General features: G+C 61.7%; 32 protein-coding genes, 1 tRNA gene, 1 other RNA gene and 1 pseudogene. 11 read left to right on the top strand and 24 right to left on the bottom strand.

Annotated elements, in window-relative coordinates:
- The 3 genes from RDN59_RS02700 to RDN59_RS02690 all read right to left on the bottom strand — a co-directional run.
- Positions 1-1,478 (bottom strand): hypothetical protein (locus RDN59_RS02700; protein ID WP_308606477.1); only part of this gene is annotated, 1,478 nt, incomplete at its 3' end.
- A gap of 264 nt (positions 1,479-1,742) precedes the next feature.
- Positions 1,743-3,194: a hypothetical protein gene (locus RDN59_RS02695; protein WP_308606476.1), complete on the bottom strand. Its 1,452-nt coding sequence runs from the start codon at positions 3,192-3,194 to the stop codon at positions 1,743-1,745.
- Between the two features lie 117 nt (positions 3,195-3,311).
- Entirely contained in the window at positions 3,312-4,868 is a 1,557-nt protein-coding gene (locus RDN59_RS02690) for a catalase (protein WP_070701254.1), read from the bottom strand.
- Between the two features lie 174 nt (positions 4,869-5,042).
- On the opposite strand from RDN59_RS02690, the gene RDN59_RS02685 reads away from it, so the two are divergent.
- Positions 5,043-5,591 (top strand): RNA polymerase sigma factor, encoded by a 549-nt coding sequence (locus RDN59_RS02685; protein ID WP_102234546.1) that lies wholly within the window; start codon positions 5,043-5,045, stop codon positions 5,589-5,591.
- A 278-nt stretch (positions 5,592-5,869) separates the two neighbouring features.
- Positions 5,870-7,192, top strand: a complete 1,323-nt coding sequence (locus RDN59_RS02680) for a hypothetical protein (RefSeq protein ID WP_308606475.1) — start codon at positions 5,870-5,872, stop codon at positions 7,190-7,192.
- A gap of 131 nt (positions 7,193-7,323) precedes the next feature.
- Here RDN59_RS02680 and RDN59_RS02675 read toward each other — a convergent pair whose 3' ends face one another.
- Both RDN59_RS02675 and RDN59_RS02670 read right to left on the bottom strand, forming a co-directional pair.
- On the bottom strand, positions 7,324-8,361 hold the full coding sequence (locus RDN59_RS02675; RefSeq protein WP_308606474.1) for an aspartate-semialdehyde dehydrogenase: 1,038 nt from the start codon (positions 8,359-8,361) through the stop codon (positions 7,324-7,326).
- Positions 8,362-8,380: 19 nt separating this feature from the next.
- A complete protein-coding gene (locus RDN59_RS02670) occupies positions 8,381-9,646 on the bottom strand; it encodes an aspartate kinase (protein WP_308606473.1) in 1,266 nt (421 codons plus the stop codon).
- Positions 9,647-9,792: 146 nt separating this feature from the next.
- Between RDN59_RS02670 and RDN59_RS02665 the strand changes: the two genes are divergently transcribed.
- A complete protein-coding gene (locus RDN59_RS02665; protein WP_308606472.1) occupies positions 9,793-10,665 on the top strand; it encodes a DMT family transporter in 873 nt (290 codons plus the stop codon).
- Here RDN59_RS02665 and RDN59_RS02660 read toward each other — a convergent pair.
- The gene (locus RDN59_RS02660) at positions 10,662-11,864 is read right to left on the bottom strand and encodes a mannosyltransferase family protein (protein WP_308606471.1); all 1,203 of its coding nucleotides are present in this window, start codon (positions 11,862-11,864) and stop codon (positions 10,662-10,664) included. The genes RDN59_RS02665 and RDN59_RS02660 overlap by 4 nt on opposite strands.
- Before the next feature lie 279 nt (positions 11,865-12,143).
- Here RDN59_RS02660 and leuA point away from each other — a divergent pair, with 279 nt between their 5' ends.
- The 6 genes and pseudogenes from leuA to RDN59_RS02630 all read left to right on the top strand — a co-directional run bounded on the left by leuA (position 12,144) and on the right by RDN59_RS02630 (position 20,867).
- A complete protein-coding gene (leuA, locus tag RDN59_RS02655) occupies positions 12,144-13,958 on the top strand; it encodes a 2-isopropylmalate synthase (RefSeq protein ID WP_308606470.1) in 1,815 nt (604 codons plus the stop codon).
- A 307-nt stretch (positions 13,959-14,265) separates the two neighbouring features.
- A complete protein-coding gene (locus tag RDN59_RS02650; protein ID WP_308606469.1) occupies positions 14,266-16,119 on the top strand; it encodes a hypothetical protein in 1,854 nt (617 codons plus the stop codon).
- A 98-nt stretch (positions 16,120-16,217) separates the two neighbouring features.
- Positions 16,218-17,384: pseudogene (locus RDN59_RS02645) on the top strand (DNA polymerase III subunit epsilon); the annotation flags it as partial.
- A 411-nt stretch (positions 17,385-17,795) separates the two neighbouring features.
- Complete coding sequence (locus tag RDN59_RS02640; protein WP_308606467.1) at positions 17,796-19,085, top strand: MurT ligase domain-containing protein; 1,290 nt, start codon at positions 17,796-17,798, stop codon at positions 19,083-19,085.
- A complete protein-coding gene (locus RDN59_RS02635) occupies positions 19,078-19,857 on the top strand; it encodes a glutamine amidotransferase (RefSeq protein WP_308606465.1) in 780 nt (259 codons plus the stop codon). The genes RDN59_RS02640 and RDN59_RS02635 overlap by 8 nt, the downstream gene beginning before the upstream one ends.
- Positions 19,858-19,994: 137 nt before the next feature.
- Entirely contained in the window at positions 19,995-20,867 is an 873-nt protein-coding gene (locus RDN59_RS02630) for a DUF3800 domain-containing protein (RefSeq protein ID WP_308606464.1), read from the top strand.
- A gap of 24 nt (positions 20,868-20,891) precedes the next feature.
- On the opposite strand, the gene recR is transcribed toward RDN59_RS02630, so the two are convergent.
- From recR to ffs, 6 genes are all read right to left on the bottom strand, one after another.
- Positions 20,892-21,548: a recombination mediator RecR gene (gene recR, locus RDN59_RS02625; protein ID WP_070731493.1), complete on the bottom strand. Its 657-nt coding sequence runs from the start codon at positions 21,546-21,548 to the stop codon at positions 20,892-20,894.
- Between the two features lie 114 nt (positions 21,549-21,662).
- Positions 21,663-22,043 carry a YbaB/EbfC family nucleoid-associated protein gene (locus RDN59_RS02620; protein ID WP_308606462.1) on the bottom strand — a complete coding sequence of 127 codons (381 nt, stop codon included), beginning with the start codon at positions 22,041-22,043 and terminating at the stop codon, positions 21,663-21,665.
- 57 nt (positions 22,044-22,100) lie between these two features.
- A complete protein-coding gene (locus RDN59_RS02615) occupies positions 22,101-24,692 on the bottom strand; it encodes a DNA polymerase III subunit gamma and tau (protein WP_308606461.1) in 2,592 nt (863 codons plus the stop codon).
- Positions 24,693-24,724: 32 nt separating this feature from the next.
- A complete protein-coding gene (locus RDN59_RS02610; RefSeq protein ID WP_308606460.1) occupies positions 24,725-25,201 on the bottom strand; it encodes a suppressor of fused domain protein in 477 nt (158 codons plus the stop codon).
- A gap of 85 nt (positions 25,202-25,286) precedes the next feature.
- A complete protein-coding gene (locus RDN59_RS02605) occupies positions 25,287-26,558 on the bottom strand; it encodes an aminotransferase class I/II-fold pyridoxal phosphate-dependent enzyme (protein ID WP_308606459.1) in 1,272 nt (423 codons plus the stop codon).
- An 81-nt stretch (positions 26,559-26,639) separates the two neighbouring features.
- An RNA gene (gene ffs / locus RDN59_RS02600) (signal recognition particle sRNA small type) lies at positions 26,640-26,738 on the bottom strand.
- 166 nt (positions 26,739-26,904) lie between these two features.
- Here ffs and RDN59_RS02595 point away from each other — a divergent pair.
- Positions 26,905-26,993 (top strand) — tRNA-Ser (locus tag RDN59_RS02595).
- A gap of 64 nt (positions 26,994-27,057) precedes the next feature.
- Here RDN59_RS02595 and RDN59_RS02590 read toward each other — a convergent pair.
- The 3 genes from RDN59_RS02590 to gluQRS all read right to left on the bottom strand — a co-directional run bounded on the left by RDN59_RS02590 (position 27,058) and on the right by gluQRS (position 28,992).
- The gene (locus RDN59_RS02590; protein WP_168167380.1) at positions 27,058-27,423 is read right to left on the bottom strand and encodes a VOC family protein; all 366 of its coding nucleotides are present in this window, start codon (positions 27,421-27,423) and stop codon (positions 27,058-27,060) included.
- 280 nt (positions 27,424-27,703) lie between these two features.
- Complete coding sequence (locus RDN59_RS02585) at positions 27,704-28,039, bottom strand: hypothetical protein (RefSeq protein ID WP_308606458.1); 336 nt, start codon at positions 28,037-28,039, stop codon at positions 27,704-27,706.
- A gap of 11 nt (positions 28,040-28,050) precedes the next feature.
- Positions 28,051-28,992: a tRNA glutamyl-Q(34) synthetase GluQRS gene (gene gluQRS, locus RDN59_RS02580; protein ID WP_308606457.1), complete on the bottom strand. Its 942-nt coding sequence runs from the start codon at positions 28,990-28,992 to the stop codon at positions 28,051-28,053.
- A 58-nt stretch (positions 28,993-29,050) separates the two neighbouring features.
- On the opposite strand from gluQRS, the gene RDN59_RS02575 reads away from it, so the two are divergent.
- Positions 29,051-30,361: a hypothetical protein gene (locus tag RDN59_RS02575; protein WP_308606456.1), complete on the top strand. Its 1,311-nt coding sequence runs from the start codon at positions 29,051-29,053 to the stop codon at positions 30,359-30,361.
- Positions 30,362-30,379: 18 nt separating this feature from the next.
- Here the strand turns inward: RDN59_RS02575 and RDN59_RS02570 are convergent, their stop codons facing one another.
- The 9 genes from RDN59_RS02570 to RDN59_RS02530 all read right to left on the bottom strand — a co-directional run.
- Entirely contained in the window at positions 30,380-30,883 is a 504-nt protein-coding gene (locus RDN59_RS02570) for a hypothetical protein (RefSeq protein WP_308606455.1), read from the bottom strand.
- Positions 30,880-31,890 carry a hypothetical protein gene (locus RDN59_RS02565; RefSeq protein WP_308606454.1) on the bottom strand — a complete coding sequence of 337 codons (1,011 nt, stop codon included), beginning with the start codon at positions 31,888-31,890 and terminating at the stop codon, positions 30,880-30,882. Before RDN59_RS02565 ends, RDN59_RS02570 begins: the two co-directional genes overlap by 4 nt.
- Complete coding sequence (locus RDN59_RS02560) at positions 31,890-32,849, bottom strand: hypothetical protein (RefSeq protein WP_308606453.1); 960 nt, start codon at positions 32,847-32,849, stop codon at positions 31,890-31,892. The genes RDN59_RS02565 and RDN59_RS02560 overlap by 1 nt, the downstream gene beginning before the upstream one ends.
- An 18-nt stretch (positions 32,850-32,867) precedes the next feature.
- Positions 32,868-34,565 carry a hypothetical protein gene (locus RDN59_RS02555; protein WP_308606452.1) on the bottom strand — a complete coding sequence of 566 codons (1,698 nt, stop codon included), beginning with the start codon at positions 34,563-34,565 and terminating at the stop codon, positions 32,868-32,870.
- 2 nt (positions 34,566-34,567) lie between these two features.
- Positions 34,568-36,931: a hypothetical protein gene (locus RDN59_RS02550; RefSeq protein WP_308606451.1), complete on the bottom strand. Its 2,364-nt coding sequence runs from the start codon at positions 36,929-36,931 to the stop codon at positions 34,568-34,570.
- A gap of 23 nt (positions 36,932-36,954) precedes the next feature.
- Positions 36,955-39,792 (bottom strand): hypothetical protein, encoded by a 2,838-nt coding sequence (locus RDN59_RS02545; protein WP_308606450.1) that lies wholly within the window; start codon positions 39,790-39,792, stop codon positions 36,955-36,957.
- Positions 39,792-43,460: a tubulin-like doman-containing protein gene (locus RDN59_RS02540; protein ID WP_308606449.1), complete on the bottom strand. Its 3,669-nt coding sequence runs from the start codon at positions 43,458-43,460 to the stop codon at positions 39,792-39,794. Before RDN59_RS02540 ends, RDN59_RS02545 begins: the two co-directional genes overlap by 1 nt.
- 70 nt (positions 43,461-43,530) lie before the next feature.
- On the bottom strand, positions 43,531-46,491 hold the full coding sequence (locus tag RDN59_RS02535) for a VWA domain-containing protein (RefSeq protein WP_308606448.1): 2,961 nt from the start codon (positions 46,489-46,491) through the stop codon (positions 43,531-43,533).
- A partial coding sequence (locus tag RDN59_RS02530; RefSeq protein ID WP_308606447.1) for a hypothetical protein occupies positions 46,491-47,184 on the bottom strand: 694 nt, incomplete at its 5' end. The genes RDN59_RS02530 and RDN59_RS02535, both read right to left, overlap by 1 nt.

Here is a 47,184-nt window from a genome sequence, read left to right as displayed (position 1 = left end):
CCGGAAAAGCCCGAGCTAAACCCGCTGTTGACGCCGCCGCTGCTGGAGGAGCTTTCGCGGGCGGTGGTGGCATCGCTGTCCCAGGTGCTCACAACGTAGAAGGGCACATAGCCGTGGTAGCCGGAACCGGCGAAGAAGTTGGAGTCATAGATGCGCGTGCGCTCTGGGCGCTCATCGGCCTCGTTGCGCTTCTGCAGCTGCGCTTGCAGGTACTCCGACAAGAGCGCAGAGCGGTCCAAAAGCTCCAAGTAGCGCTCCATGAACTGCGGGTGGTTTGGCTCCTTGGACAGGGCCACGGCGGCGTCTTCCAGCTCCTTGGCGTGACGCTCCAGAGACGAGTCGATATCCGCCGCTAGGTAACCCGCCTGAGCTAGGTCTTTACCCAACTCGTAGAGCTCGAAGCGGCGGGCATCGACATCAGCGTCTTCGATTCGGTGCAGCTTTTCAATGTTGACTTCGGCGGTTTCCACGCGCTCACACAGTTCGCGCGCGTGAGCGATGGGCTCAGCATGCGAGCGAAACTGGTCATCCGGCGCATCGGCCGGTATCGACATCAGCGAGCCTACCTGGGAGTCGATAGCGAGGAAGTCATCGCGCAGGCCCTCCCAGTCCTCACGTAGGCGCTCATCCACCAGTCCCGATTGCAGCGAGTGCGCCCGGATATCGATCTCCCTCAGGCGCTGTGCCACATCGGTATAGGTCTGCGACACGTAGTCCCAATCCTCGCGCGCTTGCTGCGCCTTCTTCTGCCGGCTGCGGCGAGTACCGCCAACGATGCCCGCACCCACGCCACCAACGCTCAGTCCCGCTACCCCAAGGCCAATGGCCGCCCCAACGCGGTCATCTTGAGCACTTTCAAACTGGGTATCCGCAGCACGGTCCACGTCGATCGCTGCCGCCGCACCCGCAAAGAGACCAGCCGGAATGTTGTCATCCCGCACGCCCGGCTTAATAGCTTCAATGGACTGCTCCAAATGGCTGTCACCCTTGCGCAGCTTCATTCGATCGGCCACGTCCTCACCCGCGAAGATGAAGGCTTGGCGCGGATCGAGGCCCACACCGACGAAGACCTGACCATCAGCAAACTTATCCTTGCCGATGAGCTCCGGGTGATGATCGCGCAGGTACTCCTCCACGGAGTCGTTGACGTTTTCTTTGTTCTTGGCAAAGACCATGTAGTGCAGCTCCTGCACTACATCGGGGGCGGCGATCCGGGAGACATCGCCAAGCATGCGCTCTTCCTCCTCCGGGGTCAACACATCGTCGGGGTCCATGATGTCAACCTGCACCTCACGCTGCGCGGGCTGCATGAGAAAATCGGAACGCTCCGGCTCATCAAACACCGCCAAGCTCGCGCCCGCACCAATGCCTCCGAGCAGCAGACCACCCGCCACTACTGCACCGACGATAGCGCCGACTGACGTTATTTTGGGACCACGGCTGGCGGCAAAAGGTTTGATATCGCGAGAGTCGGTCACGGTGATTCTCCAATTCTTCGGCGTTGGGTGCCGCCAATTTTACCCCCGAAAATTGGAAACGACGCGGTGCCCCTACAGCAGCCGCGTCGCCCCTATTCCCTATCACTCACAACGGATTGGAGAAACCGTTTGCCTACCCCCTAAGTAGGCTTTGTGAGCGATTCTCACTTTAGCACTATTTCCCCTCGCAACGGTAGATAAATCTTCAAAAACTCTGTAACGCTTCTCCCCGCTCAGTCGATGCTTCACATGCAGGCCTTTGAGCTAGGCTTTTCCGTTTTCTGAGTGCCTAGCGGGTGCCCCCACGAGGCCGAATGCCGCGATGGAAATTACCCCCAAAATAGCCAGCGCGGTCCACAGCTGTGGGGACTGTCCCCCATTGCCTGCCACGGTGATGGCGGAGGTTGCCCACTGCATGGGAAAGAGGTGCACAAGCGCACTCATCGCGGCGTTGAGATCGGTTCCCGTCGAGGCCGCTTTCCACGCCCATCCCACGACGCCCACCTGGGCTACGCCAAGCACGCTGCCTAAGCCCCAACCAGCGAGTCCCAGTCCGCGCACGAGTGCGTACACAATGCTTGCCGACGCCACCCCGGCCCCCGCCGCCGCGAGCCCCGCCCACGCCACGGCCGCGGCGGTTCCGCCAGTCGCCAGGAGTGCTACGAGCAGCCCTACCACGACGCCGATCAGCACCGCACCGCCCAGCAATGCCAGGATACGGCGCTCCACTCGCGTCAGCAGCGCTCCGATAACCCCGCCGCCCAAGACGGCGATAGCCGCGAGGAGCATGGCCACGATGGGGCTGAGCAGCTGGGCAGGCGCGTTATCGCCCTCAGCTGGTCCAGCTACGGTGGGCAAGGCACGCTGCGCGCCCTGCACCTTGGACCGGTTCTGCTGAGCCATGCCGTCTACCTTCTCTGCGCCGGCAACGAGCTTGTCCACACCTTGCAAGGCCTCATCGACCTTGGAGTTGAGCTCGCCAATACCGGCATTGAGCTGCTTTGCGCCCTCCGTAGCTTGGTAGACGCCATCGTGGTAGGCGTAGCCGCTCACGGCCAGCTGGTTGGAGAGCTCGCGCGAGCCATCCTTCAGCTGCGTCAGTTGATCCTGAATGGACTGGTCAAACTGGAAGTTCTCCACTTGGCTGCGCAGATCACCGAGCTGCGAGCGGATATTCTTCGCCTCCGCCGAGTTGTTTCCTTCCAAGTCCTTGAGGGTGCCATCGATGGCCTGCAGGATCTGTCCGCGGACCACGCCCAGGCCCACGACTTGGTCGACGGCGCCGCCGACGCCGTCGGCCAGCTCCGTAGCACCGTTGCCCAGCTGGGCGGTGCCGGATTGCAGCTGTACGAGGCCGTCGTATAGCTCCTGCGAGCCGCCGGCCAGTTTGTCCACTCCGCCGCCCAGTTCACCGGCGCCATCCTTCAGCTCACCGGTGCCGTCGGCAAGCTGCTGCGCGCCGCTCGCCAGGAATCCCGCCTGGGCATTGGCTTCGCTGAGGGCACGGGCGACGTCGTAAAGCTCAGCGGGATCGATGGTGCCATCGCTGGGCGCACCCGCCTGCTCCTGGGACCAGGCTTCGGCTGGCTGCCACTCGGACACGGTGGCAACAACCGCGCCAATAACAAGCGGCACGATGAGCACGAGGGCGAGAAGGAGTGCGCGGGTGCCAACCTTCCGGTTAGCGTCAGCAGGAGTGGCAAGGCGTGAGGTCATGTAAAAGAAACTATCGCCCACGCTGGGCAAAAGCGGTCAGGCGCGCGGAAAAGCCCCGCCAGTACCGTGTTCTTCGGTCACTAGCGGGGCCCGTGTTAGCACACTCGCGCTAAAGGATTACTTCTTCTCCGCGAAGAGCTCGCGCACGCGCTTGCCCAGCTGCGGGGAGACTGCATCCCAGTAGGCGTAGACGCGCTCCTCGGTCTCCGGGGACACACCGGCCATAGCGTTGGTGATGTTGTCCGCCAGGCGCTCCTTGGCGCCATCGTCGTAGACATTCTCGTACAGATCGGTGGCCTGCACGGTGTCATTGTCTTCAGCGTGGTGGATATACGGTGCGCGGACCAGGTCAATACCGGCCGGGTCCGGGTTTACGTAGAGGTCCGGGGCGGTGGTGGTCTCCTGCTCCTTGAAGCGCAGGTTCTCATCGCCATCCAGGTAGCCGCCGCCCTTGGCGTGGCGGTTCGGGGAGTAGACCGGATCCTCCGGGGCGTTGAACAGGTACTGCATCGGGCCCTCGTGCTCGTAGGTGTTGACCTGGTTGAGCGGCTGGTTCACCGGCAGCTGCTTGTAGTTCGGCCCAATGCGGTAGCGCTGCTGGTCGGAGTACGCAAAGACGCGTGCCTGCAGCATCTTGTCCGGGGACAGGCCAATGCCCGGGACGATATTAGAGGGATCCAGGGCCACCTGCTCAATCTGCGCGAAGAAGTTGCGCGGGTTGCGGTTGAGCACGAAGTATCCGACGTCCACCAGCGGGTAATCCTTCTTGGACCAAGTTTTGGTGAGGTCGAAGGGGTTGAAGCGGTACTCCTCGGCCTCTGCCACCGGCATGATCTGAACCTTAACGTCCCAGACCGGGAAGTTGCCTTCCTCGATGGCGTTGTAGAGGTCCTCGCGATGGTAGTCCGCGTTCTTTCCGGCCATCTCCGTAGCCTCAGCGTCGGTGAAGTTCTCCACGCCCTGGCGGGTCTTGAAGTGGTACTTCACCCAGAAGGCATCGCCGGACTCGTTGACCCACTGGAAGGTGTGGGAGCCGTAGCCATTCTGGTGGCGGGTGGTCTTCGGGGTACCGCGGTCACCCATAAGGTAGGTCACCTGATGGGTGGTCTCCGGGTTGCGGGTCCAGAAATCCCACTGCATGTCAGCATCGCGCAGGCCGTTGGCACCCAGACGCTTCTGGGAGTGGATAAAGTCCGGGAACTTAATGCCATCACGGATAAAGAAGACCGGGGTGTTATTACCCACGATGTCGTAGTTGCCGTCCTCAGTGTAGAAGCGCAGCGCGAAGCCGTGGACGTCACGCCAGGTATCCGGGGAGCCCTGCTCGCCGGCAACGGTAGAGAAGCGACCCATCATTGGGGTCACGGTGCCCTTCTGGAAGAGCTTTGCCTTGGTGTAGGCGGAGACATCCTCGGTAACGTGCAGCTCACCAAAAGCGCCGTGACCCTTAGCGTGCGGGGTGCGCTCCGGCACGCGCTCACGGTTGAAGTGCGCCAGCTTCTCAATCAGGTGGATGTCATTGAGCACTACCGGGCCGTTCTGGCCAACGGTGATGCTGGTGTTTTCAGTAGCAACCGGCTGACCGGAGGGGCGAGTAGTGTTCGGGCCGCCCGGGGCGCGCTGCCCCTTGTCTAGAACCTTGTCTGCCGCGGACTCATTCGAAGCGTTAGTCATGGGGTTAATGCCTCCTAGATCGGTTGATAATTTGCTTTACATTATCAATCACGGACCTTTCATAGACTACCCATAAAAAATGACCTGCGCAACAGTTTTTAAGGTTGCCAGAGGTCATAGCCTTAACACCGAGGTGCCCAAATCCCACCTCCCCCGACTGGTAAGTTATGGGAGGTGAAACGACACTCCGAGCGCGACGATGCGCGCGTCACCGACCTCGCCCTCAAAGCGGGCCGTGGCGATCGCGCAGCGCTCACGGAGTTCATTAAGTCCACCCAAGATGATGTTTGGCGCCTGCTCGCCCACCTCGGCGGCCCGGACATTGCGGACGATCTCACCCAAGAGACCTATCTGCGCGTCATCGGCGCACTCCCCCGCTTCGCCGCACGCTCCTCAGCACGCACATGGCTGCTTTCGCTTGCGCGCCGCGTGTGGGTAGATAACATCCGCCATGACATGGCGCGCCCGCGCAAGTCCGCCACCGAGTACGAGGATGCCGCCGCCCTTGCCGCGACTCCCGAAAACGCCGGCACGTGGAGCGAGTGGATCGACGCCCGTGCGCTTATCGACGCCCTCCCAGAAGACCGCCGCGAAGCCCTCATCCTGACCCAAGTGCTGGGCTATACCTACGAGGAGGCCGCGAAGATCGCCGGGGTTCGCGTTGGCACGATCCGCTCCCGCGTGGCCCGCGCCCGGAAGGACTTAATCGACCAACGCGGCTAATCGTTATCGAGCCGTTACAAAAGGCCTGGAACAGACTCGGAACCTGCACCTACATGCACCAAACGGCGCATTCTCGCACCCCCACCACTGCTTACTACTGAAGAAACCGCAGTTTCAGTTGGAAAATACCTATCGCCCACGCATAATCTTTTCCGAGGCACACGTGATAAATCGATAGTCGAACCGGGCCCGCGAGGCTTTCCCAGTTGCCCGCACCACACCTTGGGTTGTGATGGCATTCCCCCGGCGCGTGTGAGATTGAGAGACCTCTTTACTTTATGTGGAAACGTGCAGTGGCCATTTCCATGGCCTTCATTGGTGTCGTCGTCGGCGCCGGCTTCGCCTCCGGCCAGGAAGCACTCCAGTACTTCGTGGCTTTCGGAAACATGGGACTGTGGGGCGTGCTTCTCGCCGCCGCTCTCATGATTGTTACGGGCGTATCAATTTTGCAGCTTGGCTCCTATTTCCAAGCCGACGAGCACACGGCAGTGTATGACAGCATCAGTGGACCTATCGTCTCCCGAATTTTGGACTGGGGAACCCTAGCCACGCTATTCTCCATCGGCTTCGTCATGTTCGCCGGTGGTGGATCCACCATCAACCAGCAGTTTGACAGTGTTCCCGTGTGGGTGGGCGGCGCCGTTATGCTCGTTCTCGTCCTGCTGGTGGGCCTCCTTGACGTGGACAAGGTCAGCTCTGTCATCGGCGCGATTACGCCCTTCATCATCATCTTCGTGGTTCTGGCCACCGGCTACACCATCATCGTGACCGACGTGGATTGGTCCAGCGCCAATGAGTTTGCTGTCAACAACGTCGAAAGTCCACTCAGCAACTGGTGGCTGGCCGGGCTGAACTACACCGGTCTTAACGTGATGTGTGCTGTCTCAATGTCTATCGTCATCGGCGGCAACATCCTAGATAACCGCGCTGTAGGCATCGGCGGCCTCATCGGTGGCTTCTTCTACCTGCTTCTGCTCGCTCTCCTCGTGGTTTCCCTCTACATGGTGGCGCCGGAAGTCTACAAGCAGGACCTGCCGGTGCTGACGCTGATCAACCACGTGAACCCGGTCCTGGGTTACTTCATGACCTTCATCATCTACGGAATGGTCTTCAACACCGCCATCGGCATGTTCTACGCCATGGGCAAGCGCCTGACCCGCAAGAAGCCAAAGCTCTTCTACCCCGTCTACGCAGGCGCCTGTGTCGTCGGCTTCATCCTCTCTTTCATCGGCTTCAAGCAGTTGGTCTCCAGCGTCTACCCGATTCTGGGCTGGATCGGCCTGCTCATGATTGCTGTCATGGTCATCAGCTGGATTACCCAGCGTGACAAGATCACCTCCGAGTCTGACCGCCGCGTGCGCGCCCGCACCTTGGTCAAGCGCCGCCTAGACCCGCGCGAGCACTTCACCAAGAAGAACGAGCGCGAGCTGCGCAAACTGGCAGCGGCCTCCAATATGGAAACTGAAGAGTTCGTCTCCACCGTCGCCGATGAGATCCATGAAGAACTCGAGGCCGACGATGAGATTGAGTACGACCGCGAGGATCCGGATCCCTCCGTGACCTTTGTGGAGCACACCAAGCCCGAGGTCCCGAAGGACTAGCGTTTCCCGCATTCAGCGGGGGCGCCGGGTACGGGCCCAACACTGAATGCAAGAAAAATCCGCCACCAGAGTGATATCTGGGGCGGTTTTTTCGTGTCTATGCAGATTGTAGAACTCACTGCGGCTTTGCTTTAGACCAAGAGCTCCGCAATCTGGATGGTGTTGAGCGCGGCGCCCTTGCGCAGGTTATCGCCGGAAACAACAAAGATAAGACCCTTGTTGTCCTCGACCGTCTGGTCTTGGCGGATGCGTCCGACCAGGGAGAGGTCGATGCCTGCTGCCGCCAGCGGGGTCGGCACATCGACGACCTTGACGCCCGGTGCGGAGGACAGCACCTCGCGGGCCTGCTCCGGGGTAATCGGCTTCTCGAACTCCGCGTGCACCACCATGGTGTGGCCGGTGAATACCGGGATGCGCACGCACGTACCGGAGACCTTCAGCTCCGGGATGCCCAGGATCTTGCGGGACTCGTTGCGCAGCTTCTGCTCCTCGTCGGTTTCTTCCGTGCCATCCTCGACGAGGTTGCCGGCCAGCGGCAGCGCGTTATACGCAATCGGGGCGACGTAGGGGCCCAGATCCTCCTCGGAGACCTCGAGCGCCGAGCCATCGTGGACGAGCTCCACGCTGCGGTCACCGATGGACGCCACCTGCTTAACCAGGGTTTCCACGCCTGCCAGGCCGGAACCGGAAACGGCCTGGTAGGAGGCGACGCGCATGGTGGTGAGACCGGCGGCGTCGTGAAGCGCCTTCGTGACCGGCATGATCGCCATGGTCGTGCAGTTCGGGTTCGCGATAATGCCCTTCGGGGTATTGCCCTTTTCCTGCGGGTTTACCTCCGAAACGATGAGCGGCACATCCGGGTCCTTGCGCCATGCGGAGGAGTTATCCACCACGATGGCACCGGCCTCGGCGAAGAGCGGCGCATACTGCTTGGAGGTGGAACCGCCGGCGGAAAACACGGCGACGTCGATCCCAGCGAGGCTGTCGACGGTTTGCTCTGCCAGATCTTCCACGACGATCTTCTCCTCGCGGAAGGTGAGCTCCTGGCCCGCCGAGCGCGCGGAGGCGAAGAAACGGACCGTCTCGGCCGGGAAGTTGCGTTCCTCCAAGAGGGTGCGCATCACGCGGCCGACCTGGCCGGTGGCGCCTACTACTGCAACAGTGGTCATGACCTTAACTCCTTAAACTTTAGCGTCCGGTACCAGCATAAACGGTGGCCTCTTCCTCGCCACCCAGCTGGAACTTCTCGTGCAAAGCAATCGCCGCCTTGTCCAGGTCGGCCTCGCGGGTCAGCACGGAAATGCGGATCTCGGAGGTGGAGATGAGCTCCATGTTGACCCCAGCGTCGCGTAATGCCTCCGTGAAATCTGCGGTAACGCCCGGGTGGGACTTCATGCCGGCACCGACCAGGGAGACCTTGCCCACCTGGTCGTCGTACAGCACGTTGGTCCAGTGCCCCTCTTCCTTGAGCTTGGCCAGGATCTCCATGGCCTTTGGGCCGTCCGAGCGCGGGCAGGTGAAGGTGATGTCGGTGGTACCGGAGTCCAGCGAGGAGACGTTTTGCAGGACCATGTCGATGTTGATCTCGGCGTCCGCGATGGCGCGGAACACCTTGGCCGCCTCACCTGGGCGATCCGGTATGCCCAGGACGGTGACCTTAGCCTCGGAACGGTCGGTTGCGATACCAGTAAGTACTGCTTCTTCCACGGGGATATCCTCCATTGAACCGGCAATCAGCGTGCCGGGGTCGTTTGAATAAGATGAGCGGACTCGAAGGGGAACGTTGAACGCGCGGGCGTACTCGACGCTGCGCAGGACCAGAATCTTGGAGCCCACAGCTGCCATCTCCAGCATCTCCTCGAAGGACAGCTGGTCGAGTTTCTTGGCGTTATGGACGATGCGGGGGTCGGCGGTGTAGACGCCATCGACATCGGAGTAAATCTCACACACATCGGCCTTGAGTGCTGCCGCCAGCGCCACCGCGGTGGTGTCCGAGCCGCCACGGCCGAGGGTGGTGACATCGCGCGATTCCTTGTTGACGCCCTGGAAACCCGCGACGATGCAGATTTTGCCTGCATCCAGCGCCTCGGTAAGGCGACCCGGGGTGACGTCGACAATGCGGGCGTTACCGTGACGCTCAGTGGTGAGCACTCCAGCCTGGGAGCCGGTAAAAGACTGAGCCTGCGCACCGAGGGACTCCACTGCCATGGCGACGAGCGCGTTGGAGATGCGCTCGCCCGCGGTCAGCAGCATATCCATCTCACGCTGGGGCGGGACGGGGTTGACCTGCGCTGCGAGATCAAGCAGGTTATCGGTGGTATCTCCCATGGCGGAGCACACAACAACGACGTCGTTGCCCTGCTTCTTCGTCGCCACAATGCGCTCCGCCACCGCGCGAATGCGCTCTGCGCTTTCGAGGGAGGATCCCCCGTATTTCTGTACGACTAGGGCCACTGACGGTCCCACCTTTCCTGTTTGTGAGGGCCATTACCTGTTCACCGCCCAATACCTATAGACCGGCAGTCAACTCCTTTAGACTACCGCCCTTTGGCTACCATCGAAACACGTGCTGGATATTAATTCCAGGTAAGGTGGAAACGATGCTTTCAAACCTGGTTGCCGTTGCTTTCGCACTGGCCTCGGCACTAGTCGTGGCCTGGGGCACAGTCATACGCCACCGCATCGTGTTGGACGCCAGCTCTAGGAACGTCATGCGCACCGCAATTCGCACGCCCCTGTGGTGGATTGGCACCGGAGCCGCCGTCGTTGCCTATGCCTTGCAGCTCATCGCACTCCACTTCGGCACACTGCTCATCGTGCAGCCCATCCTCGTCCTGTCCCTGATGTTCACGCTGCCGCTCGCCGCGTGGTATTCCCGGCGGCCGATGCCGGCGCGGGAGGTCTTCTGGTGCTTGGCACTGACCATCGCAGTGGGCATCATGGTGGTCTACGGACGCCCCACCGCAGGCTTGACGACGCCCACCTGGTCCCAATGGTGGCCCGCCTTCGCCCTCGGCGCGCTGACACTCACCGCACTCTTTGTGGCGGCCTATAACCGGCCGGAGGAATCCGCGCTGGCACTCGGCGCCGCCTGCGGCATCCTCTACGGCTACGTGGCGCTCGTAGCGAAAGCGGTGGTTGACGTCCTCTCCCACCAAGGCATCGCAGCATTGCTAGCCAGCTGGGAGCTGTACGTGCTCATCGGGCTGGCGGCTGCCGGAACCGTGATCCAGCAGTATTCCTTCCACGCCGGTGCTCTTGCGCACTCCCTTCCCGCGATGACCATCATGGAACCCATCGTGGCTTTCGGCCTGGGTTACTGGGTTTTGGGTGAGAAATTCCAGGTCGAGAGCATCGCAGGCTGGTGCGTGATGGGGGCTTCACTCATCATCATGATCGCCGCCACGATCGTCCTGTCACGCATTCCGGTCAACCCGGGAAGCACTCGGCGCGCGGAACAAAGCCCACGCTAGATCGCCCACTCAAAGACCACCAGCATGTAAGCGGAGAACCACGCCGACCACAGGACCCATGCACCGCAGGCAGCCCACAGCATGCGTGGGCGCCACGCCGTGGCGGCGCGCACAACCCACGGCAGCACCAGAATGATCGCGGGCAAGAGGAGACGCGGGCGCGAGTGCATGATGCCGTCGGAAAGCAGCACATTCGCACATAACGCGGCGCTAAACCACCAAGCGACCGGGTTAACCTTCCCCCAGGCCGCGATGAGCAACACGGGGGCACCGAGGATCACCAGCACGGTGAGCAGATAGCCCACATCATTGTTTTCCGTCAAGGTTTCCCACACGAACCGCACGGTGGCAACGCCCCCGTCGAAGGTGGAGTTCCAGTGTTCGGTTTGGATGCCGAAGTAGCCGCCAGCCTCCGCCAGGTAGCGCTGCGTCCACAACAAGTAACCCGGCAGCGGGAGCGACGCCACGATCAGGCTGAGCCACGCCTGCCAGGAACGCCGCCCGTAAAGGAGCACCCACAAGCCAAAAACTACAAGGAAGTCCACGGAGGTCAGCCGAACAAAGGACAAGGCGATACCGAAAGCTGCGGCGCTCCACCAATCGCGTTCATCCAGCGCCACGAGTCCCCACACCACAAGGGCCCCGAAGAGGGCTTCCGTATAGGGCATAGAAAACACAATGGACATCGGAGCACTGCTGACCACGATGGCCGCGGCGCATTGCCCACGGCGCCCCGCCCCCAAGCGCTGCGCTAGGACCATGACTCCAGCAGCCATAACCGCGGTAAAAAGAGTATTCACAATGAGGGCAGCGACCTCAAGACTGATCCCGGTCCACCCCAGAACCCGCAAGAGCATGGGAAAACCCGGGAAGAAAGCCATGGTCTTCTCATAGACCGGCCCATCCGTATGGATGTCCGCATCGAAATAACCTACGCGCGCGATCTCCAGGTAGTACTTAGAGTCCCAGGCCGTGAGCTGATCCCACAGCTCCTGTTCGTTAACGGCTGCGATGCCGTTCAACACAGCAATACGCACTGCAGTTCCCACTACCGCGACCAGTACGGCCATGGGCAGGAGCGAAAGTACCCCTGGCGCGCCTTCCGGGGTCGGGGCGGCATCCGGTCCCTTGTCCGGCGCGGCCTTCTTCCCAGGTTCCGGAGCAGTCGTCATGGTGTTTTCTTCAGGCACGTCACACATCCTAGCCACCCACGACCCCATCCCAGTATGTGAAACCAGTTGCCGCAGAGTGGGAAGCGTTGTATTGTGGCTCACATGACTTTGCGGCACACTCTTCTCCTTAGTAGCCGCGGCGGGATTTAGGTTTGCAACTCTACGGCCAGCGCCCCGTCGCGGAGCATGGTGATGCCAACACACACCACAGCTGGCCGTCCCCCACAATTCACTACACCGTTGCTCATCACGGCAACACAGCGAAACAAACGCCTCAAGCCTCACACAAGGAAGAGAACAAACACCATGTCCCCCAACGATTCTTTCATCTCCGCTCCCCGCGAAATCACTACTCCGGCCGGCCCGCGCAACGAGAACCAGCCCGCCTGGAATAAGCAGCGCGGCTCCTCAATGCCAGTCCACCGCTACCAGAGCTTCGCCCAGGAGGTCGAGCCCGTCACGCTGCCGGACCGCACGTGGCCGGATAAGAAGATTACTGTGGCCCCGCAGTGGTGCGCGGTGGATCTGCGCGATGGTAACCAGGCCCTGATTGATCCGATGTCCCCGCAGCGCAAGCACCGCATGTTCGACCTGCTGGTAGCCATGGGTTACAAGGAGATCGAAGTGGGCTTCCCCTCCGCCTCCCAAACGGACTTCGACTTTGTCCGCGAGATTATTGAGGGCAATAAGATCCCTGAAGACGTCACCATCCAGGTCTTGGTCCAGGCCCGCGAGCACCTGATCCGCCGCACCTTCGAGGCGTGCCAGGGCGCGAAGAACGTCATCGTGCACTTCTACAACTCCACCTCGAAGCTGCAGCGCCGCGTGGTATTCCGCAAGGACCGCCCGGCCATCAAGAAGCTGGCCACGGATGCCGCGGAGCTCATCAAGGGCATTGCCAAGGATTACCCGGACACCAATTGGCGCTGGGAGTACTCTCCGGAATCCTTCACGGGAACCGAACTGGACTTCGCCGTCGAGGTCTGCGATGCCGTCGTCGACATCATGGAGGCCACCCCGGACAACCCCATGATCATCAACCTGCCGTCCACGGTGGAGATGATTAGCCCGAACGTGTACGCCGACCAGATCGAGTGGATGCACCGCAACTTTGCCAAGCGTGACTCCATCATCCTGTCACTGCACCCCCATAACGATCGCGGCGAAGGCATCGCCGCCGCCGAGCTGGGCTACATGGCCGGCGCAGATCGCATTGAAGGCTGCCTGTTTGGCAACGGTGAGCGTACCGGCAACGTAGACATCGTCACGCTGGGTCTGAATATGCTCACCCAGGGCGTGGACCCGCAGATCGATTTCTCCGATCTGCCCAAGATCCGCGAGACGGTCGAGTACTGCAACCAGCTGCGTGTACCGGAGCGCCACCCCTACGGCGGCGAACTGGTATTCACGGCCTTCTCCGGCTCCCACCAGGATGCCATCAACAAGGGCCTGGATGCCCTGGCCCAGGAAGTGCGCCCCGGCGCCAACAACACCGAGGTGTCGTGGGAGGAACTGCAGGAAACCACCTGGGAGGTTCCTTACCTGCCCATCGACCCGAAGGATGTCGGCCGCGATTACCAGGCAGTCATCCGCGTCAACTCGCAGTCCGGCAAGGGCGGCGTAGCCTACATCATGAAGACCGACCACGGCATTAATATGCCGCGCGCCATGCAGGCAGAGTTCTCCTCCGTAGTCCAAGCGGTGACAGACGCCGAAGGTGGCGAGGTCAACTCCAAGAACATGTGGGACATCTTCGCCAACGAATTCCTGGAGCGCACCTCCCCGCTGGAGCTGGTCTCCTTCCAGGTGGACAACTCCACCACAGAGGGCGAGGACGCCAGGGTTACCGCGACCATCGTCTTCAACGGTGAGAAGCGCGTTGTCTCCGGCATCGGCAACGGCCCCATCGCCGCATACGCTAATGCCCTGGAGGACGTCGGAATTGATTTCGAAGTCATTGACTACTCCCAGCAATCCCGCACCTCCGGTGACGATGCGGAGGCGGCCTGCTACATCGCCGCCGAGGTTAACGGTGCCCAGGTATGGGGCGCAGGCATCGCTGGATCCACCACGCGCGCGTCCATCAACGCGATTACGTCCGCAGTCAACCGCGCAGACTAAGCCAGGCAAAGCCAGGCTAAACAACAGTGCAGCTAGGGAGGGAGGAGCAAGTTCCTCCCTCCCAGCACCCGAGCTTCAAGCTATGTGCGCAAATTCCTGGTCACAATATCCTGCTGAATGCGCTTTCTTGTAGGCCAAAACTCAGAACGATATAGTAAAGCAGCATAACTGCACTGCAATAAAGATTTTTCAAACATTTCGTACGGCTAGTCAGCGCTTCAGTCCGGGCTCCGGCATTCCCAATGCTCACGGCAGACCCGCCCAGCCGCATGTATCCGACGTGGTCCACTCAGCGAAGGCGAGCAATATGACGGTCACTAACTATGTGGTTCCTCACCACGGGTTTGGCACACCGCGTCGCCTGACGGTTGACACCGTAAACCCGGAGATATTCCTGCAGCTGCTATCGCTAGCTGAAAGCAGTCATCTCCCCGTCACTTTGAGTGGACACTCAAGTACTGGATTCCGCGTCCAACACGACGAAGACATCGTGGGCGTGATCCCCGCCTCCCAAGCCGCTGATTACACGGAGCTGGACTGGATCATCGGTGCGGGGCTGAACCCACAAGCCACCGCAGAGATCACACTCCGCGAGGATGCGGCGGAAGAAACCATTCCTGCTTTCGAGGTCCTCCTCCCAGAGCCTGGCCTGTGCGTGCCGCTCAATATTCCCCCGGCTCAGCGGTGGGGCATGCTCAGTGGCCAGCACGCCTTGCACATCACCGAGTTTGCAGTCCCGTCCAGTTCCCTGCCGACGCACCCTGCGCACCTCCTTGTGCGTTTGACCAACAACCGACACTTTTTCCGTCGCTCCATCGAGGTTCACCTTGATGACGAACTCGTCGCCACTATTCCGCGGGAGCGGGCTCCATGGTTGAGCGACACCATCGCGGGATTCAATCACGAGGGACTCATCGCAGTTGCCCGTGCATATTTCATATCGGATGGACAACCAACCCTCACCGTCTATTCCGAGGAAGGCACACCGGAAAGCCACTTCGCCGTGGGGACCGCCGGTATCATCGCTGCCGCCGCGGGCGCAGCGGCCGTGCAGGTCGCCAACACTGGCAAGGCACACGCAGCCAACCTGCCAGCCGGCGGATTTGAGGCGACCGGCGCAGCGAAGACCGCCGGTACTGCTGCCACGCAGAGTGCACAAGCCCTGTCCCTCAACTCTGCCGGGGCGGTTGCCGTGACCGGAACAAAGATCGCTGCGGCTAGCACTGGGCTCAAGTTAGCTTGTGCCGCCGGCGTTGCCGTCGTGGTCGGCGGGGCTGCGAACTTCGTATCTTCCGGGAATTCTTCAGGTTCTTCCCACGATCACCTCGCCGAATCGGCCTTTGAGGAAAACACCCTCGTTGTGTCCACTTCACACTCTGCCGATGCTGACGCCGCTGAGGACAAAACCTCCGACGTCGCGGACACTGCGGACACTGTGACTGCAGACGCCCACCTCCCCGAGGAGCGGACTGATACAGACGCTGCGCAAGCGCTTAGCTCGACTGATTTTTCCGAGTCCATAGAGCCTACAGAACCAGCAGAACCCACGGAGCCCGCTGAGCCCACTGAGCCCACGGAACGTACACCACTGCCCGCTGCCGAGGAGGCTTCTACGTCACCGCACGCGGATCACCTGCCGCATACAGCACCGACAACAACACCTCGGACCACCGATCCCAGTTCCAGCCCTAGGAGCACCGAAAACAGCACAGAATCAACCACTTCGCATGAGGTCAGTCGCTCCGCAGAGCCGCCAACCACCACGCACCCGCTGAGCACTACTCCGCGGCCGCGCACGACGCCGCCGATCCACGTGCCCCGCCCCACCCCACAAACTCAGGCGACCCCGTCGCCGACTGTGGTGACGACTACACCGAAGACACCGGCTGAACCCACGCCCTCCACGTCAAAGGCTGCTCCCACCACCACTCCGGTGGGCGAGGAACGAACCACGCCTCACGACGAACCAACTGGCCCGAGCACGCCGCCGGCCACCACCAAGCCCAAGCCCAAGCCAACTAGCAAGCCCAAGCCCACCACTCAGCCTCAGCCCACCAGAAAGCCCGAGCCGACTAAAGAGCCCGAGCCCAGCCGCGAGCCTGACCCCACTCCCGAGCAATCCGACCGTGGCGGCTGGGTCATCATCATCGACTTTGGCTAGCCCGCAGCGCGCTTACCTTCACCGCGATTCAGTGGAGACAACCCCCTTCACGTGTGCCCTTTCCAGCTTCCTCGCAGTTGGGTACTAAACTGTGAACAATGACTACGACACCCGGCCCCACCGAGCCTGCAGCGCAGCCCAGCGCTGCAGAGACGCCGGCCGCGGCGTCACCACACACCGGCGCCCCTAAGCCGGGCCCGCGCCCCCACCAGGCAGATAAAAAGCAGACCGATAGGGAGCACAGGGCCTCTGCCCGCGAGGAAGCTCTCGCCGCCTTTCCCTACGTGGCGCTGACCATCCAAACCACCGGAATCCACCCTTCGACCGGCCGCCTGCTCACCGTGGATGCGTTGACCCTCAACGCCGCTGGGGAGATCGGCCAGGAATTCCACGCCGTCATCAACCCAGGCGCAGACCCCGGACCGCGGCACCTCCACGGGTTAAGCGTCGAAGAAATCCAGGCTGGGCAGTCTTTCTCCATGCTGCTCAAGCCCCTGGACCGGCTCATTGATGGCCGCACCCTCATCGTCCACGACACCCCTTATACCTGGGGATTCATCGTCTCCGAAGCGCGCCGTGCGATGACCGCCGCTGCCCGCCAGAACCGCGCGCGCAATCGCAACCGGGGCAAGGGCCGACGCCGCCGCTTCAAGGTGGGACACGTCCCCACCCCAATCGCCATCATGGATACTCTCGCCACCGCCCGCCGCCAAAGCGTGTGGGGCACCGACATCCGCTTGGCGGCCGTCGCGCGTGACACCGGCCTTTCTGCGTCCGACCCCACGGCCAGCGTCGAACGTGCACAGAGAACAGAAAAAGATACCTCCCGCGAAGCAACCCGCCTGCTCGTGGATCTCTACCGCGCGCAAAGCGCCGGCCCACTCAGCAGCGCCACACCGGATGACCTGCGAGCGGATCGTTTTGGGCTGCAGCGCTCCCACGTCCGCGTCGACGCCGCCGAGGCTCCTCGCCAGCACCACAACCCCGGTCCGTATGTGCCCGGCAAGGAGCTCATCCGCGGCATGGAGATCGTCGTGGCCCCGGAGATCACCGAGGATCCCGACACCATCATTGCCGCACTCGCCCGGGAAGAGCTCAACTACTCGGAAAAACTCACCCGGGAGACTTCCCTGGTGGTCTGCAATATCACCACGGACCTCGTGGGCAAGCCCATGCATGCCCACCGCAAGAACATTCCCCTGATGTCCGACACCGCTTTCCTCGCCGCCCTCGAGCGCATCGAGGAACCCACGGAGCCAGAAGAGCAGTCCGCATCTGGTGGGGCGGGCAACTCAGGGAAGCGCCAGGGCGAGGGACGCTCCGGTGGGCAGTCCAACCGCAACCGCTCCACGAACAAGAATCGCCGTCGCTCCCGCCGTAAATCTTCCGGTAATCATCAGCCCGCTAAACAAGGGCACAACGATAAGAAGAACCAGAACCCTTCAACCGAGGGTTCCGCAGGCGACAAACCTGCTCACTCGGGCTCGCCTACCAACCAAGGTTCGCAGGGCTCTGGCAACAACAACCGAAACAAAGGCGGAAACCACGGGCGTCGGCGTCGCCGACGCGGTGGACGCGGCCGCCGCGGTAATGGCAACCAACAGGGCCAACAAAACTCGGGACACAACCGCTCCCGCAACACCGATAGCTAGCGTCCCCCGACTACCCTGGGGAACATGAATTTTAACTTCCGAAGCGCGTTCTCCTCCGCGCGCACTGCGGTTGCCACCACCGCTGCGACGCTGGCTACCACTGCCTCGCGCGCCACGGGCCGCGGCGCCGGCGGCATGATTGGCGGGCTCATCGCCAACGCCATCGACCCCACCATCATGCAGAACCTAGCCAAGCAGCGCCCAGCCATCCTGGTCACCGGAACCAACGGCAAGTCCACGACCACGCGCATGCTGGCCGCCGCAGTGCGCGCCGAACACACCGTGGCCACCAACGATGGCGGCGACAACATGGATGCGGGAATCATCTCCGCGCTCTTGGCCGGCAAAGATGCGAGCCATCTAGTACTTGAGGTCGACGAGCTCCACGTTCCCCACGTCGCGGATAATCTCAACCCCACCGCGCTGGTGCTGCTGAACCTTTCCCGCGATCAGCTGGACCGCGTGGGCGAAATTAACAAGATCGAGCGGGCCCTGCGCGGCGCAGTCGAGGCACACCCGGACATGCTCATCATCGCCAACTGCGATGACGTGCTCATGACCTCCGTAGCCTATGACGCGAAGAACGTCATCTGGGTTTCCGCGGGTGCCGGCTGGATGGGTGAATCCGTCACTTGCCCGCGCACCGGTGGGCACATCGTGCGCGAGGGCGAAGATTGGCACGCGGTGAAGCCGCTTGCCGACGGCCGTGAGTTCCGCCGCCCCACACCCACCTGGGCAGTGACGGAGGACGGGCTGGTGAGCCCAGAGGGCGTCGATAAGCTCCAGCTTTCGCTGCCGGGGCAAGCCAATCGCGGCAATGCCGCCCAAGCCGTCGCTGCTGCCGTGGAGGCCTTCGGTGTGGACCGCCACAAGGCTATCGCTGCTGCGGAAGGCGTCGATGATGTGGCCGGGCGCTATTCCACCGTCACGCTAGGAAACCGCACCATCCGCCTGCTCCTGGCGAAGAACCCCGCCGGCTGGCAGGAGGCGCTGTCCATGGTGGACCGCGACGCTGATGGCCTGGTCATCGCCACTAACGGCCACGTGGCCGACGGTATTGATATGTCCTGGCTCTGGGACGTGCGCTTCGAAGATTTCGAAGACATCCCCGTCAAGGCAGCCGGCGAGCGCGGCACGGATCTGGCCGTGCGTTTGGTCTACGCAGATATCTCGCACGAGCTCATTCCGGATCCCCTCACCGCTATTCAATCCTGCCCGGAAGGCCGCATCGAGGTCTTGGCCAACTACACCGCCTTCCGTGATCTGAAGAAGGCCCTCACCGCCGCAGCAGCAAAGGAGCACTCGAATGACTAGCCTGCAGATTGGCCTCATCCTCCCCGACATCCTGGGCACCTACGGCGATGACGGCAACGCCCTCGTGCTGCGCCAGCGCGCCCGCATGCGCGGCCACGAGGCTGAGATCGTGCCCATCAAGCTGGGTGAGCCAGTGCCGGAGTCCCTCGACGTCTACACCCTGGGCGGCGGCGAGGACACCGCGCAGATCCTCGCCGCGGAGCACCTCATCGCTGACGGTGGCCTCACCCGTGCGGCGGCCGCGAAGCGCCCAATTCTGGCGATTTGCGCAGGCCTGCAGGTGCTCGGCGAGTCCTTCCGTGCGTCCGGTCGCGTGGTGGATGGCGTGGGGCTTATCGACGCCACCACTGCCTCCATGGCCGAGCGTGCCATCGGCGAGGTAGCCACCGAACCAACCAAGGCCGGCATCACCGCTGAGCTCACCGAACCACTCACCGGTTTTGAGAACCACATGGGCGCCACCATCCTGGGGCCTGCCGCCCAACCACTGGGAACGCTCACGCGCGGAACCGGCAATGCGGATACCGCCGCCATCCTGGACCTCTCCGACAGGGCCGTCCAGCGCGGCGCCGAGGGCGCGGTGCAGGGCAGCGTTATCGCCACCTACATGCACGGTCCGGTCCTGGCACGCAACCCGCAGCTGGCGGACCTGCTGCTGGCCAAGGCCATGGGAGTCGCGCTCAGCGAACTTGAGCCCTTGAACATCCCCGCCATTGATCAGCTGCGCACCGAGCGCTTTAACGCCTCGGAGCCGCCGCGCTCGCAGCGCTAGATATCAACAGAAGTAACTAACTGAACCTATTGACCAGAATCTTCGGTACACGGTACAGTAAGCAACGGACGCACCAAGGTGCTCCGCTTCCGAAGCTCGTGTGAACAACACGAGCTTTCGCGTATCCAGGGGGGAAGATGTACATCGGATATTTTGACGAATTTGGACATAACGGGGCCTACGTCTCCCGCACCGATCCGAATTATAAAACTCACCCCGTTTTTGGAATTGGTGGGTTCATTATCCCAGCCGACAATATTCGGCAGCTCTCAGGAGCATTTCGCAGAATTAAAGAACGCGGACTCAAAGCCGAAATTGACGCTAAGGTCATCGCGAAAGGTCGCCCTGTAGAACGCTGGGAAAAGAAAGGGGCCGCGCTTCTGACGACACAGAACGTAAAGAAATACCGTGAAGTCCGAAGCATGATAAACCGCGTACTCAACACACTTGAGAAACTCAACGCACAAATCATTTTCTACGGCCAAGAAAAGCCACGGGGCACCAACGAAGATACTGGCGAAGACGAACGATCACGTTATGACCACGCCATGAAACAACTTATTCGGCGTGTCAATTGGTCGCTAGCTGAAAACCAACGGCATCTCATGGTGCTCGACAAGCAGGGGCCCAAAGAACGTATGGATATCTTCGCATCAAGCGCCGCGTTTATGTTCTCCCACCAAGATGCAGACAAACTCCTTGAACCACCGCTCGAAGTAGAAAGCCATCTTTACCAAACAGTTCAGTGCGCAGATTGGTTCTGTGCCCTACTTGGAAGAATTTCAGCCTACAAATATGACCCAGATTTCAAGGATTTCGACTGGGCAATCAAGTATTTCGGAAACAGACTAGCCCATGCGAGTAGTCCCCACAGCAAGATTCGTGCTGCGGGCACTGGTCGGGACGTTTATGCGAATCATCTTGGCAGCTACCGCAGTTGTTTTTCCACAACCGAAATCCCCATGAGTCCTACCGATATGGAAGCTCTGGAGAAAAAGTTCAACGGTTAATTCTCTATTTTCTGAAGCGCCGGTTTAAACCGTTAGGCGGCCGCTCAACGCACGCGAAAGCGTCAGCTCATCGACAAACTCGAGGTCGCCTCCCAGCGGCATGCCGGAAGCTAGGCGCGTGATCTTCAGTCCCGGGAAGTCTCGTAGCAGGCGCACGAGGTAGGCCGCGGTGGCCTCGCCTTCGGTGTTGGGATCGGTGGCGAGGATGACTTCGGTGATGTCCGGGGAGTCGTCGTAAAGCGGCTTCTCCGGGGTGGAATCCGCCAGCTCTCGGTCCGGTAGTACGCCGCCGAGACGCTGGAGTAGTTGCGAGATGTTGAGGTCCTTCGGGCCCACGTTCGCCAGCGGGTCGAGCGCGCCACCCAGCACATGGTAGCGGCCATCGTATTCGCCGGTGCGCTCGATAACCTGGATGTCCTTGGGCTCTTCCACCACGCAGATGGTGGAAGCATCGCGCTGCGAATTGATGCAAATGCGGCAGACTTCCTCGCGGGAAATATTGCAGCAGATGCGGCAGAAGGTCACCCCATCACGCACTGCTCCCAGCGCCTTCTGGAGGCGGTCAATCTCCTCTGGGTCTTGATGCAGCACATGGAAGGCGATGCGTTGCGCTGACTTCGGGCCAATACCCGGCAGGCGCGAGAACTCATCGATGAGATCCTGCAGAGGTCCTTCAAACACGCAATGCTCCCCTCACTCAACAATCCCCTCAGCCCTAGCGGCTGGAGACACAACAAAAGGCCGCGCCGCCCTCCACGAAGAGAGCAACGACGGCCTTTAAGTCTAACGCGCGGTTTACTGGTTACCGCCGAAGACATCCTGGAAGGACGGACCATCGTAGTTCTGCTGGGACTGGCCCATGCCCTGGGACAGCGGGCCGATCTTCTCCTGGGCCAGGCGGCCCGCAGCAGCGTGGGCCTCCTTGAAGGCGCCAACGATGAGGTCCTGGAGAGTATCGATATCCTCCGGGTCCACAACAGACTTGTCGATGGTGACGCTCTCCAGCTCAGCGCCGCCGGTCATGGTGACCTTCACCAGGCCATTGCCAGCGCTGCCCTCAACGGTGGCGGCCAGGATTTCCTTTTGAGCCTTCTCCAGCTCAGCCTGGACGCGGGCGGCCTGCGCCAGGATCTCGTTCATGTCATTTGCCTGCTGCATCGGGTCGTTCTCAGTCATGCTAATAATCCTTTCACACGGTTATTTTCACTACGGGCCAAGTGTACAGATGCCACGCTAGAGCCGCCGCGCTCCCAACTCCTGTGCGAGGAGCTCCATCGCGACTTCCGTGGCATTGCGGTGGTCCATCTCGCCGGCATTCTGCGCGGCCTCCATCATCTCGCGCTCCTCATCCGCGCGGGTATATTCCGGCTGCGGAGCGGGAGCTTGCTGAGGCGCAGGCTGTTGCGGCGCGGCAGGCGCTTGGCCTGCGCTTTCCGACGACCCACTCGCCCCTGCCGGCGGACCGTACTCCTCCGGTGGGGCTTCGAATTCGCCGTCCTCCGGGCCTGGCTCGGGTGGCAGCGGAACGCCGTTGCCAAACTTGGGAACCCTGGCAAATTCCTCATCGCGCTGGGCCGCTACTTGGCTCGCTTGCGCGATGCGTGATCGCCATTGGCTACCACGGGCCTCCCTCTTTGGGGGCACCGTCGCCCCGCGTGGGGCGACGTCCGGTCGCTGCGGTTCTGCCGGCGGCTGCGACTCATCGGCCTCACGCGGCTGCTCCGTCGTCGTTTTAGACGACGGACCTTGCTGCCCGATCCGGCGCGGCGTGCCCCACGGGTCATCGCTAGCGTTGCTGGGTTCCTTCGCCTCGGACTCGCTGGGCTTCTCTGATTCTTCAGATCCTGTTGCGGCCGCGGAAGCTGGCGCAGTTTCGGAAGAGTGCGAATCAGTAGCGTTGTACGGAGTCTCCGGACTCTCTGCCTCCTCGTCGGGTTCGGCGGCCTCACGTTGTGGTTGGTTGGGGTTCCACTGGGTGCGCTGAACTGGCTCAGCCACCGTGAAACCGTGCGCCTTCGGGTCGGTACCAATGACACAAGTGACCTTCAGGTTACGGTTGAGCTCCTCCTTGAGGACGGTCACGATGACTTCATTGGTGCCCGGCGAATTGATACGTTCTGCCAGCGCGCCGGTGGTGTGTCCAAGGACAAGGGTGTCATCACGCACGCCGAGGACACGGGCTTCGGCGAGCATGATTTCAGCGACTTTATTGCGGCGCCCAATCGTCGCCCGCAGGTCAGCCCAACGCCCGCGAATCTCCACGGCTGGCTCCTGAGGCTGCTCGGGCTCAGGATGCTGTTCTTGTGGCTGTCCTTGAGCCTGTTCTTGCCGTTCTTGTTGTTCCGGCTGTTCCGCTTGCTGTGGTTGTTCCTGTTGCTGGCGCTCAGGCTGCTCTGGCTTCGGCTCAGGCTGCGCTTCCGACTGTGCAGGGCGCTCCGGCGCCTGGGGCTGCGTGGCCTCGGGGGCTGGGGTCTGCTGCGCCTGCGGGGCTGCTTCTTGAGTCCTTTCGGACTGCTGTGATTGCTGTTGCTGAGCTTCTTGCTGTGCTGCCTGACGGCTGCGACGCTGCGCGATGATGGCCGCGGCGGCGGCCGCCGGATCCTGAGCGCTGGCGACCGCAGATTGCTGGCGCTGCGCAGGCGCGGAGCTCTGCCCCGCGGGTGCGGAAGGCTGTGCCCCCGCACTTTGCGGCAAGGCACTGGGTACCTGACCGGCAGCTGCCGACGCGGGGGCGGAGCCAACGATCAGGTGGGCACAGAGGATTTCTAGAAGTAGGCGCGGGGACGTCGCACCCCGCAGGGAGGACACGCGCTCGTTGACGGTTTCCGCCAAGTAAGCCAGCTGCGAACCGGAGAAACGCTGCGCCTGGGCGGTAAGGACCTCCCCGCGATCAGTCGGCGCCGAGACCAGACCTTCCTCCAATGCGGAAGGCACGGCTTGCAGGATCATCAGATCCCGCAAGCGATCCAACAGGTCGATGGCAAAGCGGCGAGGTTCGTGGCCGGCTTCAATGACATCGTCGACAAGCCGGAAAAGCCCCGCCTTGTCCTGACTAGCCAGGGCATCCACCGTATTATCCAACAACCCCACGTCCGTAACGCCCAGAAGCGGGCGGGCTACCTCGTAGGTCAATCCATCGGGGCCGGCACCCGCCAACAGCTGGTCCAGGATGGACAACGTATCACGCGGCGAACCGCCGCCGGCCTGGATGACCATGGGGTACACGGTGTCATCCACGTGGACGTTCTCCGACGCCACGGTGCGCTCCAGCAGCCCCTTCATCGCCGGCGGGGTCAGCAGGCGGAAGGGGTAGTGGTGGGTACGCGAACGGATGGTGCCGATGATCTTTTCCGGCTCCGTCGTGGCGAAGATAAAGATCACGTGCTCCGGTGGCTCCTCGACAACCTTGAGCAAAGCATTCGCGCCTGAGGCGGAAATCATGTGGGCCTCATCGATGATGAAGATACGGTAGCGCGACTCCGCCGGCGCGTAGTAGGCGCGATCACGCAACTCGCGCATATCCTCCACACCGTTGTGGGAGGCGGCGTCGAGCTCCGTGACGTCGAGGTTGCCCGGCCCACCCGGGGCCAGCGAGACGCAAGAGTCACACTGCCCGCACGGCGTTGACGTTGGCCCCTGCTCACAGTTCAGTGAGCGAGCCATGATGCGCGCAGACGACGTCTTTCCGCAGCCACGCGGGCCGGAAAAGAGGTACGCATGGTTAATGCGCCCTGCGTCGAGGGCAGCGGATAAAGGCGTGGTGACCTGCTCTTGGCCTACCACTTCCGCGAAGGTTGCTGGACGATATTTCCGGTAAAGAGCCACGGTTAGTCAGTGTAGCGTTTCATCCCGACACGTCACTCCGAGCGCTGCCAATCCAACAGATCGATGCCTTGTTCAGCCACCGCTTGTTGCAGCGCCGGCACGCCTTCCTCGACGGCATAGGCATACTCGGCGTCGCTCAGCATGAGCAACTGGCACACCAGCGTTAGGCGGCCCTCCTCCGCCACCTGCGGGGTCTGGCCGCCCCACAGGTACGGGGCAATGAGCATGCCGTGGCGCACGTTCAAGTGGGCGAAGCGCTCATCGTCTTCGGCAAAGAGCTTGGGCAAGAGCAGGCCCGGTTGCGCGGGCAATAAGCCTGCGGCTTCCGTGAGCAACGCTGCCGCAGCGCTCACCGCAGCGGCAACCTCCGGTTGGCCGGTGCGTGCAACGGTAAGCAGCTCGCAGCGCACATCAATCCCCTGCTCGGCATGCGCCAGCCCGGTATCGACATCAGCGAAGCCACACGTAACCGCGAGGGACTGCTTACCCTCCAGCGAGGCTAAGCCCAAACGCTGCCCCTCGACGTTTCTGAACTCGAGGTCAGCCGGGATGATCTGGTCGAGCCAGTAGGCCGTCTCGTCGGAGTTGATTGCCTTATGCCCCCAGCTTCTCTAGTGCGGCGAGCAGCACACAGGTGGCCACGCCATCCATCGCTGCCTCGACTTCTTCCTGCGGCGGCAGGGATGGCGCCAGGCGAATGTTGTGGTCCTTGGCGTCCTCACCGTACGGGAAGGCAGAGCCAGCCTGGGTCAGGAGAATACCGGCGTCACGGGCCAGCTCCCACACGCGGGTCGCGGTGCCGTCCATCACGTTGAGGGAGATGAAGTAACCGCCCTTGGGGTGGGTCCAGTCCGCGATCTCATGGTGGGTGAGGTTCTTATCCAGGATGCGAAGAACCGCCTCGAACTTCGGCGCCAGCAGCGCAGCGTGGCGGCGCATGATTGCTCGCACGCCCTCGGCCGAACCGAAGAACTCGTAGTGCGCAAGCTGGTTGATCTTGTTCGGGCCAATGCCGCGGATACCGGCGTGCTCCAAGTACCACTCGAGGTTGTCTTCGGAGGAGCCGAAGAAGCTCACACCGGAACCGGCGAAGGTGATCTTCGACGACGAAGACATAGCCCAGAAGCGGTCCGGGTTTCCTTCCTGTTCCGCGATCTCCAGAATCGGCAGAACCTCCGGGAAGTCCTCGGTCAGCGTGTGCACGGCATAAGCGTTATCCCACACGATGCGGAAGTCCGGTGCGCCGGTCTCCATCGCTGCAAGGCGGCGGGTCTTCTCTTCCGAAATGACAGCGCCCGAAGGGTTGGAGAACATCGGCACGACCCACATGCCCTTAACCTGCGGGTCCTTGGCCAGTTCCTCCACTGCTTCGATGTCCGGGCCATCTTCTTCCATCGGTACCGTAACCAGCTCGAACCCGAAGGACTCCGTGATGGCAAAGTGGCGGTCATAACCCGGGGTGGGGCAGAGCCACTTGATGGTCCCTTCCTTGGACCACGGCTTCTCAGAGCTGTTGGTGCCAAAGGTGTAGGCCCACAGGATGAGGTCATACATGATGTTGAGGGAGGAAGAATCCGCCGCGACGAGGAGCTCCGGATCCATGTTGGTGAGCTTGCCCCACAGATCACGCAGCTCCTTGATGCCCTTCTGGTTGCCGTAGTTGCGCAGGTCATTGCCGGCGGCATCGGTGTAGTGACCGCGGCCCGGCAGGACGAGCAGATCATTGGACAGATCAAGCTGGGCCTTGGACGGCTTACCGCGGGTCAAGTCAAGATCCAACCCCTCAGCCTTGAGGGCCTCATAGTCCTTGCGCACCTGCGCGGCAAGCTCATCAAGCTCGGACTTTTCAAGATTAAGAAGAGACATCCGTCTTCCTTCCGGGACGTAGTGCGGGCATATGGCAACCATACTAACGCCCCGTCACATCCCCCGTGTGATGGCATACATACAAAAAGGGGACCCCGCGCACCCGCCAGAGCCTCCTGACCCTTGCTGCATTCCTGCCCTGGGGGAGTTCAGAGGATGGACGCCACGCGGAATCCTGCGGTCTAGCCTAGCGCGCCTTGCGTGTCGACGCCAAACCGCTCCCCCACCACCCAGCTCCCACTCCGTTTCCACGCGCACTCCCCACCTCAAGCCACTAAATTCTTAAGTTTTTCGCCCTGACCTGGCGATTTTGCTTCATTAGAGGGCTCATGTAATGTTTTCCAGCGGAGGATTCGACTAGCGGCCTATGTCACACGCCTGGAACGCGTGCGGGAGTCACATCCCTCAGGGGTTCAAATCCCCTATCCTCCGCCATTGGGAAGTCCCCCGGATGTCATCATCCGGGGGACTTCTTCTTTATGCACAGGTGGGGCCGATTTCACCACGTATAGAACTCCAGAATGTTTCCGTCTGGATCCGAAATGTAGGCGGAATAAGAACCCCATGGCATTTTCTTGGGTGAGGCAGAAGCCTCACGATAGGAATCTGGAAGTTGGCTCCAGTACTCGTCGACGTCCTCGACAGAGAATTGGATTACGGCTCCGCCGGGGGTTGCCGGACTCGTGTTAGTGGCTGAAGCAAAAACTGAAGAATCGAATACGCCAATTACGCTGTCATCAAACGACACTTCAAAATATCCTTCTTCAGCAGACAACGGCTTTACTTCGGAGTTTGGAAGTTGATGGTAAAACTCCCATGAGGCTTCGATATTGCGGGTCAAGAGTGTCAAATGATCAAATCGCATGATTGGCATAACCTTTCTCGCTGGACCAAAGATTTGTTGCGATTATTCCAAATCCCCTTTGCACGTGTGCGGTTTTAGAAATCGAGGCTATTGGATTCTTCATGCGATGACGTGAAGCCTTCAAGCAAAGGAACCAAAGTAAAGGCACCATTTGCGGGGATCGATCCGAAAACCCCTAGTGATTGCATGCGAATCTTTGCATAAGGTGTCAGTACTTTGGTTCCTTTGCGGCTGGGCACTCGAGCTGGGCACCCCATCGAACGCTCACAGCTGCACACCCCTACTCGAACTCGGGTGCCTCCACGCCATCTTCCTTGAGCCACTCCACGTGTGGCGGGGTGTTCATGCCCCACTCGGTGCGGGCAAGCAGGAAGGCCTCGTCCACCTCGGCCTCGTCATAGCCGCCATCGCGCAGGTACTGGCGGAACCCGTTGGGGCCCGGTTCTTTGATCCACAGCCACACGTAGTCATCCAGCGTGCTGTCCCCCAGGATGTCCTCCATGCCCGCCGGCAGCAGCCTGCGCCCGGCGCGCACGCGCTCTTCTAGATCCTCTTCGAAGAAGTCATAGAGGTAGTCCAGGCCGTCTTCCAGCTGGGCATACTCAAAAGCTTCCATGCTGCTCCGATCTACACCGTTCCATCCCAGACAAAGGGCTTCCGTGAAAGCTTATCGGGGATAAAGCGTTCGAGGAGGTCCGCGGCGGTGCTAATCCCCTCGGCGTCATAGCCCAGCGAACGCGCGAGTAGGCGAATCACATCGCCCATCTCCCGCCCTGGCTCCGCGAGTAACTGGCGGAGAGTCACTGCCCCATCGCGCTTCGACAGACGGACGTTATTCGAGTTGAGCACGAGCGGAACGTGGACAAACTCCGGCTCCGGATAGCCCAGCTTGTGTGCGAGGTATGCCTGGCGCGGGGCGGAAGACAACAAGTCATCCCCGCGGACTACCTGATCCACGCCCTGGAAGGCATCGTCGACGACAACCGCCAGGTTATAGGCCCAGTCCATACCCTGATTCGGATCAGCCGGAGGCTGCCCGCCGCGGCGCAGGATGAAATCATCGACCTCGCCTGTGTACTCACCGGCCAGGGCGTCATGAATGGTGAAAGAGGAGACGTCGGCACGCAGGCGTATGGCGGGCACGCGGTTCTGGGCGGCGAGCTCGGCGCGTTTGGCGGCCCGTTCATCGTCGCTAAGCGCGCGGCACGTTCCCGGGTACTGCCCCGGAATGGCATGTGGGGCGCGGGAGGCTTCCTGGATGTCTTTGCGCGAGCAGTAACACTCGTAGGTAGGAAGCTGCGCCAGCGCCGCCTCATAAGCCGCATAACGATCCTGCTGGTAGATGACCTCCCCATCCCAGTCCAGGCCGAGCGTGGCAAGGTCCTCCAACTGGCGCTGCGCCGACTCCCGGGAGGAGCGCTGCGTGTCAATGTCTTCCACGCGCACAAGGAAGCGGCGCCCACTGCTTCGGGCGTATAGCCAAGCCAGCAACGCCGTGCGGAGGTTGCCCACATGCAGATCGCCGGACGGGCTCGGGGCGTAGCGCCCGGCGGGGCTGAGAGATTCCATGCCCACCAGTCTACGAGGAGGCCCGCGCGCGTCGGAGTCCTCCATTAGAATCGCCCCCATGGTTTCTGACGCGACGTATCCCCTGCTTGATTCTGCCGACGCCGAGCGCATGCTCGCCTATGCGCGCGCCCAGGCGCCGGGGCTTTCTCTTCCCACCGTTGAGTCCGCCCACATTGACAAGCAGATCGACCGCGTGCTGTCCGATGACGCGTTCCTAGGCTGTGCAGAGGATGCCGTCCCTGCGGCCCACTACCTGGAGGCGCGGGAGACACTTCGCGTGGCCGCCGGCACCATCGAGAACATCGACGATTCCCTCACCATTGCCTCGATTGGCGCGTTAACCGGGCAGCCCTCGCTCGTGGCCACCGGCTATACCCGTGTGGCCCGCGCATGGTTGGACAACGACAACCCCGAAGAAGCAGAGAAGTTTGCGGCCAAGGCAGCAGCGGCTGGTGACGACACCGCGCTGGGCGAGATCGCCGCAGCCCGCACCGCGGCCAGCCACAAGGATTTCTCCGAGTCCGCCCCCGCTAGCGAGAATGCATCAATCAGCCCCGACAGCACGACGTCGCTCTCGGACCTGCAGGAGCTTCTAGATTTCGCAAAGAACGGCGATGCGAAGGCGCATGCGGCTGACTTCGTGGCTGTCAACGATGCTGTGACGGGCGGCAAATTCGACGGAGCGGGTGCCACGATGGCCGCGATCCTTCAAGCCATCCTCGAATCGGCCGTGGGCGCACTCTGGGCATCTAACTCTGCCGCCGACTGTGAGCGCGTGGCTGCGCAGTCCTTCACCATCCTCTCCAACGCACGCAGCGACGAGGATTACCAGCAACTCCCAGCGCCCATGCTGGCCCGCTTCTACAGCGATGCCGCACAACACTCCCCTGAAGATTTAGAGCAGCGCGTGGCCTGCTTTGCCGCCGCTGCCCGCGAGTACCAACGTTGCGGCGACCTCGACGGTGAGCTGCATGCTCTCCTCAAGACCGTGGCCCTCGATGTGCGCCACCGCGATCCGGAGGAGGCCTACGACATCCTGGCCTCACGCTATGTGGACTCCACGAAGCTCAAGAGCCTCCCCGTTGCTGCCAAGTGGACCGTTCTGTATTCCGAGAGCCTGCGCACGCAGGCGCAGGATATGTTCAAATCCACCCAGGTGTTGCTCGACTTCTTGGAGAAGCACCCCGCTTCCCAGGCCACGACGCCTTCGGAGCAAAACGCCATGGCGGAAGTTGCCGAGCTTCTTGGGGATCGCTACACCTCCGCCAACGCGGCAGACCGCGCGCGCAACATGTATCACTTTGCGTTTAATCTGTTTGCCGCAGCGGGCAATTCCCGCGCGCTCGAGGAGCTGCGCAAGAAGGCCTAAGCCAAACGCGTACAAGGCCTAACGCTGTCGTTCTTGCCCACCAAACCACTGCCGGTTCGCCGGCAACCACAGCAGAACGATGACTGCCGCGGAGGCGATCGACGCGGGCATGACCGAGCTCACCGGAATGAGCAACACTACGATGGTGCTGATAGCGGTCAAGGCAATCCGCGCGGGCTGCTGCGCATGCAGCACGTAGGTCGTGATGACACACACGAGAAGGACCAGCACGCCCAGCAGCACACCGAGCTCCGTGGAGAGCTGATCCATGCGGCTTACCGCCGCCGGGCTGTTCTCAAAGGCGATGAGCCGGCAGATGTTGTATACGGCGTAACTGGTGATGAAGACCTCCAGCACCGCTGCGACCTTCAGCGGCCACGGTGCCCACTGCGCCTTCATATCGGCGGCGCGGCGGGTCTGGCGAACAGAATCGCTGACCTGTCCAAAGCGATAGTCCGGCGTGGTCCCGGCGGACGGGCCAAGCGGTGGTGTTCCTGGGGACTGCGGGCTGCCGAAAGTCATGACACGTCCTGCACAAAAACTCCGCGGCGACTGAGCAGCCAGCGGATGGGATCCAGCACGCGATAGGGAGCAATGCCGCTGCGCGCCAGCTGGCGGCCGGTCGGGGCCTCCCCCAAGGCGGAGACCACGAAGAAGCTGCCGTCGCGCGGCGCGGCCGAATAGAGCTTGTTGATCAGATCGTTGGCGCCCAAGAAGCGCAAGAGCGATTCCGCCTCGAGGTGAACCATCCAACGGTCCGAATCGCGGAAATTCCACCCGGTGTCGCGGCGGAAGGCAGCACCGCGGTTGGCCATGAGCTTCTTCCACCGCACGTCATCCACCTGCTCCAGCTTCTGCACGGTATCGAACTTGGAAATGGTCACCGCGAGCGGCGGCGGGGTCTCCGTATCGAGCAAATCCAGCAGGTTATCCAGGACCCGCAAAGAGTCCGCGCCCAGCTCACCAATGTTCGGGATCAGACCGTGGATAAAATCCTGAATCTGCTGCACGCGGAGCGGATCGAAGAGGAAAATCACCAAGTCCGCATGGGAGAAGAACGCGAGGTTCTCGCGGTCCGCTTCGTTTTCCGGAGGGTTCTCCAGGTCCTCGCCCGCGACGTCGCGGAAAACCAAGTAATTCATCCGCTCGCGACCCTGCTCATCCGGCCACTTGCCGAGCTCAAAAATCAGCGGATCGCGCTGGTAGGCGTCGGTAGCCACCGCGCTTGGCGTCGGGTCCATGGCCCGCATCTCCTCAAAGAGCGGCCGCTCATAGACCTCCGCGTAGCGCTCGCGTGTGGACTCATCCGCCGCTTGGACGGAGCGATTGTGTTTGTGGGCCAGCTGTTTGAGCTGCTTGATCATCACCGCGGTGTAGAGCGACTTGCCGGAGTTACGCGCACCGGCCATGGCCACGCAATGCGTCACGGCGTCGGTCCATCCCTGCGGCAGCTCGCGGTTGGTGTACGGGCTCACCGTCACACCATCCTCGAGCGGTTTAAAGGTCCACGGGCAACGTGCCTGGCTCATCAGTTCCTCTCTTTCAGCATGGCAGTGACGCGATCGGTCAGTTCCGAAAGCTCCGTGTTGGCGCCGGATTCGAGCTGCTTGACGACGTCCCTGTCGATCACCGCGTATGCCACATGAGCTGGGGTTCCGTTGATGTGCGCAAGCTCCAGCTCTTGGCGGCCGATAGCGCTCGTGATGAGCACGACGGTGGGCACCTGGGTTTCCAGCATGGAGGCCACGGGGGAATCGGTGACGTAGATGGCGAGCGAGGCTGTGGAAGCCACCGTCGGCCCACGCCAGGGGCGCTGGCCGACGCGCTCCGCTCCGTTATCGATAACGCCGGCGATGAACCGAGTGAGCTCGTCTACCTTGTGGGTCTCGATGCTGTCCTGGCCGTCGGTGGCGCGGAAGTGCCGGAAGGCATCGGAGAGCGCATCGATGTATTTGGCGGCCGCCTCAACGATCTTTGGGGTGACGTTGACCTGCATGGAGGCGGAACCATCGACGACCACGGTAACAGCATCGAGTCCAGCGACATCCAGCTCCGCGCGGCGCATCTTGGAGCGCACCTCGCGGGCGGAGTCGGTAATTCCGGCGCCCTCAGTGGTGCCGAATGCTTCCAGACGGTAGCTGCCGGATTCCGGGGTGACCTCGGCGAGGCGCTCGGCGGAGTCCTCGGCGGCGTCGATAAGCACCCGCGGGAAAGTCACCGAATCGCCGGCGTTGCTCACCGTCAGGCGCACCTCGCTGCGCAGACCAAACGTCCCACCCCGCTTGGGGCGCACGACGACGGTGGCGCGCTCGGGCAGGGAGTGCACCATGAGGGAGAGATCGTGGACGCGCACGGCGTCAACGCCCTCCCCCAAGATCGCCAGTTCCATCGAGGCGCCGCCGGTTCCCATTTCGAAGGCTTCGACGCGCAGGATGCCGTCTGAGCCGATGCGGCGGGACTCTCCGTCCCGCAGTGTGTATTTAGCCATGACGCTTCTTTCCTTCTCTTACCTTCCGTGGAATCCCGTGTTTCGACCGTGCTCACCGAGAGCTGCGCTCCGGTGCTGCCACGCTGTGTGCTGTGCACGCTGCGCTGGGGCCGGTTGTTGTTGCAGGGGTGCTGAGCGTTGTGCCAGCAACTGTGCCGTGAAGTCCAGCAGCGAGGCGACTCGCCCCGTGGCATAGCGCTCGCAATGCTCCAGAGCGATGACTCCCGCAAAATGCGTAGCGGTGAGGTGTCCAATGTGCTCGAGATCGCGGTCCTCCCAGGACTGCAGCGCATCCTGCGCCAAGAGGTTGAAGTCCCGCGGGAAATAGAACACCCAGGAGGCCACTATCGCGGACATCAACACCTTGTCCAGCCCCTCCCCCAACGGAGACTTATCAAGGTAGGCCAGCTGGATTGAGCGTCCGCGGTTGACATCAAGGTGCTCGATCCACCAGCGCGGATCGAATTCCCGAAGCTTGTGCCATTCCTCGGCGCTGAGCCCAGGAACGTTGGCATTGCCACCGGCAGCTACTTGTGGCTGCGCCTGGCCGGCTGATGCTGCTCCCCCGGGTTCTGGTACAGCGGGTTCCGGTGCGGCCTCCGGTGTGGCGGCGAAAGGGTTCTCCTGCGGTGTGTTCGGCGCAGGGCTATCAAGCGGATTCGGTGGAAAGCCTGCCGAGAATTCGGCCGACGCCGCAAAAGGCGAAGACTCCGTCAGTGGTGCCCCGAAGTCCGCTGGATCCTTGCCCCAGGAATCATCAAAGCTCTGTGTGGTGGCCTGCTCGGGTGTGCTGCTGGCCGCAGTACCCTGCTCGGCCTGGTCTTCCCGCGGCTCCGGGGCAACAGCCTCAGCTTCTTCCGCAGCGCTTGCTTCATAAGCGCTGACGTCTGGCAGGGCTTCATCGAGCGCAAACACGACTGGATTGCCGGGGATAGCCGTCTCCGCTAGACGCTGCTTCTCGCTCGGCGGCACCACGAGCATGGTGGAGGTGCTCAGCGGGAACTCGTTGATGGCGGCGACCTTTTCAAAAGTGGAGAAGCCGAAACCGTCCTCTCCCACCTCGCGAGCGGTGGCAGCAATCCACAACGCTGCTTGGTTGTCGGGCGCGACGAGAATGACTAAGCCATTGCGGGAGTTCAACACCGTCGCCATGGCAGATACCAACGCGCGGTTGAAGGTTGGGTTCGGGTTCGGGCTGACCGTTTTGAACGGTGCGGGAAGCTTGTCTGGGTGGCGGAACTCCCCATCCAGGAATTCCTCCAGCAGCACATCCGAGTGCAGCGGGCCGCGCGCCGAGATCTCCTCCGGTATCTGAACTTTATCCACCTCATAGATGGAAAAAGGCGCTGGAACGTCAGGAGAAAACAGGACCGTCGCCGGTGCCGGCGGAGTTCCCGTGCGCGAAATCGACGTGTAGGTGAAGACGTTGCCACCGCGGCCAGTCGCATCCAGCCCGGCGGGGACAGACACCATGGTGACCCACTTTTCTGCCTCAGGAGTCAACGCGAAAACCGCGGTTCGGCGGACCAATTCCGCGCGCTGCTGGGCGGAGGGAAAATCCGGGATCGTCGTGCCGTTGTTGAGCGATGTCGGTACGAAGGAGACCAGCTCCGTCAGCTCCTCCTGGGTGATATCGCCGGCTTTCTGCCCTACTCCCCAGCCACCGGCGCGGCCGTTGGCGCGGGAGAACGATGCATAGCTAAATGCGCCACCCATACCTACTGGCCCCCTTGGTAGTACTGGTCCTGGCTGTAATCTAGACCGTAATTCTGCTGGTCATAGTTCTGCTGTTCATACTGTTGCTGGGCGTAGTTCTGGTCATAGTGGGGAGCCTGATTCTGCATGGGTGGGTACAGCACCAGTCTGTAAGACACATCACCTTCCACCACCACGGCTTTATCCAGTGCGCTCAGCGTGGGGGCGGGATCACTGTAACTTTCGGAGAAACTGCTGAAGGCATCCTGCCCGCCGAAGCTATCGAAAGAACTATCAACGTGGCTGTCAAAGCCCTCAACCGCAAAGAGGCGGATAAAACCCCCGCGCTGGACGTGCTCACCAATTGACACCGTGAAATCCGGATGCTGCCCACGCATCGGGCCTAAACCATGAGCAACGTGCGTGGTGCTCTGCAGGTTGGTCTCCACGATGCCGAGTGCCTCGCCGTCTTCGGGGAAAAGCGGCAGACGGTCAGCTCGGTAGACAACCTGGCAGGAGAACTGGCGCTTATCTCCGTTGCCCAAACTCCAAAGGAACACCCGGACCTGGCCTTGAGAGTAATCGACCTCGAAGTCATACGTCACCGGGCGCAGACCCTCGTACTGAATCACTCGTTCTTCGCCCTCGGTGCGCTTACCGGCGAAGACCGCATAGGGCCGCAGCCGCACGGTATCGCCGTGCTGATCCAAGTGCAGGCGGATGCCTCCCTGGAGGTCGTAGTCTTCCTCCCGAATCTGATCGTGCTCGCGGTTGGTGGAGTACTCCACGGCGGTCGCGCCCTTCGGCCAGTCGAAAGTGACGAGCTGGCTATCCACGCGCTCAATCAGCCGGAACTGGTCATCCTCGATGGACTGCACGCGCTGCAACACCTTGGATTCACCGACCCAGGCATCAGCATCGTTGAAGTTCACAGGGGTGATATAGACCTCGTACCAATCCGGCGGCCAGGGCACCGTCGTGGTTTGGAAGGAGCCCGGCTCAGATACGCCGCGGGTCTCACTGATAGCACTCGACAGTGCACTTTCGACGTACGTCTTCGGCACCGCCGACGTACGCAGATCCGCCTGCGGGGCGGTCGGCGTGAGATAGATCTTTACCTCACCGGTCTTGGGCGAATACCAGTCCACCTCAATGGAATCTTGGCCATAGTCGCTGCGCCGCTCGCAGCGAGAGAGCTCCAGTTTTTCAAGCTCGCTAGCCAGCTTCACCGAACGCTGAACGGCAACCTCGTCCTGGCTCTGCTCGGTAGCGCCGTGAAACTCCGCTTGGCCCAGCAGGGAAATGACCACGGTCTGCCCGGCTTCCTGCACTGGAATGGTGGCCTTGCGCCCGCTGCTATCCACGTCTTGTTCGAAGCGCGGGGAAAGCTTTTCCTTCTCACTATCCCGGCACGCATAAACCATGGCGCTCGAGTGGCCCGGCAGCAGGTCCCAGGACACTTGGATAGCACCCTTGATAGTGGAAACCTGGACGTTGACCGGCGGGAAGACCACGCCGGTGTCTCCCATGAAGACCGGTTGGCTGTTGATGAGCTCTCGAAGGTCCCGGCCCTTGTAGGCCCACACTGCGTAGTGGCGCAGGCCTGCCTCGCCCGGGGTGTGGTCACGGTAGGCGGTTCCCTTGGTGTAGACGAGGGTGTCGCCAGCATCCGGCGAGGCAACCATCTCGGAATCATCGGCTACCACTCGGTAGAAGACCACCTCGTCCGGCGCGTGCTCCAGCTCAGGCCACCACAGGCGCACCGGATGGCGCTGGTCGGTGTCCTCTGGAACCGGTTCTGGTTCCACGCCATAGCCAGGCTCTTCTTGAGAATCCTGTTCCGGCTGCGTCTCAAGCGGTACCTCAACCTCGAAGTTGATGCCCGGTGGAACCCAGTCTGGCTCTTGGCGGTACTGATACTCCGCTCGGATACCGAAGCCCGGGATAGTGATGTAGTCCTCTTCGTTGACCTGAGTCTTTTGCTCCTCCTCGGCCTGCAGTGCTTCCCACTCAGCGAAGAAGTCGCGCGGACCCGCTGCCGCAGGCTGTGCCTGCTGGACCTGCTGTGGCTTGGGGAATGCCGGGGGTGCCTCCACTTGCGCCGCTTCCTCCCGTGCTGCGCGCTCTCGTGCGGCCTCTTCTTGTGCTGCGCGCTCTCGCGCGGCACGTTCTTCCTGCGTCACCGCAGCGTTGCGCGCCTCCGCGCTCAGCTCCGGATGGGCCACCTCCTCGCCGTTGAACGTGGCGGCGATCTGTTCAGCGAACTGCCTAAACGGTGCTGATACAGCGTCGCGCACATCATCGGCGCTCACGCGTTTGAGCTCGTGCAGCGTGCTCAGCTCACTCAGCGGTACGTCCGCAATCGAAGGTTTCGGGTTGTGTGTCATCAACGTTCCTTAAAGAGGTTCCGTCAGAAGGTTTCGTCGAGGTCTGAGAGGTCCGGGGCTGCCGGCTGGCCAAAGAATGGACGTGCGGATGAGCCTTCGTTGTTCTCCTGCACTGGCGACTTAAAGTCCATGTGATTCGTGTCATCCAACTCATCCAAGGACAGATCCGAGGGCTGAGCAAAAGGCTGTGCGCTGGACGACGCATCCGGAATCAAGTACTTGAAATCCGTAATCTTTCCGTACTGCACCACGGTCACAGAGCGTGAAAGCTGGCTAGTCAGCGCGGTCTGGCTGTCGACCTCCACGATGCGCGTGCGGGAGCCATCAATTTCGGTATAACCTTCAGCGCCGCCAGCGCTGGTGAGTGCGTTGGGACTAAACGCCTGGAGGGCTCCCTTTTCCTGGTTCATTCCGGCGAGGAACTCGGAGGTGCTCTGCACGCGGCTGCCGCCCTCCTCGCGGAAAGTCACGCGGCTTAGGTAGCGCTGCAGACTGCGGGTCATCCGCGGATCCGTGATGACCTTCTGCCATTCCTGTTGCTTCAGGTCACGGTCCTGCATGTAAGCGTGATCGAGGTTGCGCGACAGGTTATCCAAGGCGGTGCTGGATCCCAGTCCAGCCATGCCCCACATCTCATTGAGCGCCACGGCCGAGTGACCAGTGCGGTTGCGCTCGAAGGTGTTATTCATGTCGTCGAGCAGTGACTTAAGCGAACGGTGTGCCCATTCCGTCTGGAAGATGTAGGAGCGGATTTCATCCGTCATGCGCACAGCATCGTCGCGGTTGAGCACGGCCTGGGCAATGCGAGCGTTTTCTGGAAGACCCGCCTGCGGTGTCCGCAGCCGGTCGCTCGACGTCTCCTTGCGGCCGAAGGGTGCGTAGATCGCACGGCCCAGCAGCGCCGACCAGCTCAGGAACTGGTTGTAGGCATTAGAGATGCGCGAAATCTCCGCGGAGGAGGTTGCCAGATTCTGGGCGGCAATTTCCTGATTGCGGTTGAGCAGCTTTCGCCTCTGCACGTAGTCAAAGATTTCACGCTGAGCCTTAGTAAAGACCGCCCAAGAGCAGATGAGGAAAAGCACGACCGCCAGGATGATGCCCACGACGTACCACGGCCAATCGAACCACTGCAAATACTCACCCAGCGGCAAGTCTGGGTTGTAGCGCCCGGCCACCATGTAGGTCATGAGGGCAAGCGCCACGAAGAGCACGATCCACATCGTGCGCAGCTTCCGGGTCAGTGCTTTGTTTTCCGCGTTGAAATCCCGCGCTTGGAAGTTATTGGCCAGCTCTTGCAGCTCGCGTGCTTTGGCGTGCGCGTCGCGGTACTTCTGCTGGGCATGCCCCAGCTTCTCCCATAGGCCCTGGCCCACCTTCCAGGCGAAAGTGGTGCTGTTCTTTGCTCGCCACGACGCAAACTCGTGCTTCTTGCGGCTCACCGCCTCGTTGCGGGTCTGCTGGCTGGTGTACTCGATGTCAGCGGCAAAACGCTCGGCACCTACTGGATCGAAAGGCGCGACGGTTGCTTGGGACTCGTGTGTATAGCCCAGCGTGCTGGTCATCAGCGGGTGGAAGCCTTGGAAGGAAGCGCTGACATCCTGCACAGACTGGCCACCGTATTGCACGATGTACATGTTGCCCTGGTTATTGCGCAGCCCCTTGGTGTCGATGCTCTCGCGCCACGAGCCATCGACCAAGCCGAGTGCATAGTCGTGATATGCCTCCCACGTGCGCGACAACTGCGGTTCCTGCCCCAAGGAAAAGTGCTGCTCCCGGGCGACCCGCATGGTGTGCTCGCTTGCTTGGCGCAGCTCTTCGACGCTCGTCGCGCCGCTGCCCTTGCCGGAATGCCCCGCCAAGACGACCTCCACGCTGGAGTCCTCGCCGTAGAGCATCTTCTGCAGGAAGGTAGCCGCGTTCTTGTTCATCGCACCGCGCTGGCCCTCAACCCAATCCTGGGGCTTGCCCACCACCGTGGACCAGTACAGACGCAGATTATCCTTCAGTGCTGCCCAGCCGCTGACCTTATGGGACTGCAGCTCTTCATAGGCGGTCGGGGCGCTGACCAGCGGAGAAATCTCCTGGTTGATGAACATCTGCGCGCACTGCTCCGTGAGCTGCTCCGGGTTAGCATAATGCACGGCGCGCGAAATGTTGTTGACCTGTGGCTGCGGCAGGCGCTGACCGGGATCGAAAACAGCCTTTTTCACCTTGTCCTCGATGTCATTGGCATCGATGGTGCGGTGGAAAGCGCGCACGAGGCGGAAGCGTTGCCGGTCACCGGTTTCGATGACGCGATGCGTCTCCGGATCCAACACCGCCGGTTCCGGCATGCCGCGCCACAGACCGAAAATGCTGGCCACGGCCGGGGCTGCGAACTGTGCCAGCTCGAAGCCGTCCGCGGTGCGCTTGATGGGACGGATGCGCGACGACGCCGGGGTTCCGCCCTCCTCCGGGGAGAGCACGAGGTTGCTCCAGCCCTGCAACGGGGCGATATCCACGCTTTCGCGCGGGAGGGCAGAGAGCAACAGGCGCACGCGCAGATTAGAGGCCTGGATGAGCCGTTGATCGACGGCGCTGACCCACTCCGTAAGCTTGTCGACGTCCTGCGGTTGTTCCGCATCCATCGGGTCAATAGTGGCGAGGAGGACGTCCCCGCTGAAGCTGCGGAGGGCCTCGTCGAGCGTCGACAAGCGCGCCGTTCCCTCTTCCGTAAAGGAGCGTACGACGGCCCCACTGGTGGGGTGGGCATAGTCGATCCAGAGGAAGTTCTGCAGGAGACCAACCGCACGCAGATCGCTCAGGCGGGAGCGGATGTCATCCGCGGTGGCGCCGTGTCCAAAGATAATTACGTTCGTCATTAGAAGGTGTCATCCAGGTCGTTGAGGTTGAATTCCGGCGCGGTGGACTGGGCGAAGCCTGATTCGGAGCTACGCACCTGCGGCTCCGGCTGGGCCACGGGATTCTCCGCCACCGTCTTAGCCTGATCCAGATAGTTGCGGATGACCGGAACCATCGCGATGACGTCCAGCGCCAAGTCACGGTAGTACGGCGTTATCGAGGCAACTTCGCGGGAACGGATCTCAGCGAAAGGCTTTTCCTTCCGGCCCTGGCCCGGCAGAGCATTGGAGTGCCCCGGCACAAAGTGGTCTGCGCCGCGAGCAAACTTGTCCAGCTCGTTGACGAAAGTTTCATAGCGATCCTGAATGGAGGTTCCTACAACGCCGCGGTTCGGGACGTCACCGTTAGCCAGGAACTGTGCCAGACGGTGCACCACCGGGTGCGTCGAGGCACCAGAGTGGGCGAAGTCGAGGCCGTCGTCGAAAAGCCCGCGCAACAGCTGGTACGGGTACAGCGAGGAGGCGAAACCATAACGCCCAGTTTCCTGAACCTTGGCGTAGGCGATGAAGATGGATTCCAGCACCGAGGACATCCAGTCCGACTTCTTGATCATGCGACGGGGCGAAATGAGCAGCGGGTTCGGGAAGTCCACCCAATCGTTGACGCCGCCATCCGTGTCATCGAAAATGTGGGCCGCGGCGTTGGCAGCATCCGGGTTCGAAATGTAGACGCGGCCGGTGATACGCCCGATGATCCAGCCAGCCACCATGGCCTGGCGTTCCGTCTTCGTCAACGGCAGTGCTGCCGGCAACGGGCGGGTGCGGCGCTCAGACCACCAGGAGCCATCGAAATTGTCCTGCTTCTCAATGTCCTTGGCAATGTAATTGAACATGGAGGAGAAGACGATCGGCGAGTAGTTCGGGTAGGAACCGAAGATCTCAATGTGTTGGACGTGGTCCGACATGTTGAGCGAATTGCGCAAAGCTACGGAAGAAGGACCGTCAATCTCAGGGCGGCTCAGCACTGACTCCAGCTGAGCGGCAATGCCGGTCTCCGCAGAGCCCAGCTCTGCAAACGGGATATCGGAGAAAGAGTAGGTGTACTGCACCGACTTGCCGTGGATGCGCTGGACCATCTCATCGTTGACGGCAGCCAGCGGGCGGGCATAGCTCAGGGCCAGCTGGAAAGCCTCGACGAAGCGACGCTGCCGCTCCGCGTGCTCGACCTCGTTGATGTCTGGGGTAAGAGTGAGGTAGCGGCGCAGGTCCACAGAGTTGAACTTCTGGAACTCGTAGTCACGGCGGTTAATCCATTGGCGCGAACGCTCGAGCAGATCAGTCGGGCGAATCTTCGCCCGGTAGTGCGCGCGCTGTGATTCGCGGGTTTCGCCGTTTTGCGGATGGCGCGAGAGGTACTTGGAAACCCAGCCGGCCCGGTTGGAGTAGGCATCGTTGGTGCGCTTCTGCGGTGCCAAAGTGTCATTCGGCGCCTGGGCCGCATCGAGCGATTCCCATTCGCCGCGGATGACGGCACGCACGGCAAAGGGGTAGGCCTGCTCGTAGTTGGTGACATCCGCGGTGGACTGTTGGCCCTGGATGGTGCGCAGCATCTGGTCCCGGTAGTCCGAGATGAAGGAGTTGACGTCGGTCAGCATGATTTCGTTCTCCGCGCCCTTGAAGCGGGATTCCACGACCTCATCGAATTCCGTCGGCCACGAGTTGACCTCATCGGTGCGGACGTCAGCCAGCTTGTTGGTTTCTGGGCGCTTCGACACGGCCTTCTCCAACACCGCGTGGGCATCTCCCAGCTCGCGCTTGAGGTGGAAGAGGTTCTCATCGGCGTAATCCTGAAGGACGTCCTTGAGCAGGTGCGCAATCGCCATGAGGGCGTAGCTGTAGAACTGGTTGAAGTACAGGCCCATGAGCGCATTGACGGTGGGGGTCGGATCCGTCATCTGCCCCTTACCGGTCAATGGTCTGAGGATGGGATCTGCACCTTCCGGCTTCGTCAGCACGCGGGTGTTTTGGTAGTAGCCGGAGTACTCCGCCAGGCACGGCAGGAGGCGGTCGGAGTTGGTGAGAACATCCGTGATCTTGGAGAGCATCTCGCGCACATAAGGCACACCCACCGCGGCCAGCTCCGCCTCCACGGCGGCGAGGACGCTATCGCTGAAGAAGTTGGCGTAGCGGTAGACGATGTCATAGGCGGCATTGTTAAGAACAGATGCGATGGCCTGCTCGTTGCGCGGATCCGCCATGTTGCCCTCGAACTCTTCACGCCATTCGTTGACGTTGCGGCCCTGGCCTACGGGGATGAAGCTCTGCAGGTACTTCGTGGCGCTGTCTGCGGCCTGCTGGGCTTGACCGCCAAACACGCTGTTGAGCCAGTTCCACACGCTGCCGCTGTCGATCTGCCCGCCCTGCGCCCAAGAAGGATCGAGCGTGATGGAGCCGAAGGCATTGGGCAGGCGCTCCTCCAGCTTCTTGGCAATCTGCATCTCGCCCGCCTCGGGGTTTTGTGGGTCGAGGTGCCCGTTGAAGAGGCGCTCGAAGGCACTGCGGGCAAGGCGCTGGGAGGAGTACTCGGCGAAGCGATCGCGGCCCATCGACACCTGGGCATAGCCGAGCGAACCCCAAGGCAGGCGGCCCCACGGGGTTCCACCCGTCGGGCTATCCCAGCCAAAGAAGCGGCGGCCGCCGTCACCGGCCGGAGTGTTAGTCATTGCATAGGACACCAAGTTATCGCTGGCCTTGGTGGAGGCCATCAGTCCCGCCAAGGCACGGCCCAGGCCACGGTAGATGGACATGGCGGAGCCGTCTCCGAAGCGGGCGCTGGTGGTACCCATCTTCGAGCCGATCGGGAAAATACGGCTGAAGATCTGACCCTCCGGCGGGGTTCCCATGTCGAAGGCTTCAAAGACGGCGCGGTCATGGTCACTGGAGTTGCCCATCTGCGCGGCGACGACTTCGCCGAACATAGCGAGCGAGTTCGGCCACGCGCCGGCCATGTCATCCGCCTTGTTATCGGAGAAGATCTCCGGGGTGTACATGAAGACGAGCGTGCCCTGCGGGTTCACATTCGGGATAGTCGTGAGCACGCGGCATACGTCGAGGAACATCGAAGCGCCTGCACCACCTGCCATGGAGGACACCACGAGGACAACCGGCTGGGAATCACCGGTATCGGAGTCCAACTTGGTCTGCTTGTAGTTGAGGCGGTTGAGCTCCTGGATCGCCTCCTGCGTAAACATCTCATCCACCGCATCCTTGAGGGCTTGGCGGATCTCTTTCAGGTGCGGCAGGGTCAGCATGCGACCAATAGCGCGGTACTGGCCGGCGCCGTCAGCCAGCTTCACGTCGTTGGTGGCGGGGTTGCGGGTGGCCCACGTTGCGATCTCTCCGAGCTTGCCGGAGCGCCCCAGGATGCTGGACACGCCTTCATCGAAGGTGTTGTAGTTCTGGCGCGAACCAATGCCCACGTAGTGGCCACCGTTCTGGGTAACGTTCGGCAGCTTTTGTGGGCCGGCCTCCTCTTCGAGCGGCACGTCGATGTTGACGAACTGCCAAGCCTTGGGCAGCTCGGTTAAGTCCGGGTCGATGCTTCGTAGCTCGGCCTTGAGCTGGTCCATCATGAACGCCAGTGTCTTGGCGCCGGAGCCACCGCAACCGACGACGAGGAACTTCTTCATCTCTAATTACCTTTCGAAGGGGAGGTTCGCTTCTGTTCTATTTAGGTTTGGTGTGTGCTGCTCAACCGGCTTAGCCCTGGGAGCCGAATCCCGGGCTCGGGGGCCAGCCGCCATTGTTACCAGGGTTACCAGGATTGTTCGGGCGCTGCTGGCCTGGCTGGCCAAAACCGGGACCCCCGCCGAAGCCAGATCCGCCGCCAACGTTGGGGCCACCGCCAAAGCCGGGGCGCCCTGGCCCACCTGTGGGCCCAGGCTGGCCGTGATTCGGTGGACCAGATGGCTGGGACGGCCCAAAGCCTCCATGCTGCGATGGTTGCTGCTGCCCACCATCGCGGGGAGCACTCTGCGCGCCACGCGGCGGCGCAGGTGGTTGGCCGGGGTGTGATCCGCTCTGCGGTGCATTCGGCGGCTGCGGGCCAGGCTGACCCGCCTGCGGCGGCGTCTGTGCCTCCGCCGGTTTCTCGGCGGGGAATTCCACTTGGTCGAAGAGCTGCAGGGCTTGGCGGCTAATCGCCTTGGACATCTCATCGTACGCGCTGGCCTGCGCCAGCGTATCGACAGTCAGCACGATCTCTCCGGAGTTACGGTCCTTCGCGTTGCCCACGAAGAACCACGTGTTTTGCACAGCAAGTGGCAGCACTGCGCGGTAGCCGGACTTCTTGCCCTTGCCGGAGATAGTGCCATCGCGCTGAACCTCCACGTGGGCGGCGGTAAAGGGGCTCAGGCCCATCTTTACCTTAGCGTCGTTGCCACCCAGGCGAACAGAACGTGCCGAGGTCTCAACCGGAACAGCACCCTGGAATTCATCCTTGGACACCGCAAATGGGCGGCCATTATCGGTACGTATGAGGTTCGCGCCATCGCGCTTGACCGGGATGGTCTTCGCAAACATACGCGGCTTCTCCGGGATGCGGCCGCTAATCCACTTCATCAAGTACAGAATTCCCAAGGGGATCAGCAGCGCGAGCACAACCGCAAGAACGAAGGACAGACCGAACGCGGACTTGTTCAATGGCGCGCTCATCGAGCCCTGCAGCGTCAACGGTAGCTCCAGCTGTTGGCTATCCTCAGCCGACTGCAGGTTAATCACCGGCTCCACGCGCAGCGGGCCATCCGCCAACTCCTCAACGCTCACAGTCACCGGGATGGTCGTCTTCTCATCCTTGGAAAGCTCCAGCGCGGAATCCTCAGAGTTGTGCTTGGCGCTCACGGAAACGGAAGGCACTCCTGCGGGAAGCATGCCGTCAGCAGAATCCACGATCTGGTCTGCTACCCACACCTTGCCGGGGCCGGTCACGGGGACATCGACGGTAATTTCCTTTTCCGTCATGGTGATCGTCTGCGCCGAGCCCACCGTCGGCATATTAACCGGGGTAACGGTCAGCGGCGTTTCCGCGTTGATGGGATCCAGCTTCGAACCCGGGCGCTCATCGGTGCCCTTGGTGGTGATCTCCACGCGAGTTACCAGCTGACCGGATGCCGCGTTTTCCACCTGGTCCAGCGGAATGTCGACTGGCTGCCCATCAGTGATGGGCGCATTGTCCACGAGGGTAACCGGGGAACCATCCTCCGGTACGAACTCGGCGTAAAGGGTACCTTCGCCCTCCAGCGTGCGCGGCTCGCCCTGGCCATCGACCAACTGCCCCTTCAGGACCTGGTCCGAGTTGATGCCGCCTTCCACTTTGGAGCCGTCTTCCGTCTTGAGATCCAGGTTGAGGCCCGGCACCATAACGACGGACGCGAGGTACTCACCGTCAGTTCCTTCAGCCACCTTGTAGCCAAAAGTCCACGCACCTGCCCAGGGGTCGCCGTCCTTCTCCATCGCGATATCAACCATGCCCGGTAGCTTGCTGTTCTCCGTCACGGAGACCTTCGCGCCCGCTACGTGAGTGGTATCAGGCTTGAGCTCAACAGTTTCACCATCGGGCCCAGTCAGGGTAGGGATGAGCTCTCCTTCCCCAACCGAGCTCTTCGGCACCGCCGACAATCGCACTGGGGACACGGAGTTATCGAGGACGAAATCGAACTGATCCTTGAGGTTTCCCTCCTTGGTCACACCACCCGAGGTGGGGATGAGGTTACGGAAGGCAGCGAACAGCGCCGCTGGATCCTCACCCGCATCGAAGAAAGCACCATTAGGGGCGCCCTGGCCGCAGTCTTCGCCCTCCGCCATGCGGGTGAGCTGGCGGACCTGATCTTGTGCTTCTGCAGCCGGCACGAGGCCCACGTTAAAGAGGCGGATATTGGAGTTGCGGAACGCGGTGACAGAGGAATTAACCTCACAAAGTTTGTCCTGTGCTCCCTGGAGATCATGAGCCTCGGCATCGGTGTAGTACTTGCCGTCGGTAAAGAACACGATGGCGCGGCAGCTGCTGCCCTGGTGGGAAGCCAGTTCCTTGAGTGCTCCCTTGTAGGCCGCGCCATAGTTGGTCTCTAGATCCGCAACACGGTCCTCCTGGCGGAACTTGTCCAGTTCGCCTTTGAGAGCATCTCCGTTGCCGGAGATATTGGTCCACCCGCCATAGTCAGCCGGATCGCTGTAGTACTCGGAGCCGAAACCGGCGAGCTTGACGTTGATGTCTGCGCCATTGTCCTCCCCGAGGTTGGCCAGCTGCTTCACGATGTCCGCCGTGGCATCAACGCGGAAGAAATCAGCATCCGTCGGCTTCGATCCCTCATATCCCACCAACGAGGCTGACTGGTCAAGGACGAACAGTAGGTCCGCGGATTTTTCGCTGGCGATGCAGGAGCCAAAATCAGAGAGGTTCTTTTGCGAGACCTCAGAAAGCGCGGACTCGGAGCCGATTCCCTCAACGTGCTCCTGTGGCGGCTGATTCTCCCCGCCGTGGTCTTCTGGATTCTCCCCGTTATGTTCTTCGGGCTGAGCTTCCGGGGCCTCTGGCGCAGGAGCCTCCGGCGCGGGGGCATCTGGGGCCGGAGGAGCCTCCTGCGCCACCGCTCCCAAACTGCCGCCGAATCCGGCGAGTGCCATCGCCGCGGACAGGGCAAATACACGAGTGAGCTTCTTCATTAGACGCCAACCGCCTTTCCTACGTAGAAGGCGATTTCCACCGCAGCGACAATGACAAGGACAAAGCTTCCGCCCATGATGAGGCGGTACAGCAAAGTTTGCGTGGTGTCCTCTACATAAAACGTCTCAGCCTGGCGCTGCGTGTTCCGCAGCGTATAGATACCCAAGAGAATAAAGGACACAATTCCAGCCAGCAGCCAACCGCCAATAGCCAGGCCAAAGAACAGGACCTGCGTCGGGGCAGCCACGAGCGGGGCGACAATCAACAGAATCAGCGCAATGACCGCAGATACGCCCGCTGCGATGAGAAGCGGCCACGGTCCCTTCGTGGGGCCTGTCGGTGTTGCTACCTGACGGCGGTAGTCCGGCGCCGGGGAGGACTGGCCGAAGCCATCCGGCGAGCCCGGCGCGCCGAAGGAACCACCGGCACCCGAATCGGAGCCTTGGCCAAACCCAGAACCCGAGGAAGGCTTCTGTACGGGGTTCTGCGCAGGATTCGGTGCGCCAAAGCCACCGAAGCCGCCAGGTCCACCGGGCGCGCCAAACCCAGAGCCAGAACTGTTTCCGGACCCTGTGCCTAGCTGGGGAGCCCCCTGCGGCGGGGGCCCCCCCGACCGTGGGGGCGAGGCTGGGGGAGCAAAAGCCATATCGATGACCTTCCCCAATGCGAAGGTATGCCGCTGACTAGCCTCT

It is taken from the genome of uncultured Corynebacterium sp. (assembly GCF_902489365.1).
Classification (GTDB): Bacteria; Actinomycetota; Actinomycetes; order Mycobacteriales; family Mycobacteriaceae; genus Corynebacterium.
The sequence above is the reverse complement of the archived record's forward strand: the minus strand, read 5'-3'. Positions and strand labels throughout refer to the sequence as shown.

Excerpts from the sequence above, each read along its gene's own strand:
- RDN59_RS02665 (WP_308606472.1), top strand. The coding sequence starts at position 9,793 with ATGCTTTCAAACCTGGTTGCCGTTGCTTTCGCACTGGCCTCGGCACTA.
- RDN59_RS02575 (WP_308606456.1), top strand. The coding sequence starts at position 29,051 with ATGGTTTCTGACGCGACGTATCCCCTGCTTGATTCTGCCGACGCCGAG.
- RDN59_RS02605 (WP_308606459.1), bottom strand. The coding sequence starts at position 26,558 with ATGTCTCTTCTTAATCTTGAAAAGTCCGAGCTTGATGAGCTTGCCGCG.
- RDN59_RS02570 (WP_308606455.1), bottom strand. The coding sequence starts at position 30,883 with ATGACTTTCGGCAGCCCGCAGTCCCCAGGAACACCACCGCTTGGCCCG.
- RDN59_RS02590 (WP_168167380.1), bottom strand. The coding sequence starts at position 27,423 with ATGCGATTTGATCATTTGACACTCTTGACCCGCAATATCGAAGCCTCA.
- RDN59_RS02620 (WP_308606462.1), bottom strand. The coding sequence starts at position 22,043 with ATGACTGAGAACGACCCGATGCAGCAGGCAAATGACATGAACGAGATC.
- RDN59_RS02640 (WP_308606467.1), top strand. The coding sequence starts at position 17,796 with ATGAATTTTAACTTCCGAAGCGCGTTCTCCTCCGCGCGCACTGCGGTT.
- RDN59_RS02560 (WP_308606453.1), bottom strand. The coding sequence starts at position 32,849 with ATGGCTAAATACACACTGCGGGACGGAGAGTCCCGCCGCATCGGCTCA.
- RDN59_RS02540 (WP_308606449.1), bottom strand. The coding sequence starts at position 43,460 with ATGAAGAAGTTCCTCGTCGTCGGTTGCGGTGGCTCCGGCGCCAAGACA.
- RDN59_RS02650 (WP_308606469.1), top strand. The coding sequence starts at position 14,266 with ATGACGGTCACTAACTATGTGGTTCCTCACCACGGGTTTGGCACACCG.
- RDN59_RS02550 (WP_308606451.1), bottom strand. The coding sequence starts at position 36,931 with ATGACACACAACCCGAAACCTTCGATTGCGGACGTACCGCTGAGTGAG.
- RDN59_RS02660 (WP_308606471.1), bottom strand. The coding sequence starts at position 11,864 with ATGTGTGACGTGCCTGAAGAAAACACCATGACGACTGCTCCGGAACCT.
- RDN59_RS02545 (WP_308606450.1), bottom strand. The coding sequence starts at position 39,792 with ATGACGAACGTAATTATCTTTGGACACGGCGCCACCGCGGATGACATC.
- RDN59_RS02535 (WP_308606448.1), bottom strand. The coding sequence starts at position 46,491 with ATGAAGAAGCTCACTCGTGTATTTGCCCTGTCCGCGGCGATGGCACTC.
- gluQRS (WP_308606457.1), bottom strand. The coding sequence starts at position 28,992 with ATGGAATCTCTCAGCCCCGCCGGGCGCTACGCCCCGAGCCCGTCCGGC.
- RDN59_RS02675 (WP_308606474.1), bottom strand. The coding sequence starts at position 8,361 with ATGACCACTGTTGCAGTAGTAGGCGCCACCGGCCAGGTCGGCCGCGTG.
- RDN59_RS02635 (WP_308606465.1), top strand. The coding sequence starts at position 19,078 with ATGACTAGCCTGCAGATTGGCCTCATCCTCCCCGACATCCTGGGCACC.
- RDN59_RS02555 (WP_308606452.1), bottom strand. The coding sequence starts at position 34,565 with ATGGGTGGCGCATTTAGCTATGCATCGTTCTCCCGCGCCAACGGCCGC.
- RDN59_RS02630 (WP_308606464.1), top strand. The coding sequence starts at position 19,995 with ATGTACATCGGATATTTTGACGAATTTGGACATAACGGGGCCTACGTC.
- leuA (WP_308606470.1), top strand. The coding sequence starts at position 12,144 with ATGTCCCCCAACGATTCTTTCATCTCCGCTCCCCGCGAAATCACTACT.
- RDN59_RS02680 (WP_308606475.1), top strand. The coding sequence starts at position 5,870 with ATGTGGAAACGTGCAGTGGCCATTTCCATGGCCTTCATTGGTGTCGTC.
- RDN59_RS02695 (WP_308606476.1), bottom strand. The coding sequence starts at position 3,194 with ATGACCTCACGCCTTGCCACTCCTGCTGACGCTAACCGGAAGGTTGGC.
- RDN59_RS02565 (WP_308606454.1), bottom strand. The coding sequence starts at position 31,890 with ATGAGCCAGGCACGTTGCCCGTGGACCTTTAAACCGCTCGAGGATGGT.
- RDN59_RS02585 (WP_308606458.1), bottom strand. The coding sequence starts at position 28,039 with ATGGAAGCTTTTGAGTATGCCCAGCTGGAAGACGGCCTGGACTACCTC.
- RDN59_RS02690 (WP_070701254.1), bottom strand. The coding sequence starts at position 4,868 with ATGACTAACGCTTCGAATGAGTCCGCGGCAGACAAGGTTCTAGACAAG.